The organism is Streptomyces rubellomurinus (assembly GCF_000961885.1).
GTDB classification, from domain to species: Bacteria; Actinomycetota; Actinomycetes; order Streptomycetales; family Streptomycetaceae; genus Kitasatospora; species Kitasatospora rubellomurina.
Window position 1 is genome coordinate 1 of record NZ_JZKH01000034.1, and the last position, 57536, is coordinate 57536.

50 protein-coding genes, 1 rRNA gene, 1 pseudogene and 2 riboswitches (1 of these 54 running past the window's edge) are annotated in these 57536 nt (G+C 73.7%); of the genes and pseudogenes, 30 read left to right on the forward strand and 22 right to left on the reverse strand.

Features of this window, described 5'->3' with window-relative positions; genetic code table 11:
* The 12 genes from rrf to VM95_RS17960 all read left to right on the forward strand — a co-directional run.
* A 5S ribosomal RNA gene (gene rrf, locus VM95_RS38910) occupies positions 1-91 on the forward strand; the annotation flags it as partial.
* A gap of 104 nt (positions 92-195) precedes the next feature.
* On the forward strand, positions 196-816 hold the full coding sequence (clsA, locus tag VM95_RS17910; protein ID WP_045697916.1) for a cardiolipin synthase ClsA: 621 nt from the start codon (positions 196-198) through the stop codon (positions 814-816).
* Between the two features lie 124 nt (positions 817-940).
* On the forward strand, positions 941-3436 hold the full coding sequence (locus VM95_RS17915; protein ID WP_045697918.1) for a mannose-1-phosphate guanyltransferase: 2496 nt from the start codon (positions 941-943) through the stop codon (positions 3434-3436).
* A gap of 230 nt (positions 3437-3666) precedes the next feature.
* Entirely contained in the window at positions 3667-4785 is a 1119-nt protein-coding gene (locus VM95_RS17920; RefSeq protein ID WP_341846016.1) for a DUF881 domain-containing protein, read from the forward strand.
* Positions 4782-5114: a small basic family protein gene (locus VM95_RS17925; protein ID WP_045697923.1), complete on the forward strand. Its 333-nt coding sequence runs from the start codon at positions 4782-4784 to the stop codon at positions 5112-5114. The genes VM95_RS17920 and VM95_RS17925 overlap by 4 nt, the downstream gene beginning before the upstream one ends.
* Before the next feature lie 268 nt (positions 5115-5382).
* Entirely contained in the window at positions 5383-6237 is an 855-nt protein-coding gene (locus VM95_RS17930) for a DUF881 domain-containing protein (RefSeq protein ID WP_045698037.1), read from the forward strand.
* Positions 6238-6481: 244 nt separating this feature from the next.
* Positions 6482-7363, forward strand: coding sequence for an FHA domain-containing protein (locus tag VM95_RS39680; protein ID WP_063773521.1), 882 nt, complete (start codon positions 6482-6484; stop codon positions 7361-7363).
* 182 nt (positions 7364-7545) lie between these two features.
* A complete protein-coding gene (gene ftsR, locus VM95_RS17940) occupies positions 7546-8241 on the forward strand; it encodes a transcriptional regulator FtsR (protein WP_208615479.1) in 696 nt (231 codons plus the stop codon).
* A gap of 84 nt (positions 8242-8325) precedes the next feature.
* Complete coding sequence (locus tag VM95_RS17945; RefSeq protein WP_031070646.1) at positions 8326-8802, forward strand: bifunctional nuclease family protein; 477 nt, start codon at positions 8326-8328, stop codon at positions 8800-8802.
* A 251-nt stretch (positions 8803-9053) separates the two neighbouring features.
* On the forward strand, positions 9054-9698 hold the full coding sequence (locus tag VM95_RS17950; RefSeq protein WP_078860073.1) for a MerR family transcriptional regulator: 645 nt from the start codon (positions 9054-9056) through the stop codon (positions 9696-9698).
* A gap of 109 nt (positions 9699-9807) precedes the next feature.
* Positions 9808-10512, forward strand: a complete 705-nt coding sequence (locus VM95_RS17955; RefSeq protein ID WP_045697933.1) for a SanA/YdcF family protein — start codon at positions 9808-9810, stop codon at positions 10510-10512.
* A gap of 60 nt (positions 10513-10572) precedes the next feature.
* On the forward strand, positions 10573-11970 hold the full coding sequence (locus tag VM95_RS17960; RefSeq protein WP_045697935.1) for a DNA polymerase IV: 1398 nt from the start codon (positions 10573-10575) through the stop codon (positions 11968-11970).
* A 149-nt stretch (positions 11971-12119) separates the two neighbouring features.
* On the opposite strand, the gene VM95_RS17965 is transcribed toward VM95_RS17960, so the two are convergent.
* From VM95_RS17965 to VM95_RS45505, 3 genes and pseudogenes are all read right to left on the reverse strand, one after another.
* Positions 12120-13607 (reverse strand): MFS transporter, encoded by a 1488-nt coding sequence (locus VM95_RS17965; RefSeq protein ID WP_045697937.1) that lies wholly within the window; start codon positions 13605-13607, stop codon positions 12120-12122.
* Positions 13608-13804: 197 nt separating this feature from the next.
* Complete coding sequence (locus tag VM95_RS45500; RefSeq protein WP_341846017.1) at positions 13805-14389, reverse strand: YsnF/AvaK domain-containing protein; 585 nt, start codon at positions 14387-14389, stop codon at positions 13805-13807.
* A 162-nt stretch (positions 14390-14551) separates the two neighbouring features.
* A pseudogene (locus VM95_RS45505) lies at positions 14552-14926 on the reverse strand (PRC-barrel domain-containing protein); the annotation flags it as partial.
* 237 nt (positions 14927-15163) lie between these two features.
* Positions 15164-15267, forward strand: a riboswitch (glycine riboswitch).
* Between the two features lie 239 nt (positions 15268-15506).
* Here VM95_RS45505 and gcvP point away from each other — a divergent pair.
* Positions 15507-18407, forward strand: coding sequence for an aminomethyl-transferring glycine dehydrogenase (gcvP, locus tag VM95_RS17975; RefSeq protein WP_045697939.1), 2901 nt, complete (start codon positions 15507-15509; stop codon positions 18405-18407).
* A gap of 125 nt (positions 18408-18532) precedes the next feature.
* Here gcvP and VM95_RS17980 read toward each other — a convergent pair whose 3' ends face one another.
* Together VM95_RS17980 and VM95_RS17985 are read right to left on the reverse strand one after the other, a co-directional pair.
* The gene (locus tag VM95_RS17980; protein WP_045697941.1) at positions 18533-18724 is read right to left on the reverse strand and encodes a DUF5999 family protein; all 192 of its coding nucleotides are present in this window, start codon (positions 18722-18724) and stop codon (positions 18533-18535) included.
* Between the two features lie 420 nt (positions 18725-19144).
* The gene (locus tag VM95_RS17985; RefSeq protein ID WP_045697943.1) at positions 19145-19717 is read right to left on the reverse strand and encodes a hypothetical protein; all 573 of its coding nucleotides are present in this window, start codon (positions 19715-19717) and stop codon (positions 19145-19147) included.
* Positions 19718-20081: 364 nt separating this feature from the next.
* Between VM95_RS17985 and VM95_RS17990 the strand changes: the two genes are divergently transcribed.
* Entirely contained in the window at positions 20082-21584 is a 1503-nt protein-coding gene (locus VM95_RS17990; RefSeq protein ID WP_045697945.1) for a glutamate-cysteine ligase family protein, read from the forward strand.
* Between the two features lie 73 nt (positions 21585-21657).
* Complete coding sequence (locus VM95_RS17995) at positions 21658-22446, forward strand: CPBP family intramembrane glutamic endopeptidase (RefSeq protein WP_045697947.1); 789 nt, start codon at positions 21658-21660, stop codon at positions 22444-22446.
* Here the strand turns inward: VM95_RS17995 and VM95_RS18000 are convergent.
* From VM95_RS18000 to VM95_RS18025, 6 genes are all read right to left on the reverse strand, one after another.
* On the reverse strand, positions 22424-22951 hold the full coding sequence (locus VM95_RS18000) for an HAD domain-containing protein (protein WP_052706309.1): 528 nt from the start codon (positions 22949-22951) through the stop codon (positions 22424-22426). The genes VM95_RS17995 and VM95_RS18000 overlap by 23 nt on opposite strands.
* Positions 22952-23051: 100 nt before the next feature.
* Positions 23052-24323 (reverse strand): MFS transporter, encoded by a 1272-nt coding sequence (locus VM95_RS18005; RefSeq protein ID WP_045697952.1) that lies wholly within the window; start codon positions 24321-24323, stop codon positions 23052-23054.
* Positions 24324-24425: 102 nt separating this feature from the next.
* On the reverse strand, positions 24426-25127 hold the full coding sequence (locus VM95_RS18010) for a dienelactone hydrolase family protein (RefSeq protein WP_045697954.1): 702 nt from the start codon (positions 25125-25127) through the stop codon (positions 24426-24428).
* A 57-nt stretch (positions 25128-25184) separates the two neighbouring features.
* Positions 25185-26594: a sugar porter family MFS transporter gene (locus tag VM95_RS18015; RefSeq protein ID WP_045697956.1), complete on the reverse strand. Its 1410-nt coding sequence runs from the start codon at positions 26592-26594 to the stop codon at positions 25185-25187.
* A 117-nt stretch (positions 26595-26711) separates the two neighbouring features.
* Positions 26712-27416 carry an FMN-binding negative transcriptional regulator gene (locus tag VM95_RS18020; RefSeq protein ID WP_063773522.1) on the reverse strand — a complete coding sequence of 235 codons (705 nt, stop codon included), beginning with the start codon at positions 27414-27416 and terminating at the stop codon, positions 26712-26714.
* A gap of 14 nt (positions 27417-27430) precedes the next feature.
* On the reverse strand, positions 27431-28099 hold the full coding sequence (locus VM95_RS18025) for a pyridoxamine 5'-phosphate oxidase family protein (RefSeq protein ID WP_045697959.1): 669 nt from the start codon (positions 28097-28099) through the stop codon (positions 27431-27433).
* 35 nt (positions 28100-28134) lie between these two features.
* On the opposite strand from VM95_RS18025, the gene VM95_RS18030 reads away from it, so the two are divergent.
* Together VM95_RS18030 and VM95_RS18035 are read left to right on the forward strand one after the other, a co-directional pair.
* A complete protein-coding gene (locus tag VM95_RS18030; protein ID WP_045697961.1) occupies positions 28135-29472 on the forward strand; it encodes an aminotransferase class I/II-fold pyridoxal phosphate-dependent enzyme in 1338 nt (445 codons plus the stop codon).
* Between the two features lie 159 nt (positions 29473-29631).
* Positions 29632-30834 (forward strand): GDSL-type esterase/lipase family protein, encoded by a 1203-nt coding sequence (locus VM95_RS18035; RefSeq protein ID WP_244178828.1) that lies wholly within the window; start codon positions 29632-29634, stop codon positions 30832-30834.
* Positions 30835-30910: 76 nt separating this feature from the next.
* Here the strand turns inward: VM95_RS18035 and VM95_RS18040 are convergent, their stop codons facing one another.
* Positions 30911-32269, reverse strand: coding sequence for an NAD(P)/FAD-dependent oxidoreductase (locus VM95_RS18040; RefSeq protein ID WP_045697963.1), 1359 nt, complete (start codon positions 32267-32269; stop codon positions 30911-30913).
* 162 nt (positions 32270-32431) lie between these two features.
* Between VM95_RS18040 and VM95_RS18045 the strand changes: the two genes are divergently transcribed.
* The 4 genes from VM95_RS18045 to purB all read left to right on the forward strand — a co-directional run bounded on the left by VM95_RS18045 (position 32432) and on the right by purB (position 35716).
* Entirely contained in the window at positions 32432-33187 is a 756-nt protein-coding gene (locus VM95_RS18045; protein WP_045697964.1) for a HipA family kinase, read from the forward strand.
* Positions 33188-33231: 44 nt separating this feature from the next.
* Positions 33232-33615: a DUF3037 domain-containing protein gene (locus VM95_RS18050; protein ID WP_045698046.1), complete on the forward strand. Its 384-nt coding sequence runs from the start codon at positions 33232-33234 to the stop codon at positions 33613-33615.
* 82 nt (positions 33616-33697) lie between these two features.
* Positions 33698-34153, forward strand: a complete 456-nt coding sequence (locus VM95_RS18055; protein ID WP_045697965.1) for a MarR family winged helix-turn-helix transcriptional regulator — start codon at positions 33698-33700, stop codon at positions 34151-34153.
* Positions 34154-34276: 123 nt separating this feature from the next.
* Positions 34277-35716: an adenylosuccinate lyase gene (gene purB / locus VM95_RS18060; protein ID WP_208615478.1), complete on the forward strand. Its 1440-nt coding sequence runs from the start codon at positions 34277-34279 to the stop codon at positions 35714-35716.
* 23 nt (positions 35717-35739) lie between these two features.
* Here the strand turns inward: purB and VM95_RS18065 are convergent, their stop codons facing one another.
* Entirely contained in the window at positions 35740-37284 is a 1545-nt protein-coding gene (locus VM95_RS18065) for an MFS transporter (RefSeq protein WP_045697969.1), read from the reverse strand.
* A gap of 311 nt (positions 37285-37595) precedes the next feature.
* Positions 37596-37777: riboswitch (cyclic di-AMP (ydaO/yuaA leader) on the forward strand.
* Between the two features lie 2 nt (positions 37778-37779).
* Between VM95_RS18065 and VM95_RS18070 the strand changes: the two genes are divergently transcribed.
* Positions 37780-38769, forward strand: a complete 990-nt coding sequence (locus VM95_RS18070) for a M23 family metallopeptidase (protein ID WP_045697971.1) — start codon at positions 37780-37782, stop codon at positions 38767-38769.
* A 322-nt stretch (positions 38770-39091) separates the two neighbouring features.
* Positions 39092-39817 carry an APC family permease gene (locus VM95_RS18075; protein ID WP_157882137.1) on the forward strand — a complete coding sequence of 242 codons (726 nt, stop codon included), beginning with the start codon at positions 39092-39094 and terminating at the stop codon, positions 39815-39817.
* Here VM95_RS18075 and VM95_RS18080 read toward each other — a convergent pair whose 3' ends face one another.
* The 4 genes from VM95_RS18080 to VM95_RS18095 form a co-directional block, all read right to left on the reverse strand.
* Positions 39818-40537: a DUF2470 domain-containing protein gene (locus VM95_RS18080; protein WP_045697973.1), complete on the reverse strand. Its 720-nt coding sequence runs from the start codon at positions 40535-40537 to the stop codon at positions 39818-39820.
* A gap of 158 nt (positions 40538-40695) precedes the next feature.
* A complete protein-coding gene (locus VM95_RS18085) occupies positions 40696-41103 on the reverse strand; it encodes a RidA family protein (RefSeq protein ID WP_045697975.1) in 408 nt (135 codons plus the stop codon).
* Between the two features lie 35 nt (positions 41104-41138).
* Positions 41139-41888 (reverse strand): IclR family transcriptional regulator, encoded by a 750-nt coding sequence (locus VM95_RS18090; RefSeq protein WP_045697977.1) that lies wholly within the window; start codon positions 41886-41888, stop codon positions 41139-41141.
* On the reverse strand, positions 41885-43015 hold the full coding sequence (locus tag VM95_RS18095; protein ID WP_078860081.1) for a sugar kinase: 1131 nt from the start codon (positions 43013-43015) through the stop codon (positions 41885-41887). The genes VM95_RS18090 and VM95_RS18095 overlap by 4 nt, the downstream gene beginning before the upstream one ends.
* A 224-nt stretch (positions 43016-43239) precedes the next feature.
* Between VM95_RS18095 and VM95_RS18100 the strand changes: the two genes are divergently transcribed.
* The 5 genes from VM95_RS18100 (at position 43240) to VM95_RS18120 (ending at position 49796) form a co-directional block, all read left to right on the forward strand.
* A complete protein-coding gene (locus VM95_RS18100; protein ID WP_244178829.1) occupies positions 43240-44541 on the forward strand; it encodes an alanine racemase in 1302 nt (433 codons plus the stop codon).
* A complete protein-coding gene (locus VM95_RS18105; RefSeq protein ID WP_045697979.1) occupies positions 44541-46178 on the forward strand; it encodes an N-acyl-D-amino-acid deacylase family protein in 1638 nt (545 codons plus the stop codon). The genes VM95_RS18100 and VM95_RS18105 overlap by 1 nt, the downstream gene beginning before the upstream one ends.
* A 125-nt stretch (positions 46179-46303) precedes the next feature.
* Positions 46304-46894: a bifunctional 4-hydroxy-2-oxoglutarate aldolase/2-dehydro-3-deoxy-phosphogluconate aldolase gene (locus VM95_RS18110; protein ID WP_279616832.1), complete on the forward strand. Its 591-nt coding sequence runs from the start codon at positions 46304-46306 to the stop codon at positions 46892-46894.
* Positions 46895-47016: 122 nt separating this feature from the next.
* The gene (locus VM95_RS18115) at positions 47017-48603 is read left to right on the forward strand and encodes an alpha-amylase family glycosyl hydrolase (protein WP_045697981.1); all 1587 of its coding nucleotides are present in this window, start codon (positions 47017-47019) and stop codon (positions 48601-48603) included.
* A 137-nt stretch (positions 48604-48740) separates the two neighbouring features.
* Positions 48741-49796, forward strand: a complete 1056-nt coding sequence (locus VM95_RS18120; RefSeq protein ID WP_045697982.1) for a membrane protein — start codon at positions 48741-48743, stop codon at positions 49794-49796.
* Positions 49797-49926: 130 nt separating this feature from the next.
* Here the strand turns inward: VM95_RS18120 and VM95_RS18125 are convergent, their stop codons facing one another.
* The 5 genes from VM95_RS18125 to VM95_RS18145 all read right to left on the reverse strand — a co-directional run bounded on the left by VM95_RS18125 (position 49927) and on the right by VM95_RS18145 (position 55616).
* Positions 49927-50661: a (2Fe-2S)-binding protein gene (locus VM95_RS18125; protein WP_045697983.1), complete on the reverse strand. Its 735-nt coding sequence runs from the start codon at positions 50659-50661 to the stop codon at positions 49927-49929.
* A gap of 118 nt (positions 50662-50779) precedes the next feature.
* Positions 50780-51148 (reverse strand): fibronectin type III domain-containing protein, encoded by a 369-nt coding sequence (locus tag VM95_RS18130; RefSeq protein WP_045697984.1) that lies wholly within the window; start codon positions 51146-51148, stop codon positions 50780-50782.
* A gap of 47 nt (positions 51149-51195) precedes the next feature.
* Positions 51196-52395, reverse strand: a complete 1200-nt coding sequence (locus tag VM95_RS18135) for an RNA-guided endonuclease InsQ/TnpB family protein (RefSeq protein WP_045697985.1) — start codon at positions 52393-52395, stop codon at positions 51196-51198.
* 490 nt (positions 52396-52885) lie between these two features.
* Positions 52886-54550, reverse strand: coding sequence for a peptide-N4-asparagine amidase (locus VM95_RS18140; RefSeq protein ID WP_052707430.1), 1665 nt, complete (start codon positions 54548-54550; stop codon positions 52886-52888).
* Between the two features lie 151 nt (positions 54551-54701).
* Positions 54702-55616 carry a LysR family transcriptional regulator gene (locus tag VM95_RS18145; RefSeq protein WP_078860085.1) on the reverse strand — a complete coding sequence of 305 codons (915 nt, stop codon included), beginning with the start codon at positions 55614-55616 and terminating at the stop codon, positions 54702-54704.
* A 139-nt stretch (positions 55617-55755) separates the two neighbouring features.
* Here VM95_RS18145 and VM95_RS18150 point away from each other — a divergent pair, with 139 nt between their 5' ends.
* Together VM95_RS18150 and VM95_RS18155 are read left to right on the forward strand one after the other, a co-directional pair.
* The gene (locus tag VM95_RS18150) at positions 55756-56718 is read left to right on the forward strand and encodes a pseudouridine-5'-phosphate glycosidase (protein WP_045697988.1); all 963 of its coding nucleotides are present in this window, start codon (positions 55756-55758) and stop codon (positions 56716-56718) included.
* A gap of 2 nt (positions 56719-56720) precedes the next feature.
* On the forward strand, positions 56721-57536 hold the 5' portion of the coding sequence (locus VM95_RS18155) for a carbohydrate kinase family protein (protein WP_045697989.1). 63 nt of this gene lie beyond the right edge of the window; the window shows 816 of its 879 coding nt (coding positions 1-816); the start codon lies at positions 56721-56723; the stop codon falls past the right edge of the window.

A 57536-nucleotide genomic window follows, 5' to 3' on the forward strand; every position in this document is an offset into this window, starting at 1 on the left:
GCCCGGTTACATTCCGAACCCGGAAGCTAAGCCTCACAGCGCCGATGGTACTGCAGGGGGGACCCTGTGGGAGAGTAGGACGCCGCCGAACAATTCTTCGAGAGAAGCCCCCGCCGGGTGAACCGGACGGGGGCTTTTCTGTTGTAAGGTCAAGTTCAACGTGCATTGTCGTCATACGGTTCAGGAGGCCCCCGGGTGGAGGTCCAGGAGACGCGGGTCCAGACCGATCGCGTCCTCACCATCCCCAACGTGCTCAGCATGGGCCGGCTGGTCGGCGTTCCGATCTTCCTCTGGCTCATTCTCTGGCCGGTCTTCGACGGCCCGAACAACGACGGTTGGGCCCTGCTGATCCTGATGCTGAGCGGCGTCAGCGACTACCTGGACGGAAAACTGGCCCGGCGGTGGGGGCAGATCAGCCGGGTGGGGCAGCTGCTCGATCCGCTGGCGGACCGGCTCTACATCTTCTCCACGCTCATCGGATTGACCTGGCGCGGGATTCTGCCGTGGTGGGTGACGGCGATTCTGGTGGCCCGGGACGCTTTCATCACCGTCCTGCTGCCGATTCTCAACCGGCACGGTTACGGCCCGCTGCAGGTGAGCTTTCTGGGCAAGGCCGCGACCTTCAACCTGATGTACGCGTTCCCGCTTCTCCTGCTCGGCCAGTTGGACAGCTGGATCGCGCGGCCGGCCGAGGTGGTGAGCTGGGCGTTCATCTGGTGGGGGACGACCCTGTACTGGTGGGCCGCGATTCTCTACGCGGTTCAGGCGCGGCAGATCGTCCGGGCGAGCACCGCGGGCTCGGCGTCCACGGTCTGAGACGTGATCTGAGAGAAGTCCCACGCCGGGCCGGTGCGTCGGACGATACCTTCCGGGTAGAGAACCCTCTGGAACGGTTTGATGGACCTGCAGGTCCACCACCGCGAAGGAGGACGCACCCGTAATGAAAGCCGTAGTCATGGCAGGGGGCGAGGGCACCCGACTCCGCCCGATGACCTCCAGCATGCCGAAGCCACTGCTTCCGGTCGCGAATAGGCCGATCATGGAGCACGTGCTCCGATTGCTGAAACGGCACGGTCTCTCCGACACCGTCGTGACCGTCCAGTTCCTGGCGTCGCTGGTCAAGAACTACTTCGGCGATGGTGAGGACCTGGGCATGCACCTCACCTATGCCCACGAGGAGACACCACTCGGCACTGCGGGGAGTGTCAAGAACGCCGAGGACGCGTTGAAGGACGATTCCTTCCTGGTGATCTCCGGCGACGCGCTTACCGATTTCGACCTCACCGAACTGATCGAGTTTCACCGCCGTAAGAACGCACTGGTCACCGTCTGCCTCACCCGGGTGCCGAATCCACTGGAGTTCGGCATCACGATCACCGACGAGGACGGGAAGGTCGAGCGCTTCCTGGAGAAGCCGACCTGGGGGCAGGTCTTCTCGGACACGGTGAACACCGGTATCTACGTGATGGAGCCCGAGGTCTTCGACTACGTCGCGGCGGGTGAGTCCGTCGACTGGTCGAGCGACGTCTTCCCCCAGCTGATGAAGGAGGGCAAGCGGGTCTACGGCTACGTCGCCGAGGGCTACTGGGAGGATGTGGGCACCCACGAGAGCTACGGGAAGGCCCAGGCGGACGTCCTGGAGGGCAAGGTCGACGTCGAGCTCGACGGCTTCGAGATCTCGCCGGGCGTCTGGGTGGCCGAGGGCGCCGAGGTGGATCCGGAGGCCGTGCTGCGCGGGCCGCTGTACATCGGGGACTACGCCAAGGTCGAGGCCGGCGTGGAGATCCGCGAGCACACCGTGCTGGGCAGCAACGTGGTCGTCAAGCGCGGTGCCTTCCTGCACAAGGCCGTCGTGCACGACAACGTGTACGTGGGCCCGCAGAGCAACCTGCGCGGTTGCGTCGTCGGCAAGAACACGGACGTGATGCGGGCCGCGCGGATCGAGGACGGCGCGGTGATCGGGGACGAGTGCCTGGTCGGCGAGGAGTCGATCATCGCGGCGAACGTCCGGGTCTACCCGTTCAAGACCATCGAGGCCGGCGCCGTGGTGAACACCTCGGTGATCTGGGAGTCGCGCGGGCAGGAGCACCTGTTCGGCGTGCGCGGCGTCTCGGGGATCCTGAACGTGGAGATCACCCCGGAGCTGGCCGTGCGGCTGGCCGGGGCCTACGCGACGACGCTCAAGAAGGGGGCGACCGTCACCATCGCGCGTGACCACTCGCGTGGTGCCCGTGCACTCAAACGGGCGATGATCTCGGGCCTGCAGACCTCGGCGATCGACGTCCGTGACCTGGAGAACGTGCCGATGCCGGTGGCCCGGCAGCACACGGCGCGGGGGAGCGCGGGCGGCATCTTCCTGCGGACCACGCCCGGGGTGCCGGACTCGCTGGACATCCTGTTCTTCGACGAGCGCGGCGCGGACCTCTCGCAGGCCGGGCAGCGCAAGCTGGACCGCGTCTACGCGCGCCAGGAGTTCCGGCGGGCCTTCCCCGGCGAGATCGGGGACCTGACCTTCCCGTCCAGCGTCTTCGACTCCTACGCCGGGAACCTGCTGCGGACGGTGGACACCTCCGGGGTCCGGGAGGCCGGGCTGAAGGTGGTGGTGGACACCGCGCACGGCAGCGCCGGGCTCGTCCTGCCGAGCATCCTCGGCCGGCTCGGGGTGGAGGCGCTGACCGTCTCCAGCGGGCTGGACGAGGCGCGGCCGACCGAGGACGCGGAGACGCGCCGGGCCGGGCTGGCCAGGCTCGGCGAGCTGGTCGCGTCGTCCCGGGCGGCCTTCGGGGTGCGGTTCGACCCGGTCGGTGAGCGGGTCGCGTTCGTCGACGAGCTGGGCCGGGTGATCGACGACGACCGGGCGCTGCTGGTCCTGCTGGACCTGGTGGCGGCCGAGCGGCGCAGCGGGCAGGTGGCGCTGCCGGTGACCACGACCCGGATCGCCGAGCAGGTCGCCGCGTACCACGGCACCCAGGTCATCTGGACCACGACGACGCCGGACGACCTGGCGAAGGCGGCGTCGGCCGAGGGGACGGTGTTCGGCGGGGACGGGCGCGGCGGCTTCGTGGTGCCCGAGTTCAGCGGGGTGCTGGACGGCGCCGCGGCCTTCGTGCGGCTGGTCGGACTGGTGGCGCGGACCCAGCTCACGCTGAGCCAGATCGACGCGCGCATCCCGCAGGCGCACATCCGGCGCCGGGACATCGCGACGCCGTGGGCGGCCAAGGGCATGGTGATGCGCTCGGTGGTGGAGGCGGCCGGCAGCCGGCAGCTGGACACCACGGACGGGGTCCGGGTGGTGGAGGCGGACGGGCGCTGGACGCTGGTGCTGCCGGACCCGGCCGAGGCGGTCACCCACCTGTGGGCGGAGGGGCCGGACGACGAGGCCACCGAGGCGCTGCTGGACGAGTGGGCGGCGGTGGTCGACGGCGCCGGGCGGTGAGGGCCGGCGGCCGTACGCCGGCGCCTCCGGGCGGCGCGCACGGCCCACCGAAGATCCACTGAAGTTCCACCGAAGGCGCATGAACGGCCCCGACCGGCGGGGCGCGCGGTACGGTCCGCGCGCCCCGCTGTCCGGTTTCACCTCATTCGGAGCGATCCGTCACTTTCCGTCGTGTCCGCAGCTCAGGGGCCGTGCGTGGGCGACCGTGCCGACGTGGGACGATGGTCGGCATGCCAGCGACGCCGACACCGAGTGCTCCGAACGGACGGTACAACCGTCCGGACGCCTCGATGTCCCTGCTGACCAACGTGATGGACCACGGTCTGGACGAGGGCTACGCCGAGGCGGCCGCCGCGCGCGGCGGGGCCCGCGACAGCCGGATACCCAGGACGGCCCGGGGCCTGCTGACGCTCGGTGCCGGGCTGGCGCTGGTCGGCGCGGTGGTGACGGTCGGCGCGGTGAACGCGCGCAAGGCCGAGCCGACGCTGGCCAAGGAGCGCGACGCGCTGATCCACCGGATCAACGACAGCAATGGCTCGGCCGACCGCCTCCAGAAGCAGGTCCAGGACCTGCGCCGCAAGGTCGACGACACCCAGCAGCAGGCGCTCCCCTCCGGGGGCGGCGACGCGGCCGGCCTGGCCGGCGCGGTGGGCCTGGGGGAGGTGACCGGCCCGGGCGTGAAGCTGGTCCTGGAGGACGCGGCGGGGACCGGCCTCGGCGGCAACGTCGACCCGCGGGCCGGGCAGGGCTTCTCCAACAGCGGGCGACTGCGCGACCGTGACCTGCAGCTGGTGGTGAACGGCCTCTGGGGCGCCGGTGCCGAGGCCGTCTCGATCAACGGCCAGCGGCTGACCGCGCTCTCCGCGATCCGCGCCGCGGGCGAGGCGGTGCTGGTGGACAACCGGCCACTCGTGCCGCCGTACACCGTCCTGGCGATCGGGGACGGACCGAAGGTCCTGGACGCCTTCGAGGGGGAGATGGCCGGGTCGTACCTGCGGCTGCTCCAGGAGAAGTACGGCATCAAGTCGACGCTCTCCGTGCAGAAGAGCCTGACGCTGCCGGCGGCGGTCGGGGTGACGCTGCGGACCGCGCAGCCGGCCACGCCCGAACCGACGCCCACACCCACATCCACCGCGGCCCCCACGGCGACCCCGACCGAGGCGTCGACCGCGACCCCGGGAACCCCGATCAGCCCGAGTGCGTCCGTCTCACCGTCCGCGAGCGCGGGCGGCGGCTCGGGTTCCGGGCGGCGCACGCCCAGCGGGGCCGCGAAGACCACGTCCGCCCACTCGCCCACGACGGCCTCGACCGGGCCGTCCTCCGCAGGGACAGGAGCAGCTAGACCGTGATTGCCGTACTGGGTCTCGTGATCGGGGTGGTCGTCGGACTCTTCGTCCAGCCCGAGGTGCCGGACGCCGTGGTGCCGTACCTGCCGATCGCGGTGGTGGCGGCGCTGGACGCCGTGTTCGGTGCCGTCCGGGCGATGCTGGACGGGATCTTCAACGACAAGGTGTTCGTCGTCTCGTTCCTGTCGAACGTGGTGGTCGCGGCACTGATCGTGTTCCTCGGCGACCAGCTGGGCGTCGGCTCGCAGCTGTCCACCGGTGTGGTCGTCGTCCTCGGCATCCGCATCTTCTCCAACGCGGCAGCGATCCGGCGCCATGTCTTCCGTGCCTGAGACGGGCCGCCCGGTGGCGGACGAGAAGGAGAAGGAGCCGGACGCCGTTCCGGCGGCCGAGGAGCGCGCGGTGAAGGCGGCCCGGAAGCCCGCGGAGGCCGCTGCCGAGCAGGTGGCGGCGGAGCCGGCCGAGGCGGAGTCGGCCCCTGCGGACACGTCGGCCGAGGAGGCCGTCGAGACGGCGGCGGAGGGCGCGGACGGGCCGGAGGAGTCGGCGGAGTCCGACGCCGCGCCGGCGCGGGCGCCCGAGGCGGAGCCGGAGCCCGTGGTGTCCGAGCCGGCGGCCGGGGCCGAGCACGAGGCGGGACCCGACGAGGCGTCGGCACCCGATCGCGCGCCCGAAGCTGCACCTGAGCCCGAGCCCGAGCCCGAGCCCGAGCCCGCGCCCGTGGACGGGAACGCCGGGCGGCGGCGCCTGAAGGCGGCGCTCTGGCCGCCGCGGCTGTCGCGCGGGCAGCTGGTGGTGGCCCTGCTGCTGTTCTCGCTGGGCCTGGCGCTGGCGATCCAGGTGCGGTCCACCAACGACCACCACAGCCAGCTGCGCGGCGCCCGTCAGGAGGACCTGGTCCGCATCCTCGACGAACTGGACAGCCGTCAGCAGCGTCTGCAGCAGGAGAAGGCGGAACTGGAGCAGTCCCTGGCGAAGCTGGAGAACAGCTCCAACCAGGCCAAGGAGGCCCAGGAGCAGACCAGGAAGAAGGCGACGGAACTCGGCGTGCTCGCCGGCACCGTGAAGGCCACCGGTCCGGGCATCGTACTGACGGTCGACGACCCCCAAGGGCTGGTGAAGGCAGATATGCTGCTGGACACCCTGCAGGAACTCCGAGCGGCGGGGGCGGAGGCGATTCAGATCAACGACGTGCGCGTGGTGGTCAACACCTACTTCACCGACCTCTCGGGCGGCGGGGTGCAGATCGACGGCAAGAAGGCCTCGGCGCCCTACCGGTTCACCGTCGTCGGGAACCCGCAGGACCTGGTGCCCGCGCTGAACATCCCGGGGGGCGTGGTCCGTACCCTGGAGAGCCACCAGGCGCGGGCGACGATCACCCAGCAGCAGAAGGTGGTCGTGGACGCCGTGGTGGACCTGAAGACGCCGCAGTACGCCAAGCCGGCCTCGAAGTGACGAGGCGCCTGGTCAACGGCCCGTCACGTGCGGGCGGCACCCGGTGCGGGGCGCCGCCGTCGCGTGGGCGAGACTGGTTCGTGCCGGTACTCATCGGAGTACCGGGACGCGCCGGAGCACCAACCGCAGCACCAACCGTCGGAGTACCACTCCAGCAGGCCCCGGCCGCAACCGGGCCCACAGCCTGTCCGAGGTTCTCACCCTGCCCCGCGGGCGGGTCTGTCACACGCAAGGGGATTCGCCCGTGAGTTTCTTCTCGAAGTTGTTCGGTCGCAACAAGAGCCGTGACGCGGCCGCCGTCGAGGCGCCCACCGCGCGGCACCGCCGACCCGAGGACGAGCCCGCCGTGCCGGGCATGCGCCCGGCCCCCGAGGCCGCGCCGTACGCGGGTCAGCAGCTGTTCCGGGACGGCGGCGCCGCCCAGTACGCGGGGAATCCGGCGGGCCACGGCGCGTCGGTTGACCCCTCCGGCGACCCGCGCATAGGTTTCCCGTCAGCACCCTCAACCTCTGGTGGAGGGTTCGCTCCGGACCCGTACGCCGGGCACAACCCGTCGGGTGTGCCGCGCCAGGAGGCTGTGAACATGGCTGGCCCCACTCCGTGCCCCAGGTGCGGCAACCAGAACCCGGCCGCGGCCCGCTTCTGTTCCAACTGCGGCACCGCGCTGCGCGGCGGGCTGCTGCCCGAGGGGGCGGCGGAGACCACCTCGACCATCTCGATCTCCGGCCTGGAGTCCTACGACCCCACCACCACGACCGGCACCGGCTCCACGCCGGCCCTGTCGGCCGAGGTGCTGTCGGCGATCGACGCCCTGCCGCCGGGCTCCGCGCTGCTGATCGTGCAGCGCGGCCCGAACTCGGGCAGCCGCTTCCTGCTGGACTCGGACGTCACCACGGCGGGCCGCCACCCGCAGGGCGACATCTTCCTGGACGACTTCACGGTCTCGCGCCGCCACGTGGAGTTCCGCCGCACGCCGTCCGGCTTCAGCGTCGCGGACGTGGGCAGCCTCAACGGCACCTACGTGAACCGGGAGCGGATCGACGAGGTGCCGCTGAACAACGGCGACGAGGTCCAGATCGGGAAGTACCGGCTGGTGTTCTTCGCCGGCCACAACCGGGGGTACTGAAACCAACGTCGGCAGGAGCCCGAGTGAATACGAATACCCCTTCCTCTTCTCTCGGGGCGGCCAACCCTGCGTCCTCGTCCGGTCCGCAGGCGGACCGGGGCGGGCGCGGGGTGGTCGCGGGCCCCAGGCAGCCGGTCCGCCCGGAGCGGGCGGGCGGGCGGCGGCGCGGTGCGGACGAGCTGCTGAGCATCGGCGCGGTGCTGGCCTTCCTGCGTGACGACTTCCCCGAGGTCACCATCTCCAAGATCCGCTTCCTGGAGGCGGAGGGGCTGGTCGAGCCGCAGCGCACGCCCTCGGGGTACCGCAAGTTCAGCCCGGCCGACGTCGAGCGGCTGGCGTACGTGCTGCGGATGCAGCGTGACCACTACCTGCCGCTGCGGGTGATCCGCGAGCACCTGGACGCGATCGAGCGCGGGGAGAGCCCGCCCGCGCTGCCCTCCGCCGCCGACGCCCGGCCCGGGCCGCTGGAGGAGGCGGACCGCGAACTGGTCGCCTCGGCCGACGCCTCGGCCGGGGTCCGGCTCGGGCGCGCCGAGCTGCTGGCCGCGGCCGGGGCGGGGGAACGGGACCTGGCGGAGTGGGAGGCATACGGGCTGCTCGCGCCCGGACCGGACGGCGGCTACGACGGCGAGGCGCTGCAGGTGGCCCGGCTGGTCGCGGAGCTCGGCCGGTACGGGCTGGAGCCGCGGCACCTGCGGGCCATGAAGGCGGCGGCGGACCGCGAGATCGCGCTGGTCGAGCAGGTGGTGGCGCCGCTGCGCCGGCACCGGAACCCGCAGACCAGGGCGCACGCGGAGGCCACCGCGCGGGAGCTGGCCACCCTGTCGGTGCGGTTGCACGCGGCGATGGTCCAGGCCGGACTGCGCACCCACGGGTAGCGGCGGGCGATCGGTGCGGCGCGCTGACCAGCGGCGTCGGTTCTGCGCTTTCATATCCGGGGTCGGAGCCATAGGGTTGCCTGTGTGAATGAGCTCGACGTCGTGGGTGTCCGAGTGGAGATGCCTTCCAGCCAGCCGATCGTGCTGCTGCGGGAGGTCGGGGGAGATCGGTACCTGCCGATCTGGATCGGTCCCGGCGAGGCGACCGCGATCGCCTTCGCCCAGCAGGGCATGACGCCGGTGCGCCCGCTGACGCACGACCTCTTCAAGGACGTCCTGGAGGCGCTCGGCCAGCAGCTCACCGAGGTGCGGATCACCGACCTGCGGGAGGGCGTGTTCTACGCCGAGCTGGTGTTCTCCGGCGGGGTCGAGGTGAGCGCCCGGCCGTCCGACGCGATAGCGCTGGCGCTGCGGACCGGTACGCCGATCTACGGGAGCGAGGAGGTGCTCGCCGAGGCGGGCATCGCGATCCCGGACGAGCAGGAGGACGAGGTGGAGAAGTTCCGCGAGTTCCTCGACCAGGTGTCGCCGGAGGACTTCGGCGGGAGCGGCCCCCAGTAGCAGGTCCGCAGGAGGGGTCCGCAGGAGGACGGGCGGGCCCGGGCGGCCGTGGTGCTGGCCGTTTTGCCAAAAGCCGTCCACCTACCCACACTAGGGGCACGAAAAACCACTCTCCTGAGTGACGTGGTTTGTCTGGCCCGGCGTGGCGATCGTTGACGGGTCATAGGGGACTGCCTACCGTCAGGAGTGGCTGTCCGGGTGGCCGATGCCCGCAGTCGGGTTGCCCGCAGCACACGTGGACGGAGGTAGGTATGAGCAGCACCGGCGATGACGCGGTCGTGGGAGGCCTGTGCGCCGTGCACCTCCCGCGCACCGCAAGCACCGTGACCGACCTGCCCCGGCTGGGCAGGTTCCCCGCCGTACAGGCGGGCCAGCCCGCCATCGAGCAGCTGGCGCCGACCTCCGAACTGCTCGGATTCCGCGGGCCGACCGCCTGCGCGGCGGCCGGCATCACGTACCGCCAGCTGGACTACTGGGCCCGCACCGGGCTGCTGGAGCCGAGCGTCCGGACGCCGTACCCGGCGACCAGCCAGCGGCTCTACAGCTTCCGCGACGTGCTCCTGCTGAAGATCGTCAAGCGACTGCTCGACGCGGGCGTCTCGTTGCAGAACATCCGGGTGGCCGTCGCCCATCTGCAGGCCGCCGAGCAGGCCGACCTGGCGGGGCTGACGCTGATGTGCGACGGGGCGACGGTCTACGAGTGCACCACGCCGCAGCAGGTGGTCGATCTGCTGAAGGGCGGTCAGGGGGTGTTCGGCATCGCGGTCGGGGCGGTCTGGCAGGAGCTGGAGCTGGTCCTCGGGCGGCTGCACGCGGAGCGGACCGACACCGGCGAGACGCTGGTCCGCAACGACCCGGCGGACGAACTCGCCCAGCGGCGCAACCGGGCGGTCTGAGCACTCATCACGAGGCCGTGGGCCCGGGCGGGGAACCGTCCGGGCCCACGGCCTCGTCGTGGCTTGCGGCGGAGCGATCGAGGGAGGGCTCGTGGGGGGCGGTACGGCGATGGCGGGCCTGCTGCGGCGCAGGGCCGGGCTGCTGCGGATCCGGCTGCGGCAGCGGCGCGCGCAGCGCAGGGTCTTCCAGCTGGTGACGGTGCTCTGTTCGCTGGCGCTGGCGCCGAGCGCCTGGTTGTGGTTCGCGGCCGGGGACCGGGTCGGCACCGTGGAGAGCGCGCCGTCCGCGCCGGTGGCGGTGGTGTTCGGCGCCGGGCTGGACCAGGGCAGGCCCTCGCCGTACCTGGAGCACCGGCTGGTGGCCGCGCTGGACCTGTACCGGGAGGGGAAGGTGCAGGCCATCCTGGTGACCGGAGACAACGGGCGGACCGAGTACGACGAGCCGGACGCGATGTACCGCTACCTGACCGAGCACGGGGTGCCGGGGACGCGGGTGGTGCGGGACTACGCGGGGTTCGACACCTGGAACTCCTGCACCCGGGCGCACCGGATCTTCGGGGTGGACCGGGCGGTGCTGGTGAGCCAGGACTTCCACGTCCGCCGGGCGCTGGCGCTGTGCGAGGCGGCCGGCATCCGGTCGTACGCGGTGGGGGTGCCGGAGCTGCACGACGGGACCTGGCTGTTCGGCGGGCTGCGGGAGGTGGCCGGGGCCGGGAAGGCGGCGTTCAACGCGCTGGTGAAGCCCGACCCGGTGTTCCTCGGGCCCGGCGAGGACGGCATCCCGAAGGCACTGGCGGAGGCCGCGGGGCGGTAGCGCCGACTGCGGCGGGCCCGGTTCGCCGGCGTTGTCGTACCCGTGCGCGATGATCAACGGGTGCGGTCTCTGCCGAGCATCATCCACCTCGACATGGACGCCTTCTTCGCGGCGGTGGAGCAGGCGGCCAAGCCGAGCCTGCGCGGCAAGCCGGTGGTCGTGGGCGGGCTGGGCGGGCGCGGGGTGGTGGCCACGGCCTCGTACGAGGCGCGCCGGTTCGGGGTGCACTCGGCGATGCCGATGGCGCAGGCGCGCCGGCTGTGCCCCAACGCGGCGTTCCTGGCCGGCCGGTTCGAGGCGTACCGGCAGAACAGCGAGATCGTGATGGGGCTGCTGCGCGAACTGTCGCCGCTGGTGCAGCCGTTGAGCCTGGACGAGGCCTTCGTCGACCTGGCGGCCGGTCCGTACGGGCCGGCGCTGGCGGAGGCCGACCACGCGACCGGCGAGCGGCTGGTGCTGGCCCTGGGGGAGGACCTGCGGGCGGACATCCACCGGCTCACCGGGCTGACCGGCTCGGTGGGCGCGGCGGGCTCCAAGCTGATGGCGAAGATCGCCTCCGAGCGGGCCAAGCCGGACGGGCTGGTGCTGATCGAGCCCGGGCAGGAGCGGGCCGTGCTCGGGCCGATGCCGGTCCGGGCGCTGCCCGGGATCGGGCCGGCCACCGAGCAGGTGCTGCGGCGGGCCGGGCTGACCGTGGTCGCGGACCTGGCGGAGGCGGGGGAGGCGGAGCTGGTCGCGCTGCTCGGGCGGGCGCACGGCGCCGGGATCCACCAGATGGCGATAGGGCTGGACGAGCGGCCGGTGGTGGCGGACCAGGACGCCAAGTCGGTGTCGGTGGAGGACACCTACGAGGTGGACCTGGCCGACCGGGAGCGGGTGCTGCGCGAGGTGGAGGCGCTGGCCGCGCGGTGCGTGCGGCGGCTGCGGGCGGCCGGGCGCTCGGGGCGGACGGTGGTGCTCAAGGTGCGGCGCTTCGACTTCTCGACGCTGACCCGCTCCGAGACGCTGGGCGGCCCGACCGACGACGAGGCCGTGGTCATCGCGACGGCGCGGCGGCTGGCCGAGCAGGTGGACATCACCGGCGGGGTGCGGTTGCTCGGCGTCGGGGTGGCGCAGCTCGCCGACTACACCCAGGAGGACCTGTTCGCCCAGGCGCTGCGGGAGGAGGCGGCGGAGCAGCCGGAGGCGCCCGGGGCCGAGGAGGCGGTGCGGGAGCCGGAGGCCGTCGTGGTGCGGCGCTGGCTGCCCGGGCAGGACGTCCGGCACGACGAGTTCGGGCCGGGGTGGGTGCAGGGCAGTGGTGTCGGCCGGGTCACCGTGCGGTTCGAGACGCCGTGGAGCGGGCCGGGGCGGGTGCGGACCTTCGCGGTGGACGATCCGGCGCTGGAGGCGGCCCGGCCGCTGCCGCTGCGGCGGCCGGAGGGGGCGGACGGCGCGGGCGAGGACGCGGGGGAGTGAGACGACGCGAAGCGGCCCCGCCCGGTGGGGGAGTACCGGGCGGGGCCGCGTTCACCGTGCCGGCCCTCGGGCGGTCGTGATGCCCTCACGACGGTCCGCGGGCCGGGCCGCCGCGCCCTGTCCCTGAGCGCGGCGGCTGGACGCCCTGGTCAGGCGTCGGTCTTGACCAGCGTGTCGCTGGGCTCGCGCTGCGCGGTGCCGGCGACGACGGTGGCCGGCTTGACGCTGCGGATCAGGAACGGGACGACGCCGGCGATGACGCAGACCACGGCGGCGGTCCAGAACGAGTTCTTGAAGGCGTCCAGGGTGGGCAGCGACAGCGGGATCTGCGGCGGCAGCTTCATGGTGTCGCCGGTGAGGATGGCGGCCATCACGGCGGTGCCGATGGCGCCGCCGACGGTGCGCAGCACGGAGTTCATGCCGTTGGCGATGCCGCTCTGCTCGACCGGGACGGCGCCGTTGATGTAGGCGGGCATCGCGGAGAAGGCGAGGCCGATGCCGAGGCCGAAGATCGCCGAGGCGGTGTAGATGTCGCCCTCGGCGCTGTGCCGCAGGGCCAGGTAGGCCATCGAGACGGCGCCGAGCACGCCGCCGGCGACGAGCGGCAGGCGCGGGCCGCGGCGGGCGATCAGCAGGGCGCCGAGCGGGGCGGCGACCATCGAGCCGATCGCGGACGGCAGCAGCATGATGCCGGCGTGCAGGACGGTGGCGGTGAAGCCGTAGTGGGTGATCACCGCGGGCGCCTGGGCGAAGTTGCTGATGACCATGAACGAGCCGTACATGCCGAAGCCGATCAGCAGGCCGGCGAGGTTGGTGAAGGCGACGGCCGGGCGGGACATCATCTTCATGTCGACCAGCGGGTGCGCGACCTTGGTCTCGATGATCCCCCAGACGAGGGCGACCACGGCGGCGACGGCGAACAGGCCGAGGGTCTTGGTGGACGTCCAGCCCCAGTGGTTGCCCTGGCTGACCGCGACCAGCAGGGCGGAGAGCCAGCCGGCCAGGGTGAGCGCGCCGAGCGGGTCGGCGCCGCCCTCCTTGTCGGTGACCGGGTCGGACGGGACGCGGAACATGACCAGGGCGACCGCGAGCAGGCCGAAGAGCAGGCCCATCCAGAAGATCGACTTGTAGTTCCAGTGCTCCAGCAGGAGGCCGGTGGCGACCAGGCCGAGGCCGGAGCCGACGCCCATCGAGGCGCTGATGGCGGCGACGCCGCCGGTGACCTTCTGCTTGGGCAGCTCGTCGCGGACGATGCTGATCGCCAGCGGCATCACGCCACCGCCGGCGCCCTGCAGGACGCGGGCGACGACCAGCCAGGTGAAGGAGTGGGTGCCGACCGCCAGCGCCGAGCCGGCGACCAGGCCGATCAGCGAGATCAGCAGCATGGGCTTACGGCCCCGCAGGTCGCCGAAGCGGCCCAGGAGGGGAGTCAGCACAGCGGCGGAGAGCAGGTTGGCGGTCATCAGCCAGGTGATGTTGGAGGCCGAGACGTTCAGTTCCTTGGCCAGCGAGGGCAGGATCGGGACGACTGCGGTCTGCACCACGCTGAACGACAGCATCGCCAGGATGAGGGCCGGCAGGACCCGGGCGCTGCTCTGCTTCTCGGCCGCGATGGTGGGCTGGGGTGCCTCACTCACGGTTGCTTCCTCCCGTACATAGTGAATGAACTGAAGTAACGATGCTGTAGATACTTCAGAGTGTCAAATATCGAGTGGTTAAGCTTTGGCAAAGAGGGAGGGCCGGGCGGTCCGCGCGGGCACGGCGAAGGGCCCCGGACGGACGTCCGGGGCCCTTCGTTGCAGGGGTGTCGGCGCTGGTCAGCGCCGGTCGGTGCTCAGGAGAGCGGCCTCATCGCCGCCGGGCGGGGCGTCTCGGCGGGCGCCGCCGGGGTGTCGTCGTGCACCTCGACCTGCTCGCGGCGCAGCTCCTCCCGGACCACCTCCTCCGCGGTGTAGCGCTCGACCACCAGGCGGACCCGCTCGATCGGGGCGAGGTACTTGCGGACCACCGGGCGCTCCTCGCGCAGGGTGACCTCCTCGACGGCCTCGGCGATCTCCTTCTCCGTCAGCGAGGCGCGCTCGGCCTCGCTCACCGGCATCCGCTCCACCCGGACGCGCTCGCGGACCACCGGCACGCGGCGCTCGATCTGCTCGCTGGTCACGTACTTGCGCAGCTTCGCGGTGCCGACCGCGTGCCACTCGGTGGTGATGTCCAGCCGCTCCTCGCGGCAGGTGATCTCCACCGGGCCGCTGGGTGCGGAGGTGGCCGCCCCGGCCGGGCGCTCGGGCGCGGTGGCGGGCGCGGTGGCGGGAGCGGAGCCGTTGGCCACGGACTGCGGCTTGGGCTCGACCGCCGGGGCGGCGGTGGTGGTGGTCGCCACGGCGGTGGCGGCGGGCGCGGGGGTGCTGAGGGTCCGCACGGTGGCCTCCGGGGCGGTGCTGGCGGTCGAGGGGGTGGTCGTGGTCGCGACGGGCGCGGCAGGTTCGGGAACGTGGGGGTCGGGAGCGTGGGAGTCGGGAGTGTGGGGTTCGACGGCGTGGAAGGCGAGCGGCCGGGTGGCCGCGGCCGCCGCCGTGGTGGTGCCGAAGTCGAGGTCGGGCTGGGCCGTCCGGACCGGCTCGGCGGCCGCCGGGCGGCCGTCCGCGGCGGTGTCCAGGCCGTAGTAGCGGTAGAGCTGGAGCTCCTGGGCCGGTGACAGGTGCTGGCCGACGCCGAAGTCCGGCGACTCCTTGACCAGCGACTTGTCGTACGGGACCCGGAGCTCCTCGCCGGAGAACTCGCTGGTGGTGAGCGGGACGAAGGCGTCCCGGCCGAAGATGCCGGTCCGGACGGCGGCCCACTCGGGCTGGCCGGTGGCGTCGTCCAGGTACACCTCGTCGACCGTGCCGATCTTGTCTCCGTTGCGGTCGACCGCCTTGTGGCCGATGAGGTCCCGGGGGTCGATGTCGGTCTGCACTCTTTCCTCCAGTGCGCTGCGCCTGCGGAATCCCCGCAGGTACGGCGGCCGGAGCTCCCCGCCCGTCCGCCACTTCACACCAAAAGGCATCTATCGGACGGGCGCGACCGGGGTGCGTCCGGACGGGCTGCGCGCTGGGCCGTCCGGGGGCCCGCGCATGCCACGCGCGTAGACCCCGAGTGACCTGACACACCCGTGATCGGGAGGCCTCCCGCTGGTACCCTGGGCCCCGACCGCCGAGCCCGCGCGGGAGAGTCCCCGTCAGTGAAAACCGCTGGTAGGGGCGCCGAAGGAGCAACTCCTCCCCGGAATCTCTCAGGCATCAGTACCGTGCGGGATAGGTCACTCTGGAAAGCAGGGCAGGAGCGCCGGCGCGGGAGCCGACGACCACCACCCTCACCGACGGTGCAAGCCGACGGAGCGCCACGGCGCGACGTGCGGGCGAAGCTCTCAGGTCCCGATGACAGAGGGGGAGGCCTGTCGGGTCCGTCCGCCCGCGGCCCTTCCGCTGTCCGCAGCGGTGGAGGCCGGCCGGGGTGCGGACCCCCCGCCGGTCCGTGACCAGGAGGCCTCGACCACCATGAACGCCCAGCCGAACGCGGGACGCCCCACCGGCGCCTCGACCCTCACCGAGCTTGAGCTGGCCAGCCCCTTCGAGAACCGCCACATCGGCCCCGACGCCGCGGCGCAGGAGAAGATGCTGGCGTCCGTGGGCTACGGCTCGCTGGACGAACTCGCCGCCACCGCCGTTCCCGAGGCGATCCGCTCCATCACCGGCCTGGACCTGCCCGCCGGGCGCACCGAGGCCGAGGTGCTGGCCGAGCTGCGCGAGCTGGCCGGCCGCAACCGGGTGCTCCAGCCGATGATCGGCCTGGGCTACTACGGCACCTTCACCCCGCCGGTGATCCTGCGCAACGTCATGGAGAACCCGGCCTGGTACACCGCCTACACGCCGTACCAGCCGGAGATCTCGCAGGGCCGCCTGGAGGCCCTGCTCAACTTCCAGACCGTGGTCTCCGACCTGACCGGCCTGCCCACCTCCGGCTCCTCGCTGCTGGACGAGGGCACCGCGGCCGCCGAGGCGATGGCGCTCGCCCGCCGCGTCACCAAGGTCAAGGGCGGCGTCTTCCTGGTGGACGCCGAGACCCTGCCGCAGACCGTCGCGGTGATCAACACCCGCGCGGTGCCGACCGGCGTCGAGGTCGTCGTCGCCGACCTGTCCGAGGGCATCCCGGCCGAGATCGCCGAGCGCGGCGTCTTCGGCGTGCTGCTGCAGTACCCGGGCGCCACCGGCGTGGTCCGCGACCTCGCCCCGGTGATAGCGCAGGCGCACGGCCTGGGCGCGATCGTCGCCGTCGCCGCCGACCTGCTGGCCCTCACCCTGCTCAAGTCGCCGGGCGAGCTCGGCGCCGACATCGCCTGCGGCACCTCGCAGCGCTTCGGCGTGCCGATGGGCTTCGGCGGCCCGCACGCCGGCTACCTGTCGGTGCGCGCCGAGTACGCCCGCTCGCTGCCCGGCCGCCTGGTCGGCGTGTCCGTGGACGCCGACGGCAACCGCGCCTACCGCCTGGCGCTGCAGACCCGCGAGCAGCACATCCGCCGCGAGAAGGCCACCAGCAACATCTGCACCGCCCAGGTGCTGCTCGCCGTGATGGCCTCGATGTACGCCGTCTACCACGGCCCGGACGGCCTGGCCGACATCGCCCGCCGCACCCACCGCTACGCCGCCGCCCTCGCCGAGGGCCTGCGGGCCGGCGGTGTCGAGCTGCTGCACGGCGAGTTCTTCGACACCGTCACCGCCGTGGTGCCGGGCCGCGCCGCCGAGATCGCCGAGGCCGCCCGCGCCCGGGGCATCAACGTGTACCAGGACGGCGCCGACCGGATCTCGGTCTCCACCGACGAGACCACCACCCGCGAGCACCTGGCCGGCGTCTGGGCCGCGTTCGGCGTCCCGGCCGTCGAGGTCGCCGAGAGCGCCGACGCGCTGCCCGCCGCCCTGCTGCGCGAGGACGAGTACCTGACCCACCCGGTCTTCCACAGCCACCGCTCGGAGACCGCCATGCTGCGCTACCTGCGCCGCCTGTCGGACCGGGACTACGCGCTGGACCGCGGCATGATCCCGCTGGGCTCCTGCACCATGAAGCTCAACGCGACCACCGAGATGGAGGCGGTCACCTGGCCCGAGTTCGGCCAGCTGCACCCCTTCGCGCCGATCGACCAGGCCCAGGGCTACCTGACCCTGATCCGCCAGCTGGAGCAGCAGCTGGTCGAGGTCACCGGCTACGACGCCGTCTCGATCCAGCCGAACGCCGGCTCCCAGGGCGAGCTGGCCGGCCTGCTGGCCGTCCGCGCCTACCACCACGCCAACGGCGACACCCAGCGCGACGTCTGCCTGATCCCCTCCTCGGCGCACGGCACCAACGCCGCCTCCGCGGTGATGGCCGGCATGCGCGTGGTCGTGGTCAAGACCCTGGTCGACGGCGACGTGGACGTCGACGACCTGAAGGCCAAGATCGAGCAGCACCGCGACAACCTCGCCGTGCTGATGGTCACCTACCCGTCGACCCACGGCGTGTACGAGACCCAGATCACCGAGATCTGCGGCCTGGTGCACGAGGCCGGCGGCCAGGTGTACGTGGACGGCGCCAACCTGAACGCCCTGGTCGGCCTCGCCAAGCCGGGCAAGTTCGGCGCGGACGTCTCGCACCTGAACCTGCACAAGACCTTCTGCATCCCGCACGGCGGCGGCGGCCCGGGCGTCGGCCCGGTCGCGGTGCGCGCCCACCTGGCGCCGTACCTGCCGAACCACCCGCTGCAGGAGGAGGCCGGCCCGGCCACCGGCGTCGGCCCGATCTCGGCCGCGCCGTGGGGCTCGGCGGCGATCCTGCCGATCTCCTGGGCGTACGTCCGGCTGATGGGCGGCGAGGGCCTGAAGCACGCGACCCAGGTCGCCGTGCTGAACGCCAACTACATCGCCAAGCGCCTCGCCCCGCACTTCCCGGTGCTCTACACCGGCCCCGGCGGGCTGGTCGCGCACGAGTGCATCATCGACCTGCGCCCGCTGACCAAGGAGACGGGCGTGACGGTGGACGACATCGCCAAGCGCCTGATCGACTACGGCTTCCACGCGCCGACGATGTCCTTCCCGGTGGCCGGCACGCTGATGATCGAGCCGACCGAGTCCGAGGACCTGCACGAGATCGACCGCTTCTGCGAGGCGATGATCGCGATCCGCGGCGAGATCGACAAGGTCGGCTCGGGCGAGTGGGCCGCCGAGGACAACCCGCTGCGCAACGCCCCGCACACCGCCGCCTCGCTGGCCGGCGACTGGGCGCACGGCTACGCGCGGCAGGAGGCCGTCTTCCCGGCGGGCGTGAACCCGGCGGACAAGTACTGGCCGCCGGTGAGCCGGATCGACGGCGCGTACGGCGACCGCAACCTGGTCTGCTCCTGCCCGCCGCTGGACGAGTACGGCGTCTGATCGGCAGACCGTCCGATCGGCAGACGGGCTGATCGGCGCGGTGACGCGGCAGGGCCCCGGCGAGATCCCTCGCCGGGGCCCTGCCCGTTCCCCCTTGCTCCTGGCGGCTGCCCCCGCCGGCGCGGTCAGGCCGCGTGGGCGACCGGGCGGCGCGGGGCGATCACCCGGCCGTCCGGCAGCAGCTCTCCGGTGTCCTCGAACAGGACGACGCCGTTGCAGAGCAGGCTCCAGCCCTGCTCCGGGTGGCAGGCCAACGGCACGGCCGCCTCGCGGTCCTCCGACTCGGCCGATGGGCACTCAGGACGGTGCTGGCACATACGCGTACCCTCGCTTCGCTCTGCGATCCTCCCCGTGGTGCGGCCGCCGACGAACGAGCGTCGGGAACCGCCGCGGTGGCCGGATTCTGTCCGTGCGCCGGCCAGGTGTGGACCAGCGCTCAAGTGGGTAGGACAGGGGTCCTTCCACGCTGGTTCCCAGTGTCGGCATCTGCGGACGCGCGCGCAGGGATTTCGTGACATGCGCCACAACTCCCGGGTAGAGATCACCCGTTCAGGTGGGCCGGGCCGGAAATCGCGCACCAGTGGGCCAGTCGGCTGATGGCCCGCCGGGGCCATGCGCAATGGCCCGTCCGGGTGGGTGCCGTTCGGCTGCTGTTCGGGTGGTGGGGGCGGGGAGCCGCGGGCGCGACACAGGGCCGCCGGGCGGTGGCGCCCGGCGGCCCTACGGAGGTGGCGGGTTCAGGAGGAGCCGAGCAGCAGCGGCCGGGCCAGTGGCGCCCGGGCGAGCAGCGGCAGCAGCTCGGCCGCCGGCTGGGCGCGGTGGGCGGTGACGCCGAGCGGGGCGGGGGCCAGGGGGATCAGCAGGTCGGCGGACGGGTCGGCCTCGGGGCTGTGCAGCCACAGGGCCGTCGCGTACTGGCCGGGGAAGGTGAGCAGCCGGGGCTGGCGCTGGGCCCGGGAGCCCTGGGCGAGCTGCCAGGCCTGGCGCAGCGCCCGGACCGTCGAGTCGAGGTAGGGGCCGGCGGTGAAGTGGGAGAAGGTGTGGCCCTCGGCGCTCTGCACCACCTCGGCGGCGGCAGCCACCTCGGGGCCGTCCTTGATGAGGAAGCGCCAGCCCGTCCGGCGGGCGGCGGACAGCTCGGCGCGCGGGCCGTCCAGGACGTGGACGGCGAGGGGATGGGCGGGCAGCAGCGGTCCGGTCGGATGGAGCAGCGCTGCGGCAGCCGGCTGGCGCAGCGCGGTCTGCGAGTCGAGCGCGCCCAGGACCGCGCGCAGGGCACTCGGTGGGGGCTGGGGGGTCTGCAGAGTCATGGCGGGGTCCGCCCTCCGTGCGAGATCGGCGTGCGAGTGCGGCATACCGGCGTGGCGCGGTGCGTCAGCGCTGACGGGACTGGCCGTGTCCGGTTGTGCATGATCGCGGTGCCGGCGCGGTCGCCGCCGTCGCCGAGGACGCGAGGCGGGAACCGACCGGCCGGAGCGCAGTGCGAATTCCATCGAACAGGTGCGCAGGGTGACCTGTTTATCACAGGCGGTGGCGTCGGGCAAGTCGATTGATTTGGTGAATGGCCGTCAGATTCCTTGCATTGCAAGCCAGTACAAGCATTCGGGTATCGATCTTCGGGGTGGGCATGATGCTGGCACGATTCGACGGCCGGTGGCTCTGGAGGAGGGGACCGTGGGCGAGAAGGTCGTGGCCACGCGTGCGGAACTGGCGGACCGGCAGCTGTACCGACGCAAGCTGCAGGCGTGCCAGGACGCGCTCGGGCGGATGCTCGACGAGAACCGCTTCGACCGGCCGCGGGCGGTGATGGGCCTGGAGATCGAGCTCAACCTGGCCGACGACCAGGGCCTGCCGGTGATGAGCAACGCGCAGGTGCTGAGCGCGATCGGCTCCAGCGACTTCCAGACCGAGCTGGGCCGCTTCAACATCGAGGTGAACATCGCTCCGCACCGGTTGTGCGGGCACGTCTTCGACGAACTGCGCGAGGAGATCGACACCGGGCTGCGCTACGCCGACCGGCAGGCCGCCGAGGCCGGCGCCCGGATCGTCATGGTGGGGATCCTGCCGACCCTGGAGCACGCCCACACCGGTCTGGACGCGATGAGCGGCAACCAGCGCTACAGCCTGCTCAGCGACCAGATCCTGGCCGCCCGGGGCGAGGACATCGCGCTCGACATCGAGGGCGTCGAGCACCTGCAGCTGGAGTCGATCACCATGGTCGCCGAGGCGGCCGCGACCTCGCTGCAACTGCACCTGCAGGTGACGCCGCAGCGGTTCTCCTCGGTGTGGAACGCGGCCCAGGCGATCTGCGGCGCGCAGCTCGCGGTCGGCGCCAACTCGCCCTTCCTGTTCGGGCGGGAGCTGTGGCGGGAGACCCGGCCGGTGCTGTTCCAGCAGGCCTGTGACACCCGTTCGGCGGAGCTCAAGGCGCAGGGCGTGCGCCCGATCACCTGGTTCGGCGAGCGCTGGGTGGACTCGGCGTACGACCTGTTCGAGGAGAACCTGCGGTACTTCCCGGCGCTGCTGCCGATCTGCGACGACGAGGACCCGCTGAAGGCGCTGGCCTCCGGCGCCGCGCCCAGGCTCGCCGAGATGCGGCTGCACAACGGCACCATCTACCGCTGGAACCGGCCGGTCTACGACGTGGCCGGCGGGGTCGCCCACCTGCGGGTGGAGAACCGGGCGCTGCCCGCCGGGCCCACGGTGGCCGACACGCTGGCCAACGCCGCCTTCTACTACGGGCTCGTCCGGGTGCTCGCCTCGCAGCCCCGGCCGGTGTGGACCCGGCTGCCGTTCGAGCGGGCGGACGAGAACTTCCGGCAGGGCGCGCGCTACGGCATCGACGCGGTGCTCCACTGGCCGCGCTCCGGCCGGGGCGGCCGCGGCGGGCTGCAGACGGTGCCCGCCGTCGACCTGGTGCTGGACGAGCTGCTGCCGATGGCCCACCAGGGCCTGGACGAGTGGGGCGTCGAGCCCGCCGACCGGGACCGCTACCTGGGGATCATCGAGCAGCGCTGCCTGCGCCGCACCAACGGCGCGGCCTGGCAGAGCGCGACCTTCCACCGGCTGCGCGAGCGGTACGGGATGGACCGGCCGGCCGCGCTCGCCGCGATGACCCGGCGCTACGCCGAGCTGATGCGCGGCGGCGAGCCGGTGCACACCTGGCCGGTGGGCTAGCCTCGCGGCTGTGCCAGGATGATCGTTCCCGCGGCCGGTCGGTCGCGGGAACGACCGCCTGTCTGGAGCCCCCGTGACCACCGCCCCGAGCGAGCCGGAGACCGCGACGCCCACCCGCCGGCTGCTCGGCGCGGAGCTGCTGATCGTGCTCGGGCTCTCGCTCGGCGCCAGCGGGATCAGCGCGCTGATCAGCTTCGCCGGCTCGCTGACCGAGCCGATCAAGCTCGGTCAGCAGGTCGCCACGCTGAACGGCTCGCGGGCGCCCGGGCGGCCCTGGCTGGACCTGGTGTGGCAGCTCTACGCCATCGGGCGCGGGCTGATGCCGGTGGTGCTGGTCGGCTACCTGCTGGTGCGCGAGGGCACCACCCTGCGGGTGCTGGGCTTCGACCTCGGGCAGAAGCTGCGCGACCTCGGCCGGGGCGCGGCCGTCGCGGCGGCGATCGGCGGCTCCGGGCTGGCGCTGTACCTGGCCTCGCAGGCGGCCGGCTACAACCTGACGGTGGCGCCCTCGGGGCTGCCGGACGTGTGGTGGCGGGTGCCGGTGCTGGTGCTGTCGGCCTGGCAGAACGCGATCCTGGAGGAGGTCGTCGTCCTGGGCTACCTGCTGCGCCGGCTGGCGCAGCGGGGGTGGTCCTGGCCGGCGGCGCTGGCGGCCAGCTCCGTGCTGCGCGGCTCGTACCACCTGTACCAGGGGGTCGGCGGGCTGGTCGGCAACATGGTGATGGGCGCCGTGTTCTGCCTGCTGTACCGGCGCTGGGGGCGGGTGATGCCGCTGGTGGCGGCGCACGCGCTGATCGACACGGTGGCCTTCGTCGGGTACGCGCTGCTGGCCGGGCACGTCAGCTGGCTGCCGACCCCCTGAGCGGGAGCGGCTGCGCGCGCGGCGGGCGTTCGAGCAGCCGGTCGACGTGGCGGCGCTCCAGGCCCTGGCCGGGGTCGATCGGCAGCAGCAGGCGGTCGCGGCGCCACAGCGAGTTGCGGATCAGCCGGCTCGGGATGACGTCGTCCACCCAGGCGAACGGGCGCCCGGCGGCGTAGCGCAGTAACGGGGCCCACTTGGCGGCGGAGAACAGCTCCATCAGCGGGACGCGCGGGTCGCCCGGCTGCGGGACGTAGCCGGTGAAGCGGACCACCGGGAGCGGGTCGAGGCCGATCGCCGGGGCGATGTGGGTGTTGGCGTGCTCCTCCCAGGTGGTGGCCCACACGAGTTCGTAGCGGCCGGCGAGTTCGCGCAGCCAGCGGCCGTGCCGGGCGGAGAGCAGGACGGTGTAGCCGAGCAGGGTGTGGGTGTCGAACCCGGCGTCCGGATGCGGGCAGACCGGGTTGAGGACGCCGTCGACGTCCAGGAAGAGCAGTGGCTTCGGCACTGGTGGCGCCCCCCAGGTGAAATGGTGTTCCTCCTCGGTCGGACGAACCGGAACCACTCATGGTTGCTTTCCGGCGGGCGCACGCGGGGCGCACGGGGGCTCACGGCGTGGGCGCGGACTCCCGGACGGCCTCCGGTGCGTCCTCGGTGCTCCGGCGGGCGAGCCGGCGCACCTGCGGGTCGACCAGGACGGCGGCGCTGAGCAGCAGGCACAGCACGGCGCAGGCCCAGAGCGCGCCGGACAGGCCGAGACCGGCGGCGGCCGGGCCGGCCAGGGCGGTGCCGATCGGCGCGAGCGAGTAGGAGCCGAGCTCGTCGTACGCGGAGACCCGGGAGAACGCCTCCTCGGGGATCTCCTGCCGCAGTGCGACCATCCAGTTGACGCCGAAGACGGTGACGCCGACGCCGGAGAGGAACATCGCGGCGACCAGCAGCGGCAGCGGCGCGGCGACGGCCAGGGCCAGGGCGGGCGCGCCGAACAGGAACACGCCCCAGTTGCCGACCAGCAGGATGCGGCGGGGGCGCCAGCGCACCATCAGCAGCCCGGTGACGACCAGGCCGACGCCGTAGGCGGACATGGCCAGGCCCCAGGCGCCGGCGCCGCCGAGCCGGTCCTTGGCCACCGCGGGCCCGTAGACCGCCTCGACCGCGTTGACGCAGGCGACCACGACGGCGAACTGCAGCACGATCACCCAGAGCCAGCGGCGGGAGGAGAACTCCCGCCAGCCGTCCCGCAGATCGCGCAGCATGCTGCCGCCGGAGGGGGCCGGGGCGGACTCGGGCTCCAGGAGGAAGCGCAGGGCGGCGGCGACCAGGAAGCAGAGGGCGTCCAGGGCGAGCACCCAGCCGGGGCCGACCGCGGCGGTGAGGGCGCCGCCGAGCGCGGCGCCGCCGATCTGGGAGGCGTTCTGGCCCATCCGGAAGACCGAGAAGGCGCGGGCGGCGTGCTCCTCGGGGACGGCCTGCATGATCATGCCGCCGGCGGCGGGGGAGTAGAGCGCGTACCCGGCGCCGCCGGCGGCGGAGAGCAGCAGCAGCTGCCAGAGCCGGACGTCGCCGGCCAGCACGAGGGCGGCCAGGACGGCTTGGGACAGGCCGCTGAACACGTTGGCGGCGACCATGACCCGGTGGCGCGGCAGCCGGTCGGCGAGGGTGCCGCCGACCACCAGGAACAGCACGGTGGGCAGCAGCCGGGCGGCGGTGACGTAGCCGACCTCGGTGGTGCCTGCGCCGCTGTTCAGGACGGCGAAGGCGGTGGCGATGGGGGCGCCGGCGTTGCCGAGGCCGCTGACCACGGTGGCGGCGGTCTGGATGCGGAAGTTGCGGCTCGCCCAGGCGAGGCGGCGCGGGTGCGGGGCGGTGGGGGTCGGCACCCGGGTGACTATGGCGGGAGTTCGTACAGGTGTCCATCCGGTTTTCGTACCGTGCGGAGGGATTCGGCCGAGGGTGCCAGTCGAGGGTGTCGGCCGAGGTTTTCAGCCGAGGTGGCCCCAGAGGAAGGTGAGGGTGCGGCGCCAGGCGATCCGGGCCTGCAGCGGGTCGTGGGTGCCGATCAGGTTCTCGTCGTTCATGAAGGCGTGCCCGGCCGGGTAGAAGTGGATCTCGGGGCGGATGTCGGTGGCCTCGCCGATCCGGATCGCCGCCTCGTCGACCGCGGCCATCGGGATCGAGCCGTCCAACTCGCCGAAGTGGCCGAGGACATGGGCCGTCAGGCCGCGGTAGTCGAAGTCCGGGTCCGACGGCAGGCCGTAGAACGGGACCACGGCGGCGACCTTGTCGCCGGCGCGGGCGGCCAGCAGCAGGGCGAAGCCGCCGCCCATGCAGAAGCCGACCGCGCCGACCGCGTCGCCGACCACGCCGTCCAGCCCGAGCACGAAGTCGACGGCGCCGGACAGGTCCTCGACGGCGCGCTCGACCGGGAGTTCGCGCTTGAAGCGGGCCGCCTCGGTGCGGTCGTGGGTGGTGGCGCCGCCGAACAGGTCGGGGGCGAGGACGGTGAACCCCTCGGCGGCGAAGCGGTCGGCCATCGCCGCGATGTGCGAGGTGAGGCCCCACCACTCCTGGACCACCACCAGGCCGGGGCCGACGCCCTGCGGCGGGCGGGCCAGGTAGCCGTGCGCGGTGCGGCCGTTGCTCGGGAAGGTGACGTTCTGCCGGGAGCCGCCCTGGTCAGGCATGGGTTCCTCGCGATGGTCGGGCCGTGTGCGGCGGGGGTGCGTGCGGGGGCGGGCCGGTCAGCCCATCTCCTCCAGGGCGCGGCCCTTGGTCTCCTTGATGGCGAAGGCCACGAACGGGATGGAGAGCAGCGCGAAAGCCGCGTAGATGACGTACGTCGCCGAGAGGTTCCAGTCGGCGAGGTCCGGGAAGCTCACGGTGATCGCCCAGTTGGCGATCCACTGGGCCGAGGCGGCGACGGACAGGGCGAGCGCGCGGATCCGGTTGGGGAACATCTCGCCGAGCAGCACCCAGACCACCACGCCCCAGGAGAAGGCGAAGCAGAGCACGAAGACGTGCGCGGCGACCAGCGCGACGGTGGCGTGGGTGTCGTCCAGCGTCGCGGTGTCGCCGGTGCCGTGCCGGTAGGAGAACGCCCAGGCGGCGGTGCCCAGGGCGGCCGCCATGCCGATCGAGCCGGCCAGCGCGAGCGGCTTGCGGCCGATGCGGTCCACCAGCGTCATCGCGATCACCGTGCCGATCACGTTGATGATCGAGGTGGAGAGGCTGATCAGCAGCGAGTTGGACTCGTTGATGCCGACCGACTGCCACAGGAAGGAGGAGTAGTAGAAGATCACGTTGATGCCGACGAACTGCTGGAACACCGAGGCGCCGATGCCCACCCAGACGATCGGCAGCAGGCCGAACCGCCCGCCGAGCAGGTCCTTCAGCCGGGGCTTGTGCGCGGACTCCAGCACCGAGCGGATCTCCGCGACCCGGGCGTCCAGGTCGACGCCCTCGCCCTCCACCTCCACCAGCACCTTGCGGGCCTGCGCCTCCCGGTGGTCGGCGATCAGGAAGCGCGGGGACTCCGGGATCGCCAGCGCCATCAGCCCGTACACCAGGGCCGGGACGGTCTCCACGCCGAGCATCCACTGCCAGGCCTGGATGCCGCCGAGGTGGCCGGTGGACTCGCCGCCGGCGGCCTGGTTGAGCGCCCAGTTGGCGAGCTGGGAGACGGTGATGCCGAGCACGATCGCCATCTGCTGGAAGGAGGCCAGCCGGCCGCGGTAGGCGGTGGGCGCGACCTCGGCGATGTAGGTCGGCGCGATCACCGAGGCGATGCCGATCGCGACGCCGCCGATCACCCGCCAGGTGGCCAGGGTCTCGATGTTCGGCGGGAACATCGAGCCGAGGCCGCTGGCCGCGAACAGCGCCGCGGCCAGCAGCATCGTGCGCACCCGGCCCAGGTGGTCGGCGAGCCGGCCGGCGGCCACCGCGCCGGCCGCCGAGCCGAGCAGGGCGATGGCCACGACGAAGGCCGTGGTGCCGTGACCCACCGCGAAGTGCTTCTGGATGCCCGTCACCGCGCCGTTGATCACCGCGCTGTCGTAGCCGAACAGGAAGCCGCCCATCGCGGCGGCCGCGGAGATGAAGACCACGTGGCCGAGGTGGGCCTCGCCGGCCCGCTGGGTGTTGAGTGTGGACAAGCGCGCTCCCCGAGTGGACGGGCCCGCTCCTACGGCCGAGTGGGCGCGATTCGTCTCATTCGAACAGCGGGCCGGGGGTCGCGCCAAGGCGGCGGGGCCCGATCGGGTGATCCGGAGTCAGTCGGAGGCGGCCAGGCGCTCCGCGCGCCGGGCGCGGACGCTCTCCTCCCGGCGCTCGGCACGCTCGGCGCGCTTGCGGTGACGGCGCAGCAGCTGGGTGCGGGCGGCCGCGTACTGGTCGCGAGCGCGCCCGGGGCCGGCCGCCCGCTCGGCCAGCCGGTCGGCGAGCGCGAGCTGCGCCTCGGCCGGCTTCTTGTCGTCGTACTTGAACTTGGCCCGCACCTCGCGGACGGTCAGCCGCAGGGCGCTCAGCCCGGGCAGCTGGCGGGCCAGTTCGCCCTCGCCGGGGACGACCCGGACCTCCGGCGACTCCGGCTGGAAGTGCGCCAGCTGGCGGTTGAGGATCTCGGCCTTGCCCGCGGCGGAGGTCACGATCTCGGCGGTGCAGTGGAAGTGCACGGAGGCGTAGTAGCTGGTCGGTGTGCCCGGCGCGCCGCGCCAGTGGCTCGGGGCGAAGGCGTAGCCGTCGGTGACCGCGAGGGTGACCTGCGGGTCGGCGCGGACGGCGGCCAGCAGCGGGTTGGGGGCGGCGAGGTGGAGCAGGATCTCGCCGTGCTCGACGTCCAGCAGGAAGTGCGTGGGCACGAGCACCGGGCCCTCGCCGGGGGCGCCGTTGGCGGCGAGCAGGCCGAAGTCGCGGCCCTCGGCGAGCCAGGCGCGCCACTCGTCCTCGTCGCCGCGGTCCCAGGAGCGGATCAGCATCGTCGGGCTCCTGTTCAGCGGGGGTAGCGGCGCAGGTGCGCGGGGAGCGGGACGGCCTCGTCGTACGGGACGGGGGCGCCGTGCACGGTGGTCACCGGTATCAGGCCGGACCAGTGCGGGAGGTCCTGGTCCTCGGGGTCGTCGCCGGCGTCGTCCGCGCGGGTCTTGGCGGAGACCTCGTCCAGCTCCAGCCGGATGACGGCGGTGGCGGCCAGCTCCTTGGCGTTGGCCGGGCGCACCTCGCCGGAGCGGCCGGGCACCGCGTGGTCGACCAGGGCGGCGAGCGCGACGTCGAGCTCGGCCGGGTCGGTCACCTGGTGGGCGGTGCCGTGAGCGACCACCGAGCGGAAGTTCACCGAGTGGTTGAACGCGGACTTGGTCAGGACCAGGGCGTCGACCAGGGTGACGGTGACGCAGACCGGCAGGCCCTGCTCGGCGGTGGCGGCGCGCAGCGGGCGGCTGCCGGTGGAGCCGTGGATGTAGAGCCGGCTGCCGACCCGGGCGTAGATGGTCGGCAGGACGACGGGGGCGCCGTCGGCGACGAAGCCGAGGTGGCAGATGTAGGCCTCGTCCAGGACGGCGTGGATCGCCTCCTGCTCCCAGGTGGCGCGGTCCTTGTAGCGGGTGGGGGTGGTGCGCGGGGTGCGGGCGTAGGAGGGGGAGCCGTCTGAGCTGGCCGACATGACAGACCTCGTTGTACTAGTGCATAATCTGGTTTGTGCTAGGAGACTATCCCCTGAAAGGGCGACGCGCCAGCGAAATCGCGGCCCACATCGAACAGGGCGTCAGCAGCGGGCGCCTCGCCCCCGGAACCGCGCTGCCCCCGCTGCGGGACCTCGCCACCGAGCTCGGCGTCAACCCCAACACCGTCGCCGCCGCCTACCGCCTGCTGCGCGACCGCGGCGTGATCGAGACCGCCGGCCGTCGCGGCAGCCGGATCCTGCCCCGGCCCAAGCTCACCCCCCGCGACCAGATCCAGGTGCCCGTCCCCCCGCACGCCCGCAACCTGGCCGACGGCAACCCGGACCCGGCGCTGCTGCCCGACCTGGGCCCGGCCCTCGCGGCCGCCGCCGAGGCCGCCCGGGCCCAGCCGGTCCTCTACGGGCACGTCGCCGTCGAACCCGCGCTGCTCGACCTCGCCCGCGCCTCCTTCGAGGCGGACGGGCTGCCCGGCGGCCCGATCGCCGTCGCCTCCGGCTCGCTCGACATGATCGAGCGCACCCTCGGCGCCTGGCTGCGCCCCGGCGACGCGGTGGCCGTCGAGGACCCGGGCTGGGGCAGCCTGCTCGACCTGCTGCCCGCGATGGGGCTGCGGCCCGCGCCCGTCCGACTGGACGACGAGGGCCCGCTGCCCGAGTCGCTGGCCGCCGCGCTGGCCGAGGGCGCCCGCGCGGTGGTGGTCACCGGCCGGGCGCAGAACCCGACCGGCGCCGCGCTCACCGCGCGCCGGGCCGAGGCGCTGCGGGCCGTCCTCGCCGGGCACCCCGAGGTGCTGCTGATCGAGGACGACCACGGGCACGGCATCGTCGACCAGCCGTACCACCCGCTGGCCGGCTCCGGCCCCCGGCGCTGGACGGTGGTGCGCTCGGCCGCCAAGGCCTACGGGCCGGACCTGCGGCTGTCGGTGGCGGTCGGCGACGCGGAGACCGTCGGCCGGGTCGCCGGACGGCTGCGGCTCGGCGCCGGCTGGGTCAGCCACCTGCTGCAGCGCACCGTCGCCGAACTGTGGCGCGCCGACGCGGCACCGGCGCCGCGGGTGGCCGCCGCGTACCGGGCGCGGCGGGACGCGCTGCTGGCGGCGCTGACGGCGCACGGCATCGAGGCGCACGGGCGGAGCGGGCTGAACGTCTGGGTGCCGGTGGCGGACGAGACCTCCGCGCTGGCCGCGCTGGTGCAGCGCGGCTGGGTCGCGGCGCCCGGCGCGCGCTACCGCCTCCAGTCGCCGCCCGGACTGCGGCTCACCGTGGCCGCGTTGGAGGTCTCATCCGCTGGGCGGCTGGCCGACGATCTCGCGGCCGTGCTGGGAACGGACGGTAGCGGCTCCCGGCTGGTCTGAACCCGCCGGTAACAAACTGGGAAACCTGCTGCACGGGCCTGGCGCCCGGCCGAGTTGTCATGCCATCTTCTTGGCGCCACCGGCCGGCGGCCTTCCCTCACACCTCAGGCGTCTCCCCGCCCCCACTCGCGGGGAGACCGAGCCGCAGGAGCCTTCGCCGTGCCCGAAAACCGTACGAGCATCATCCGCAGAGCCCCTCGACTCGGCAGACGGCTGCTCAGCGCAGCCCTCGCCCTCCCGCTCGCCACCGGCGGCCTGCTGGCCGGCGGGCTGCTGGCCGCCGCGCCCGCCCGGGCCGCCACCGCCCCGAGCGGGCCCACCGCCAGCGTCACCCTGGGTGACAGCTACATCTCCGGCGAGGCCGGTCGCTGGAAGGGCAACTCCGCCGACTCCACCGGCGGCCGCACCGGCACCGACCGGGCCTGGACCGGCAGTTCGTACGACCCGAGCCTGGTCTACGGCACCACCGCCGCGAGCGGGTGCGACCGCTCGGACGTCGCCGAGGTGCTCGGCGCCCCGACCGTCGCGCAGAAGCAGATCAACCTGGCCTGCTCCGGAGCCGTCACCGCCAACGTCTTCCGCGCCTCCAACGGGGGACAGGCCTACAAGGGCGAGGCCCCGCAGGCCGACCAACTCGCCACCGTGGCAGCGCAGAACAACGTCAAGCTGATCACCCTGTCCATCGGGGGCAACGACCTCGGCTTCTCCGACGTCATCTCCACCTGCGTGCAGGACTACCTGGTCTGGTACAGCTACTGCCACGGCTCGCAGCAGTCGGCGATCGACGCGAAGATGCCCGCCGCGATGGCGGGGGTCGGCAAGGCCATCGACGAGATCAGAGCGGTGATGGCGAACGCGGGCTACGCGCAAGGGGACTACCGCCTGGTGCTGCAGTCCTACCCCTCGCCGATCCCGCGCAGCGCCGAGATGCGCTACCCCGAGAGCGGCTGGAGCCGGTCGGACACCGGCGGCTGCCCGTTCTGGAACGGCGACGCCGACTGGGCCCGCGACTCCATGGTGCCGCAGATCTCCACCGCGCTCGCCGGGGTCGCCGCCGGCAAGGGCGTGCAGTTCCTGGACCTGTCCAACCTGCTGCAGGGCCACGAGGTCTGCTCCACCTCGGCGCAGCAGCCGACCGCGAGCACGCCGCCGTCCGCGACCACCGGCGAGTGGGCGCGGTTCCTGGACGGCGGGCTGAACACCACCCAGGGCGCGCTGCAGGAGTCGATGCACCCGAACTACTACGGGCAGCAGGCGCTCGGCAGTTGCCTGACCCTGCTGTGGGCGAAGCCCAGCGGCAACTACGCCTGCCGCAACACGGCCGGGCGAGACGCGAGCGGGATGTACCTGACCGCGCGCTGACCCGCTGCGCCGCCGCTCCCCGTGCGTGCCGCCGCTCCCCGCCCGGTCGGTCGGGCGGGGAGCGGCGGCACGCCGGTCAGCCCTTGGCGAGCAACGCCTGGGCGTGCGACCTGACCTGATCGCGCGTCAGATAGGCGTCGGTGTACTCGAAGTCCTGCAGCCGGGCGGGCTGGCGGGCCAGGAAGCCGGTGCGGACGAAGTCGTCCCCGGCGGTCGCGTTCAGCAGCCAGTTCGCGCCGACCCGGAACTTCGCGGCGTTGGTGCGCATCGCCATCAGGTGGTAGCCGCGCGCCACCAGCTGGGCCGGCACCCCGCGCAGCTCGACGCCGACCGGCTTGGACACCGCGTCCTTGCCGCCGAGGTCGACCACCAGGCCCAAGTCCTTGTGGTAGTACGGCTCCAGGGGCTGGTTGTGGAGCGCGGCGATCACGTTGTCGGCCACCGCGCGGCCCTGCCGGGCGGAGTGCTGGGCGGTCGGCGGGCAGACCGCGCCGTCGCCCTTGGCGAGGTCCGGGACGGCGGCCGCGTCACCCAACGCGAACACGCCCTCGAACTGCGGCACCCGCATCTCGGCCGTCACCGCGATGCGCCCGCGCACCGTCTCCGCGTCCAGGGTGGCGATCAGCGGGCTCGCGGCCACCCCCGCCGTCCAGATCAGCGTGCGGCACGGCAGCACCCGGCCGTCCGTGAACTTGACGGACTCGGCGCCGACTTCGGCCACCGAGACGCCGAGCGACACCTCGATGCCGCGGCCGCGCAGAATCTCCAGCGCGGCCTCGCCGAGCGGGTCGCCGAGCTCGGGCATCAGCTTCGGCGCGATGTCGATCAGGTGCCACTTGATCTGCCGGGCGTCCAGCCGCGGGTAGCGGCGGGCGGCGGCGGTGGTCAGGCGCTGCAGGCAGGCGGCCGTCTCGGTGCCCGCGTAGCCGCCGCCGACCACCACGAACTGCAGCCGCGACTCCCGTTCCCTCTGGTCCAGGGTGGCCGAGGCGAGGTCGAGTTGGGCGATCACGTGGTCGCGGACGTAGGCCGCCTCGGCGAGCGTCTTCATGCCCCGGGCGTAGTCGGTCAGGCCCGGGATGTCGAAGGTGCGGGTGACACTGCCGGGCGCGAGCACCAGGTAGTCGTACTTCTGGGCGACCACCTCATCGGTGATCTTGCGCACGACGCACACCTTGGAAGCCGGGTCCACACCGATCGCCCCGCCGGGGACGATGTGGGTGCGCCGCAGCGAGCGGCGCAGCGAGACCGCCACCGACTGCGGGGTGAGCACGCCGGCGGCGACGTGCGGCAGCAGCGGCAGGTAGAGCTGATAGCTGAACGGTGTGACCAGCGAGATCTCGGCCTCGGAGGGCGCGAGCTTGCGCTCCAGGCGGCGGGCGCACTCCAGGCCGGCGAAGCCGCCGCCCACGATCAGGATCCGAGGTCGTTCCATCGCTCATCCCTTTGCCGTGCGGGTCGTACCGTGAAGGTCCCCTGTTACTGCCCGCCACACTCGCACGGAGCACCGGGGGCTGCCACCGGGGCGGGGCGGAGGAGGGAGGACGGCGGGGCGGAGGAAGGAGGACGGTGCGGCGGGCCGGATAAGCTGTCCGCCGTGCTCCCCGAGGTGACGGCGATCCGCTACGTGACGCCACTGCGAGAAGGCGGCTCGATGCCGGGCCTGGTCGAGGCCGACGACCGGCGGCTCTACGCGCTGAAATGGGTCGGCGCCGCACAGGGCCGCAAGGCGCTGGTGGCCGAGGTGCTCGCCGGGGAACTGGGCCGGCGGCTCGGACTGCCGGTGCCGGAACTGGTGACCGTCGACCTCGACCCGGTGCTCGCCCGCAGCGAACCGGACCACCAGATCCAGGACCAGATGCGGGCCAGCGGCGGGACCAACCTGGGGATGTCCTTCGTCTCCGGCGCGCTCAACTTCGACCCGCTCTGCTTCGAGGTGGACCCCGAACTCGCCGGGCGGGTGCTCTGGTTCGACGCGCTCATCGGCAACGTCGACCGCTCCTGGCGCAACCCCAACCTGCTGGTGGCGACCGGCGGGCTGCGGCTGATCGACCACGGCGCGAGCCTCATCTTCCACCACAACTGGGCCGGCGCCGCCGCCTGGGCGCGCCGCCGCTACGACGCCGCCGACCACGCGCTGCTCCACCACCGGCCCGATCTCGCGGGCGCGGACCGGGAGTTGGCGCCGCTCGCGGAGGCGGCGGTGGCCGACGCGGTGGCGCAGATCCCGGAGGTCTGGCTGGCGGACGAGCCCGGCTTCGACTCGCCGGAGGACGTCCGGGCCGCGTACCGCGACCAGTTGACCGAGCGACTGGCCGGTCCGCGCGACTGGCTGCCGGAGGTACCCGCATGACCGAGCCGCTGTCCGTTCCGTCGTCGTCCGGCGCGCTGCCGGCGGTGATCGAGCGGTACGACTACGAGTACGCGGTGGTCCGCGCGGTGCCGCGGGTCGAGCGCGGCGAGTGCGTCAACGTCGGGGTGCTGCTGTACTGCCGGCAGAGCGGCCACCTGGCCGCGCGCACCCACCTGGACCAGGGGCGGCTGCTGGCGCTGGACCCGGTGGTGGACGTGCAGGGCGTGCGGCGGGCGCTGCAGGGGATCGAGGCGGTCTGCCAGGGCGGCCCCGCGGCCGGACCGGCCGCGGGGGACAACCCCGGGCAGCGGTTCCGCTGGCTGACGGCGCCGCGCAGCGCGATCGTCCAGCCGGGGCCGGTGCACACCGGGCTGACCGCGGACCCGGACGCGGAGCTGCGCCGGTTGTTCGAGCAGCTGGTGCTCTAATGACTCTCGGTGTCGGCGGCGCGCGGACGGTTGCCGTGGTCAAATCTTGAGTTACTGAAGCAGTTCGCCGTACCCTGGCCCCATGGGTTCGACAGCGACGACGACCGTCCCGACCAACGCCGAGCTGATGGAGGTGCTGGCCGCCGTCGGCGCCGCCTACTTCCACGACTTCGCGGCGGCCGCGGCCCGGCACGGGCTCTCCTCCTCGCAGGCCAAGGCGCTGGGGGCGGTGCAGGAGCCGGTGCCGATGCGGGCGCTGGCCGGGCGGCTGGGCTGCGACGCCTCGAACGTCACCGGGATCGTCGACCGGCTGGAGTCCCTGGGCCTCGCCCACCGGGAGGCCGCCGCGGGTGACCGCCGGGTCAAGATCGTGGTGATCACGGCCGAGGGGCGGGAGATCCTGGGCCGCATCCGTGCCGAGATGGCGCGCACCCACCAGGCCTTCGAGGAGATGACCGACGAGCAGCGGATCGCGCTGCACTCGATCTGCGCGCAGGTGCTGCCGGTGCTGGTCGGCCGCTCGGGCGGCGCGCAGTAGCGCCGACGCGGGCAACGTAGGAGCGCCGACGCGGGCGACGCAGGAGCGCCGAGGCAGTGGCGCCATGGCTCTACGGGCGTAGCGTCCTGGCGCCTGCACCGGGCGTGACCTCGGCTGTTAGGCTTGCGAAGCGTGAGCGCGAAGCCCCAGATCCCCAATGTCCTGGCCTCCCGGTACGCCTCGGCGACCCTGGCCCAGCTGTGGTCCCCCGAGCACAAGGTGGTCCTCGAGCGCCACCTGTGGCTCGCCGTCCTGAAGGCCCAGCAGGACCTCGGCGTCGAGGTGCCGGCGACCGCCGTCGCCGACTACGAGCGGGTCGTCGACCAGGTCGACCTCGGCTCGATCGCCGCCCGTGAGCGGATCACCCGCCACGACGTGAAGGCCCGGATCGAGGAGTTCAGCGAGCTCGCCGGCCACGAGCAGATCCACAAGGGCATGACCTCCCGGGATCTGACCGAGAACGTCGAGCAGCTGCAGATCCGCCAGTCCCTCGAGCACGTCCGGGACCGCACGGTCGCCGTCCTGGTGCGCCTGGCCGACCTGGCCGCCCAGCACTCCGAGCTGGTCATGGCCGGCCGCTCGCACAACGTGGCCGCGCAGGCGACCACCCTGGGCAAGCGCTTCGCGTCGATCGCCGACGAGCTGCTGGTCGCCTTCCGCCGCCTGGAGGAGCTGATCGCCCGCTACCCGCTGCGCGGGATCAAGGGCCCGGTCGGCACCGCGCAGGACATGCTGGACCTGCTCGGCGGGGACACCGAGAAGCTCGCCGAGCTGGAGCGCCGGGTCGCCGCGCACCTCGGCTTCGAGAACGTGCTCACCAGCGTCGGCCAGGTCTACCCGCGCTCGCTGGACTTCGAGGTGCTGACCGCCCTCGTCCAGCTGGCCGCCGCGCCGTCCAGCCTGGCCAAGACCATCCGCCTGATGGCCGGCCACGAGCTGGTCACGGAGGGCTTCAAGGAGGGCCAGGTCGGCTCCTCCGCGATGCCGCACAAGATGAACACCCGCTCCTGCGAGCGCGTCAACGGCCTGGCCGTCATCCTGCGCGGCTACGCCTCGATGACCGGCGAGCTGGCCGGCGACCAGTGGAACGAGGGCGACGTCTCCTGCTCCGTGGTGCGCCGGGTCGCGCTGCCGGACGCCTTCTTCGCCTTCGACGGCCTGCTGGAGACCTTCCTGACCGTCCTCGACGAGTTCGGCGCCTTCCCCGCCGTGATCGAGACGGAGCTGGACCGCTACCTGCCGTTCCTGGCCACCACCAAGGTGCTGATGGGCGCGGTGCGCGCGGGCGTCGGCCGGGAGACCGGCCACGAGGTCATCAAGGAGCACGCCGTCGCCTCCGCGCTGGCGATGCGGGCCGGCGCGCGGGAGAACGAGCTGCTGGACCGGCTCGCCGCCGACGAGCGGATCCCGCTGGACCGGGCCGCGCTGGACGCGCTGCTGGCCGACAAGCTGTCCTTCACGGGCGCGGCCGGGGCGCAGGTCGCCGAGATCGTCCGCCAGGTGGAGGCCGTCGCGGCCGCGTACCCGGCGGCCGCCAAGTACGCGCCGGCCGACATCCTCTGATCAGGACGGCCCCTGACGGTTCGTCAGCTGGTCGACGAGGGCCCTGCCGCCGTTCCGGTGGCGGGGCCCTCCGGCGTCCGGGCGCGGCCGGGATCGAGCGGCGGGGTGGTGGTGCCGCAGGGCCACTCGCAGTTCGGCTCGGCCACCGGGTGCTCCTCGTCCTCGGGGGCCAGGACGTTGCCGCGCACGGTCGCGAAGGCGATCAGGCCGCCGGTGGCCAGCAGGCCCGCGCAGATCAGCATCGCGGTGCGGAAGGCGGAGTTCACCGAGGACGGCACCCGGTAGGCGTCGCCGCTCAGCCCGGCCAGCGCCGGGAGGGCGGCCACCGCGAGCAGGCCGGCCGCGCGGGCGGCGGCGTTGTTGACGCCGCTGGCGATGCCCGCGTGCCGCACCTCCACGGCGGCCAGCACCGTCGCCGTCAGCGGGGCGACCAGCAGCGTCATGCCGGAGCCCATCACGGTGACGGCGGGCAGGACGTCCAGCCAGTAGGAGGAGTGCGGGCCGGTGCGCAGCATCAGCAGCACCCCGGCGGCGCAGAGCAGCGGGCCGAAGGTCAGCGGCAGGCGCGGGCCGATCCGCTTGCCGAGGCGCCCGGCGCGGGCCGAGAACAGCAGCATCAGCACGGTGATCGGCACCAGTGCGAAGCCGGAGACCAGCGGGGAGAAGCCGGAGACGATCTGCAGCTGCACCACCAGCAGGAAGAACACCCCGCTGAAGGCGGCGTAGACGCAGAGGGTGACGAGGTTCACCGCGGTGAACAGCCGGGAGGAGAACAGGCCGAGCGGCAGCATCGGGTCGGGCGTGCGGCGCTCGACGGCCAGGAAGGCCGCGCCGAGCACGAGGCCGAGCGCGCCGGAGATCCAGACGGCCGGGGACAGGCCCTCCCCGGCGGCCGTCAGCGCGAAGGTGATCGCGCCGAGGGAGAACGCGGCCAGCAGCGCGCCGGGCACGTCGAAGCGGCCGCTCGCGCTCTCGTCCCGGCTCTCCGGCACGTACCGGGAGGTGACGGCGATCACGGCGGCGGCCAGCGGCAGGTTCAGCAGGAAGATCCAGCGCCAGCCGGGGCCGTCCACCAGCCAGCCGCCGAGGAACGGGCCGACCGCGGCCGACACCCCGCCCAGGCCGGACCACAGGCCGACCGCCGGCGAGCGGTCGTCCGGGTGGAAGACGGCCTGGAGCATGGCGAGCGAGCCGGGGGTGAGCAGGGCGCCACCGATGCCCTGGACGGCGCGGGCGGCGATCAGCACCTCGATGTTCGGCGCGGCGGCGCAGGCCGCGGAGGCGGCGGCGAACCAGACCACGCCGAGCAGGAACACCCGGCGCCGGCCGTACCGGTCGCCGAGCGCGCCGCCGAGCAGGATCAGCCCGGCGAGGGTGAGGAGATAGGAGTTGAGCGTCCACTGCAGGGACGCCAGGGAGGCGCCGAGGTCGGCGCCGATCCGCGGCAGCGCGACGTTGACGACCGTGCCGTCGAGCATCGCCATGCTGGAGCCGAGCACCGTCGCCAGTAGTACCCAGCGACCCTGCGCGGTGCCCAGGCGCAGGGTGCCGGCCTCGGAGGTGGCCACGGCCCGATCCTGCGCCCCGGGGGGCGTGCGTGACAAGGGTCACCGGGAGGTGTGTCGACGGCGACGGCGGGTGGTCGCGCGCCTGCGGTGCGTGGACGAGTTCGGCGCAGGGTCGTGGATCAGTGGCGCCCGGTGAATGGATTGTGCACGCACGGTGTGGTGAGTCATGCGGAGGGTCACCGCGGGCGAGGCGGCCGCCCGCCGTTCGGGAGATCGACATTGCTTCACCCGAACGGATGGGTTTTAGTTCAGCGACCGACCGGCCAGCCCGGACGGATCCGCCGGGTGGAACGCCGAGTCCTGCCGCTGCCCGGTGGCTCGCACTGAACTCTGTACGGCAGGAGCGGGGGACCCACAGGTAAGTCGCCGGACCGGTGTCCGCGTGTTCGACGCGCGGACGGCCAGGACCGGCTTGGGGTGAAGCCGCACTTGTGGCCGGGCAACTCCAGCCCGAACCCGACAGCTCACCTCGCAGGCGTCGGAGAGGAAACTTCCATGCCTGCTCAGGCTCGTCGTATCACCCTGCCCCGCGCCGCCCGGATCGGCATCGCCACCGCGGTCACCGGGGTCTCCTTCGCCCTCCCGCTGGTCACCGTGGTGAGCGCCCAGGCCCACACCGCGCACACCGCCCCGGCTGCTGCCGCTGCCGCCGTCGCTGACGCCAAGCCGGCCGCCCCGGCCGCCGCTTCCGCCTCCGCGGACGAGAGCTACCGGGTCGTCAGCGGTGACACCCTGTCGAAGATCGCCGACGCCAAGCACGTCCAGGGCGGCTGGCAGGCGCTGTACGAGCGCAACCACGCGGTCGTCGGTGCCAACCCGAACCTGATCTTCCCGGGCCAGCAGCTCGTCGTCGCCGGCCACGCCGCGGCTCCGGCCGCTCCGGCCGCCCCGGCCGCTCCCGCTGCCCCGGCCGCTCCGGCCGAGAAGCCGGCCGCGCCGGCCCAGAAGCCCGCCGCCGCGCCGCAGGGCGACCTCCAGGTCACCACCGAGAACGCCAAGCCGGGCGCCCAGCTGCAGACCCAGGCTCAGGTCGCCGCCCCGGCGCAGGCCGTCACCGCCGCCCCGGTCGCCGCCACCTCCGGCTTTGTCGCGCCGCTGGCCAACCCGGTGCTCGGCGAGGCCTACGGCGTCGCCGGCTCGATGTGGGCCTCCGGCCACCACACCGGCCAGGACTTCGTCGCCTCCACCGGCACCCCGCTGCGCGCGGTCGCCAACGGTGTCGTGGTCAAGGCCGGCAACGGCGGCGCCTACGGCAACGAGGTCGAGATCAAGCTCGCCGACGGCCACTACGCGCAGTACGCGCACCTGTCCGTCATCGGCGTGAAGATCGGTCAGACCGTCACCGTCGGCCAGCAGCTCGGCCTGTCCGGTGCGACCGGCAACGTGACCGGCCCGCACCTGCACTTCGAGATCCGCACCGGTCCGGAGTACGGCTCGGACATCGACCCGGTCGCCTACCTGCGGGCGCACGGCGTCGCGCTGTAACCCCTCCGGGTTCAGGAACCACCGCCGGTGCGGGGCGAATCGGCCCTCCGGGATGGTCATGTCGGGTGACCGCTCGACCGGATGACCGCTGCACCGGTGGACATGGGCGCGGGACACGCCCAGGCCGGCCCGGCCTCGCGAGACTTTCCTCGCGTGGCCGGGCCGGCCGCTTTCGCGTTCGCGGGGCCGGCCGGCTCTCGAACGCGGCGTCAACTTCGGTGCGGCGCGGCTTGCGAGGCGTTCGGCGGCGCGCCGATGCTGTCGGTCGTCAGTGCCCGGCCCGGTCCGGCGGGCGGGCGGGCCGGGCGGACGAGGAGGCCGGATGGCCGTACGGGGTATGGACGCGGTCGGCGGGTCGGGCGCGGTCGGCGGGGCACGCGGGATCGACCGGTTGAAGGCCGATTCGGTCGGCCTGCCGGGCGTGGTGTTCATGGCCGTCGCCACGGCCGCCCCGATCACCGCGATGACGGGGAACCTGCCGATCGTCGTCGGGCAGGGCAACGGGGTCGGCGCGCCCGCCGCGTACGTCGTGGCGACCGCGGTGCTCACCGTGTTCTCGGTCGGGTACGTGGCGATGGCCCGGCACATCACGGCCGCCGGCGCGTTCTACGGCTACGTCTCGCACGGGCTCGGCCGGGTCGTCGGGATGGCCTCCGGGCTGCTCGCGGTGCTGGCGTACATCGTGTTCGAGGCCTCGGTGCTCGGCTTCTTCGCCTACGCGCTGCGCGGGCTGGTGCGTGCTCAGCTGGGGGTGGAGCTCGGCTGGGGCTGGTACGCGCTGTTCGGGCTGGCGGCGATCGGGGTGACGGCCTGGTTCGACCTGCACCTGACGGCGAAGGTGCTCGGGGTGGCGCTGGTGCTGCTGGTGCTCAACCGGGGCGCGGCGGCCGGGGTCGCGGCGGGCACCCTGCTGTTCCGGCTGATCCCGTACCTGGTGGTCGGGGTGTTCCTGGGCGGGATCGGGCTGGCGCTCGCGGTGCGGTGGCGGCGGCCGGAGCTGTACGCGCGGCTGGGGCGGATCGTGCTGGAGGACGCCGTCGAGCGGTGACTACCGGTGGCGGGTCGGCAGGCCGTACTCGGCCGCGGTGAGCAGCTCGTGCATCCGGTGGCCGAAGTCCTCGGTGTCGCGGGCGGGTTGGGGGAAGACCAGGCGGACGTCGCGGTGGCCGTCCGGGTGGTCCAGGCGCAGCACCAGGCCGTGGCGGTCCAGGGCGAACGGGCGGACCTCGGGGTGGCGGGCGAGCAGGGCCGGGTCGAGCAGGCGGGTGAGGACGGTGAGGGCGTCGGGGTGCTCGTCGGCGAAGTGGGTGAGCAGCGCGGCCTCGTGGCGGGCCAGCGGGTCGGGGGCGGCGAGGGCGAGGTCGGCGGCGGTGAGCGCGCCGGTGCCGTACGGGGTGGCGAGGACGGCGTGGGCGACGTCGACGCGCAGGTGGACGCCGAGGCCGTTGTCGGCGAGGTGGGCCAGGTGCAGTCGCCCGGCCAGGGTGAGGCGGGCGCGGATGCGGTCGCGGACGGCGACCGGGGCGACGTCGGTGACGTCCAGGACGACGGCGAGGCCGCCGGTGGCCCGGGCGGCGGCCGAGGTGAGCGGGGCGTCCAGCGGGGCCCACAGCCGCAGGCGGGAGCCGTGCACGCTGATCGGGGTGTCCAGGTCGTGCTGCTCGCCGAGGGCGCGGACGGTGAGCGAGGAGGCCGTGTCGAGCAGGCTGAGGGCCCGTTCGGCGGTGGTGGGCTCGGGCGCCTCGGCGTCGCCGGCGGGCAGGGTCATGGCGGACCTCCAGTAAGTTAGGTGAGCCTAACCTAATGTCCGCGTGGGGGTGTGGCAAGTGGGTGTGGGGGCGCGCCGAAGGGCCCGGGCGGCGTGTGCGCCCGGGCCCTTCGGGGGTGGGGTCGGGAGATCGGGTGGGGGCGGGAGATCGGGTGGGCTCAGGAGATGACGGCCTGGGCGTCGATCTCGACCAGCATGGGCTCCTGGGGGAGTTCGACGAAGACGGTGGTGCGGCAGGGCTTCACGCCGCCGGGCTCGATGTTCTCGTCGATGAACGCGGCGTAGACCTCGTTCATCAGGGGGAAGTCGGCGCGCTTGGTGAGGTAGACGCGGAACATCACCACGTCCTCGATGGTCGCGCCGCCGGCCTCGACGATGGCCTTGACGTTCTCCAGGGTGCGGCGGGTCTGCGCCTTCACGTCGCCGGGGTGGAGGTACTCGCCGGTGGCCGGGTCCTGCGGGCCCTGGCCGGAGACCTGGAGGATCGGGCCCTTGCGGACGCCCTGGGAGAACATCCAGGCCGGGGCGGGGGCGCCGTCGGTGCGGATCTCGACCTTGTCGGACATGGGGCTCCTTGGCTGCTTCGTGAAGTGATGGTGCGTCAGGTCTGGTCGGGGCGGCCGCAGTCGGCGGAGACGGCGCGGGTGGTGGCGAGCAACTGGGGAAGCAGATCCAGCACCTGCTCGTACGGGAGGACGACGTCCGGCACGGAGAGGGAGGCCGCGGCGACGACCCGTCCGGTGGCGTCGCGGATCGGGGCGGCCACGCAGTTGATGAACGCCTCGTGCTCGGCGTGGTCCTGCGCCCAGCCCTGGGCGGCGACCTGCTCCAGCTCGGTGAGCAGCGCCTCGGGGGTGGTGAGGGTGCGCGGGGTGTGGGGGGTGAAGTCGATGCCGGCCACCACCCGGCGGCGTTCGGGCAGTGGCAGGTCGGCGAGCAGGACCTTGGAGACGGCGGCGCTGTGCAGGGCGGCGCGCAGGCCGATCCGGGAGTACATCCTGACCGGGTGGCGGGAGTCGAACTTGTCGATGTAGACGACCTCGCCGCCCTCGTACGCGGCCAGGTGGACGGTCTGGCCGGTGGCGGCGTTGAGTTCGGCCAGGTGCGGGGCGGCGATGCGGCGGATGCCGCGCTGCTCCAGGGCGAGGCCGGAGAGGGCGAACAGGCCGGCGCCCAGGTGGTAGCGGTAGGCGGCGTCGCGGTAGACGAACCGTTCCTCCTCCAGGCTCTGGAGCAGGCGCAGCACGGTCGTCTTGTGGACGCCGAGCACCTCGGCGAGCTGGTCGAGGGAGCGCTCGCCCTCCCCGAGTTGGGCGAGGATGCGCAGGGCGCGGGTGACGGTCTGGCTCATCGGGCTCGGCTCCGGGGGTCGGGGATGCCGCTCATTGTGCCCGGGCGCGGGGAGTGTTCGGCGTCGGGTAGGGCGGGGGAGGTGATGCCGTCGGCGGTGACGCGGGTGGCGGCCCAGTCCGCGGCGGAGGCGGCGAGCAGGGCGGCCGCGACGGGGGCGGGCGGCAGCTCGGCCTGGTCGCCGGGGGCGGTCAGGGCGCAGGCAGCGCTGAGGTGGCCGAGCCGTAGCCGTCCGCGCTGGTCGAGGCCGCGGAGGGTGCCGGCCAGGTAGCCGGCGGCGAAGGCGTCGCCCGCGCCGGTGGCCTCGACCACGTCGACGGCGAGGGCGGGTTCGGTGACCGCCGTGCCGTCCCGGTCCAGGGCGGTGACCTGGCGGGCGGCGTCCTTGACGACGACGGTCGCGGGGGTGGGGAAACGGCGGCGCAGGGTGGCGGGGTCGCCGGTGCCGAAGGCGTCCCGCGCCTCGTCGGCGCCGAGCAGCAGGACGTCGGCGGCGTCCAGCAGCGGCGGCAGCACGGCCGGGTCGCGGTCGCGCCACAGCGCCGGGCGCCAGTTGAGGTCGAAGCTGACCAGCCGTCCGGGCCGGCGCTCGGCGAGCAGGGCGCGCAGCAGGGCCAGGCAGTCGTCGGAGAGGGCGGCGGTGATGCCCGAGAGGTGCAGCAGCCTGGCCCCGGCGAGCAGTCGGGCGGTGGCCGGGTCGGCGAGCAGGGCGGGGGAGAGCGCGGCGGCGGCGGAGCCGCGGCGGTGGTAGTGCAGGCGGCTGCGGCCGGGGCCGAGGTCGTGGCGGTGGCCGGTGGCGCCGCCGACCTCCTTGAGGTAGAGGCCGGTCGGGCGGTGCGGGTCGACGGAGACGGCGGAGACGTCGACGCCGCGGGCGGCCAGTTCGGCGAGCAGGCGGCGGCCGAAGCCGTCGTCGCCGACGCGGCTGATCCAGGCGGCGGGCACGCCGAGGGCGGCCAGTGCGCCGGCCACGTTGGACTCGGCGCCGCCCACGGACAGCCGGAAGGTCTCCACGGCCTCCAGCGGGCCGGGGCGGTCGGGGAGCAGGACGGCCATCGACTCGCCCACGCACACCGCGGCCGGGGGAGGGCCGGGGCGGGGCGGGGCGGGGGTGTCGTGGCTCGGCATCTGCGGGGCTCCTCGTCTGCGGCGCTTCGGCGCCGGGACCGGCTGAACCTCCCGCGCCGGTCGAGGCGTTGATCAAGGACCGACCGGCGTCGGCGCGTCACGTGCCGGTCGGTGAGCCGGTGCACGGTCCGTTGACCGTGATCCGGCGCCGATGCTAGAACCATGATGCCAGCATGTGCAACCAGCGTTGCACATGTTGCAACACGCACGAGGGAGAGAAGACGGTGGAGCAGACTTTCGCAAGGAGCGTCCCCGGACCCGGCATCGCCGAGGGTGCGGTGGCCGCCCTCGCCGACGAGACCCTGGACTGGCGGTTCAAGGCCGCTCCGCCGCAGTCCTGGGGGCACACCGTCCGGGACTGGCTCGCCACCGGGCCGACCCTCGGCGACCTCGGCACCCCGCTGCTCACCCTCGACGCCGCCGCCCTCGACCACAACCTGCGCACCATGGCCGACTGGTGCGCCTCCGCCGGCGTCGCGCTCGCCCCGCACGGCAAGACCACCATGGCCCCTGCCCTCTGGCAGGCCCAACTGGCCGCCGGCGCCCACGGCATCACCCTCGCCAACCTCCCGCAGGTGCGCGTCGCCCGGGCCTTCGGGGTGCGGCGCATCCTGCTCGCCAACACCCTGCTCGACCCGGCCGGGCTGGCCTGGCTCGCCGCCGAACTCGCCGCCGACCCGGCCTTCGCCTTCGTCTCCTGGGTCGACTCCACCGAGAGCGTGCGGCTGATGGACGAGGCGCTGCGCGCCGCCGGCGCCGAACGGCCGGTCGAGGTGCTGGTCGAACTCGGCGGCCCCGGCGGGCGGACCGGCGCCCGGGGCGTCGACGCGGCCGTCGAGATCGCCGCCGCCGTCCTGCGCGCCCCCACCCTGCGGCTCGCGGGCGTCGGCGGCTACGAGGGCGCGCTCGCCCACGACGCCGAACCGGACGCGCTCGCCGCCGTCCGCGGCTACCTCACGTCCCTCGGCGAACTCCACGGCCGGCTCGCCCGCGCCTACCCCGACGACGCGCCACCGGTCGTCACCGCCGGCGGCAGCGCCTACTTCGACCTGGTCGTCGAGGAGACGGCCGGCCTGCCGGAGGCCCTGGTGGTGCTCCGCTCCGGCGCCTACCTCGCCCACGACGACGGCTTCTACCGCGGCGTCTCGCCGTTCGCCCGCGGCACCGGACGGGCGCCGCTGCGCAGCGCGCTGCACGGCTGGGCCCGGGTGGCCTCCCGGCCCGAACCGCAACTCGCGCTGCTGGACGCCGGCAAGCGCGACCTGCCCTTCGACGAGGGCCTGCCCGAACCGCAACAGGTGCGCGGCGGAGCCGAGTTGACCGGGACGACGGCCCGGATCACCGCCCTCAACGACCAGCACGCCTTCCTGCGCGACGCCGGCGACCTCGCGCCGGTCGGCGCGGTGCTGCGGCTCGGCGTCTCGCACCCGTGCACGGCCTTCGACAAGTGGACGGCGATCCCGGTGCTGGACAGCGCCGACGCCGCCGAGCCGAAGGTCACCGGCCTGGTCAGGACGTTCTTCTGATGGCGGACGGGGAGAGAATCGGCGCGGGTGTCGGGGAGGACACCGTCTTCAAGGGCGCGACGGTCGTCGACGGCACCGGGGCGCCGCGCCGCCGGGCCGACGTGCGGATCGCGGGCGGCCTGATCGCCGAGATCGGGTCGGGGCTGGGCGGGCCGTCCGTGGTGGACGCGGACGGGCTCGTCCTCGCCCCCGGGTTCATCGACATGCACGCCCACTCCGACCTCGCACTGCTCCTCGAACCCGAGCACCCGGCCAAGGTCACCCAGGGCGTCACCTGCGAGGTGCTCGGCCAGGACGGCCTCTCGTACGCCCCGGTGGACGACACCACGCTGCCCGCGCTGCGCCGTCAACTGGCGGGCTGGAACGGCGATCCGGCGGGCTTCGACTGGGACTGGCGCGGGGTCGCCGGCTACCTGGACCGGCTCGACCGCACCGGGCCGGCCGTCAACGCCTGCTACCTCGTCCCGCACGGAACGCTGCGGATGCTCGCCATGGGCTGGGCCGACCGGGCGCCGAGCCCGGCCGAACTCGACCGGATGCGCCAGCACTTGGCGCAGGGGCTGCTGGACGGCGCGGTCGGCATGTCCAGCGGCCTCAGCTACACGCCGGGGATGTACGCGGACACCGCCGAACTGGTCGACCTGTGCACCGTCGTCGCGGCCTACGGGGGCTTCCACGCGCCGCACCAGCGCTCGTACGGCGAGGGCGCGTTGGCCGGCTACGCGGAGATGGTGGAGATCGCCCGGCGGTCCGGCTGCGGGCTGCACCTGACCCACGCCACGATGAACTTCGGTGTCAACCGGGGCCGGGCCGGAGAGCTGCTGGCGCTGGTCGACGCGGCGCTCGCCGAGGGCGTCGACCTCACCCTGGACAGCTACCCGTACCTGCCCGGCTCCACCACCCTGGCCGCCCTGCTGCCCAGTTGGGCGGGCGAGGGCGGGCCGGCGGCGACCCTGGCCCGGCTCGCCGACCCGGCGGTGCGCGAGCGGATCCGGTACGCGATGGAGGAGCGGGGCAGCGACGGCTGCCACGGCGTCGTCGCCGACTGGGCCACCGTCCAGGTGTCCGGGGTGGGTTCGGCGGAGCTGGCGGGCGCGGTCGGTCGGACCGTCGCCGAACTCGCCGCCGAGCAGGGGCGCGGCGGCACCGAGGTCTTCCTCGACCTGCTGGTCCGGGACGAGTTGGCCACCACGATCCTGCAGCACGTCGGGCACGAGGAGAACGTCCGCGCGATCATGCGGCACCCCGCGCACACCGCGGGCAGCGACGGCCTGCTCGTCGGTGCCCGCCCGCACCCGCGCGCCTGGGGCACCTTCCCCCGCTACCTCGGCCGCTACAGCCGGGAGTCGGGCGTGCTGACGCTGGAGGAGGCGGTCGCCCGGATGACCGGCCGCCCGGCCGCCCGGCTGGGGCTGCACGGGCGCGGCCGGATCGCCCCCGGGCACCACGCGGACCTGGTGCTCTTCGACCCGGACCTGGTCCGGGACGCCGCGACCTTCGAACACCCCCGGCTGCCCGCCGAGGGCATCGCGTACGTGTACGTCAACGGCATCGCCGTCGTCCGGCAGGGCCGCACCACGGGCGCCCGCCCGGGGCGCGCCCTGCGCCGCACCGACCGAGGGGTCATGGCCCTGTGAACGCTCCGCCTGTCCGTTCGTCGCCTGTCCGTTCGTCGCCTGTCAATGCGCCGCCCGTCAATGCGCCGTCCGAGCAGGGGACTTCGGCCGACTTCCGGGCCGAGCTGCGGGCCGGTACCGGGCCGGTGATCGCGGTGGTCCGTGCGCCCCGGATACCGGACGCCGCCGCGCTGTGCGCCGCGCTCGCCGAAGGCGGCATCGGCTTCACCGAACTCACCTTCACCACACCGGATGTGACGACCCATCTGGAGCGGGCCGCGCAGGCCGGCCGGCGGGTCGGCGTCGGGACGGTGCTCACCGCCGAGCAGGCCGAGCGCGGGATCGCCGCCGGGGCGTCCTTCCTGGTCACGCCCGGCTGCCGGCCCGAGGTGGCGCGGGCGGCACGGGCCGCCGGGGTGCCGGTGGTGCTCGGGGCGCTCACCCCGACCGAGGTGGCGCACGCGGTGGACCTCGGGGCCGCCGCCGTGAAGATCTTCCCCGCCCGGGCCTTCGGCCCCGGCTACTTCAAGGACCTGCGCGGCCCGTACCCGCAGGTGCCGCTGGTCGCCTCGGGCGGGGTGAACGCGGGCAACGCGGCCGAGTTCCTGCGGCAGGGCGCGCTCGCCGTGTGCGCGGGCACGGACGTGGTGCCGCCGGAGGCGGTGGCGGCGGGGGACTGGGCGGAGATCACCCGGCGGGCCCGGGCGTTCACGGCGGCCTGCGCGGTTCGGGAGTAGGCGGGCCTGTCGCTTGGGCGGCGGACTGTCGGGGTGGGCGGGATTGGACGAGAATCGGGGGCATCCGGCTCAGCCCCGAGCTTCAGCCCCCAGGCCCAGGACCCGGCAGGAGGACCCACCCCATGACCTCGACCCGCCCCGGCCCCCACTGGCTCGCCGACGCCGTCCTCTACCAGATCTACCCGCAGAGCTTCGCGGACTCGGACGGCGACGGCATCGGCGACTTCGCGGGCATCGCCGAGCACCTGGACCACCTCGCCTGGCTCGGCGTCGACACGGTCTGGCTCAACCCCTGCTTCGCCTCGCCGTTCCGCGACGCGGGCTACGACATCACCGACTACCTCGCCGCCGCCCCGCGCTACGGCGACACCGAAGGCCTGGTCGCGCTGGTCGAGGCCGCCCGCGGCCGGGGCATCCGGGTGCTGCTGGACCTCGTCGCCGGCCACACCTCCGACCGCCACCCCTGGTTCCTGGCCTCCGCCGAGGACCCGTCCGACCACCGGTACATCTGGTCCGACCGGCAGGTGGACGGCTTCGTCGCCTCGCCCGGTGCCCGCCCCGGCTGGTACCGGCCGAACTTCTTCGACTGCCAGCCCGCGCTCAACTTCGGCTACGCGCGCAGCAGTTCGGAGGAGCCCTGGCGCCAGCCGGTGGACGCCGAGGGCCCGCGCGCCAACCGGGCCGCGCTGCGCGGGATCATGGCGCACTGGCTCGGCCTCGGCGTGGCCGGCTTCCGGGTCGACATGGCGTACTCGCTGGTCAAGGACGACCCGGACAAGGCGGAGACCGCCAAGCTCTGGACCGAGACCCGCGACTGGCTGGACCGCACCCACCCCGAGGCGGCGCTGTTCGCCGAGTGGGGCGACCCGGCCGCCGCCGTCGCCGCCGGCTTCCACGCCGACTTCTTCCTGCACTTCGGCGGCGCCGACCACGGCCTGCCGCTGCGCTCGCTGTGGAACAACAACGGCGGGACGGTCGAGGAGTTCTGGCGCCAGGACGCCTGCTACTTCGAGGCCGAGGGGCGCGGCACCCCGCAGCCCTTCCTGGACGCCTGGCGCTCGGCGGCCGAACTCACCAGCGGCGACGGGCAGATCGTGCTGCCCACCGCCAACCACGACTTCTCCCGGCTCGCCACCGGCCCGCGCACCGCCGAGCAACTGGCCCCCGCCTTCGCCTTCCTGCTCACCTGGCCGACCCTGCCGGCGATCTACTACGGCGACGAGATCGGCATGCGCTACCTGCCCGGGCTGCCGGACGTCGAGGGCAGCGTGCTCGGCCCGCGCTTCAACCGGGCCGGCTCGCGCACCCCGATGCAGTGGGCGCCCGGCCCGACCGCCGGCTTCTCCGCCGCCCCGGCCGAGCGGCTGTACCTGCCGGTCGACCCGGACCCGCACCGCCCGGACGTGCTCTCCCAGCGCGCCGACCCGACCTCGCTGCTGCACACCGTTCGCCGCCTGATCGCGCTGCGCCGGGCGCACCCGGGGCTGGGCTCCGCCGGCTCGGTGGACGTCCGGCACGCCGGGTACCCGCTGGTGTACACCCGGGACGGGCGGTACCTGGTGGCGGTGAACCCGCGCCGGGAGCCGGGCGCGGTGCGGCTGCCGGAGGGCGGCGGAGCCGTCCGGCCGCTGGAGGCGCAGGGGGTGCGGGTGGCGGACGGCGAGCTGCGGGCGGACGGGTTCTCGTACGGGGTGTTCGAGCTGGGCTGACGGGCGCCGGGGCGGGAGGGCTGTCCCGCAGTGCCGGATAGTTGTAAGCTACATCCATAGATGGTTGCATTTACCACCCTCATTGGTTGGTTTTGCCACCTTGTTTCGAGAGAGCACCGGAGGACGGTACGACCGCCATGAGCAGCACACCCCGGAACCCCGCCGCAGCGCCCACCCTGGGGCACTCGCTCAAGCACCTCGCCGTCCACCTGATCACCCCGCTGCTGATGTGCCTCGGCATGGCGCTCGCCTACCAGGGCGCCTTCCATCAGCCCGAGCCGCACCACCTCAAGGTCGCGGTGGTCGGCACCACCCCGCAGGCGGACGGCCTCGCCCAGGCGATCCGCGCCAAGGCGGGCGACGCGCTCGACGTCCGGACGCTGCCCGACCGGGCCGCCGCCGAACAGCAGCTGCGCGACCGCGAGCTGGTCGGCGCCTTCGTGCCGGACGCCAGGAGCCCGGAGCTGCTCGTCGCCAAGGGCAACTCGGACACCTCGGTGGTGGCCGCCACGGCGGTGTTCACCACCGTCACGGACAAGCAGGGCGTGCCGCTGCACGTCACCAACCTCACCCCGCTCGCCGAGGGCGACCCGACCGGCCAGGGCCTGTTCTTCCTGCTGGTCGCGCTGAGCATCGGCTCGTACGCCAGCGTCGCGGTGATCGGCGCCGCCGGGGCCGCGCTGGCGATGCGGGTCCGCGTGCTGGTGGGCGTGGCGGTGTCGCTGGTGGTCAGCGTGATCGGGATCGTCACCGCCGGGCCGGTCTTCCACGTCGTCGACCACTCCCACGCCGCCGTGTGGGCGCTCGGCTGGCTCTACTCCGCGGGCATCGTGCTGATCGGCATCGGCCTGCACAGCTTCCTGAAGCGGTGGACCACGCTCGGGATGATGGTGCTGTTCGTGATGCTGAACTTCACCTCCTCCGGCGGCATCTACCGGCCCGAGCTGCAGAACGGGTTCTTCGGCACCCTGCACGGCTTCTGGACCGGCGCCGGCTTCCAGGAGGGCGCGCGCAGCATCCTGTACTTCGACGGCGGCGCCGGCCTCGGCGGGCACGTCGCCACCCTGGTGGTCTGGCTGCTGCTGGGCGGGGCCGTGGTCGCGGCCGCGGCGCTGTACGAGCGGCGCGGACGCCGCGAGGTGGAGACCGCCGTCGAGGCGGAGGAGGAGATGGAGGAGGCCGTCGCGGTCTAGGCCGCGGTCCAGGCCGCGGTCCAGGCCGCGGTCCAGGGAGTGCTCCCACCCGGCGCCAGGGCATCGGCACCGGGTGGGGATCGGCGGCCCGCGCCCGGCTCCGGACAGGCCGGGCGCGGGCCCCTTCGGCTCAGCCGACCCGCTTCACCGGCGTCGGCGGCCGGGTGAAGCAGCAGTCCCCGCAGACCCCGGCGTCCGGCCCCACCCGGTAGTACAGGCAGCAGCTGCGCCGCCGGAACACCGCGCCGCCGCCCGGGAGTATCCGCAGCGCGCCGGTGCCCGCCAGCGGCGGGCGGGACAGCAGCTCGGCGGCCAGGTCCCGCGCCGGGCCCGGGGCGTGCGCCTCCAGCACCCGCAGCGAGCCGGCCAGCGCGGAGGCGGCGTTGCCGTCCAGCAGCCGCGCCGACAGCGGGGCCGCCGCCCGGACGGCTGCCGCCAGCGGCGTCAACTGCCCGACCAGGACGGCCCGGTGGAGCCGGTCGGCGAGCGATCCGGCGGCCGGATCGGCGATTGGTTCGGCCTCCGGTGGCGCCCAGAGGTCGATCGGGCCCTGGTCGGGGACCCGCACCCAGGCGTGCTCCAGCGTCGGCACCACCCCCAGCAGCGCGGCCGCCCCGAGCCCCACCGACCAGAACCGGGCCGCCAGCCCGAGGTGCAGGATCGACGCCGCGACCCGGGGCTCGGCGGTGCCCAGGCGCTGCGCCACCACCCGGACGCGGGCGGCCAGCGGTGCGTCCGGGCCGGTGCCGAACAACTCGGGCAGCGGCCGGGAGCCCGGCGGCGGCCCGCCTGGGGAGGTGTCCAGGGCGAAGTACGGGCCGATGGCGGCGAGCCGGCTGTAGTCGGCCGGCCGGCGGCCGCTCAACGGCCCTCCCCGGCGCGGCGGTTCGTCCCGGCGCGACGGTCGGAGGGGGTACGGCGGCCGGGCGTCGCGCGGCGGTCGGGCACGGTACGGCGGTCGGACGGGGTGCGGTGCGGTGCGGTCATCGGGCCTCCGGGGGAGCGTCGGGCGGATGAACGCTACCGTGCCCGACGCCCCGCCGCCGGTGGATCAGCGCTGGTCGTCCTGCCCGCGGCCGCGCCCGCGGTCCCGTCCGCCGTCCACACATCACGCGGGTGTTGTCGACGGAGGCGGTGATGTGCCAGGACACCACGACCTCGCGCGAGGCGTCCGAGCCGAACTGCAGGTGCAGCCCGCAGACGCGCGGCGCGCCGCAGCCGTCAGGCCGCTGCCACAGCAGCGGGGAGGCGGCGGCGGGGGCGGCGGAGAGTCCGGAGAGGGAGACGGCGCCGCCGAGGCCGAGGTCGGTGGCATCGGCGAGCAGGGCGCGACGGCTGGAGGCGAGGTCCACTGGAAGCGTTCGTGACTCCTCCCCCGGCTGAGGCCGGGGGCTTCTCGCTAACCCTGGCAGGCGTCGCGACGGACCAGCCCGGCCCGTAGAACGTTGATGGCTCCCACCGTGTCAGCGTGCGCGCAGTGACCGCAGCTAACGCAGTGGAAGGTCTCCTGTGTGGGCCGGTTCTCCGCTGCGACGTGCCCGCATCCGGGGCAGGTCCGGGAGGTGTTGCGGGGGTCCACGGCGATCACTTCCCGTCCGGCGCTCTCAGCCTTGGCATGCAGGATCGTCAGGAACACCCCCCAACCGGCATCCGAGATCGATCGGTTGAGCCCGGCCTTCGCCGCCGCGCCGTTGGGCAGGAAGGTGCCAGGCTGGTCGGGGTCGGGCTTCGGTGCGGGGGCCTTGACCATGTTGCGGATCTTGAGGTCTTCGTGCGCGATCAGGTCGTGTGAACGGACCAGGTCGAGGGCCGTCTTGTGGGCGTGGTCGAGGCGTTGACGGCGGACCTTGCGGTGAAGGTCGGCGACCTTCCGGACGGCCTTGCGGCGGCGATTGCTGCGCCGCTTGCACCGGGCGAGGGCCTGCTGTGCGGCTTCGAGCTTCGCGGCGGCCTTGCGGCCGTGTCGGGGGTTGGGCACGAACTCGCCGCCCGAGTCGGCGAGGAAGTTGGCTATGCCCATGTCGATGCCGACCACGGATCCGGTCGCGGGCAGCGGCTCGGGCTCGGCCTGCTCGGCGGTCAGGATGACGTACCAGCGCTTTCCCTCGCGCTTGACGGACACGGTCTTGACCTTGCCGACCACGGGCCTGTGCTGGTTGACCTTGACGTGCCCGACACCCTGGAACCGGACGCGGGTGACCGGGTCGTGCGGGGTGGAGTTCCAACGGCAGCCGTCCCCGTCCCCGGGGAAGTCCACCGTGTCGAACCACATCGCGCCTCGGAAGCGCGGGTATCCGGGCTTCTCGCCGGACTTGACCCGGCGGAAGAACGCAGCGAACGCCTTGTCCAGACGGCGGAGCGTCGCCTGGTGAGAAGAGAAGGACCAGCGGCCCTGCCGCTCCGGGTCGAACGCCCGGATCTCCTTGAGCTGCGCGGACTGGTCGCCGTACCGGACGGTCGTCTTCGAGACGTGCCGGTAGGCGTCCCGGCGTTCCTGCAACGCCCCGTTGTAGAGCGAGCAGTGGTCGCGCAGCATCTCGGCGAGCGCCTGCGCTTGGCCCACGGTGGGCCGCATGACGAACTTGTACGCACGGATCATCCGACCCACCCCCTCTCGACTCGGCGATCAACATGCCACACACCACTGACACACGGCACGATCCGGCCAGCCTCACCGGGTGAGGGTGAACCGCGCCGGGGGCGGGGCGCGAACTTTCCGTCCGGCGGGGCGGGCCGCAGTGGACGTGCGCGCTTCCGCGCCGGACGTGAGCGTTTTCACGCCGGACAGGAGCGCGTCCACGGAGCCGAGGGGATGCTTCGTGGACGCGCGGAACCTGTGAGGTTGGGGTGGCTTCCGGGCGTAACGCTCAGCCCTCCAGCCGGTAGTTCGATCGTCGACCGAGGTAGTCGCCAGCGGCAGACCCTGATCCGTCTCGATCTGTCGCCACTGCCTCCTGCGGTCGAACTCCTTCAGCTACCTCACAGGTCCACTCCCATCATGCGCTTCCGGGGCCGCGCGCACCAGGGGCAAAGCTCCCCAAATCGGAATAAATTTCGCCCCTGGCGTGCGCGGGTCCCCGAGGGAGCTGCTACGGCTTCGGCCAGCCGTCCACGAAGCTCAGCGTCCGGTGGTACGGCCCCTCGGGCCCGTCGCTGCGGTAGTCCTCCGTGCTGCTGCCGGTGCGGACGGTGCGGTCCCCGTCGTGCCGCTGGGCGGTGGGCCGCAGGGTGTGGTCGACGGTGGCGCGCTCGGTGACGTGGTTGCCGGTCGCGGTGGTGGCCTCCCGGTGGTAGCCGAGGTCCATCGCGGTGCGCTGGTCGGTGTTCCCGGCCGCGTCGTGGGTCACCAGGTAGGTGACGTCCAGCGGTTCGCCCTCGTGCACGGTGGTGGTGCGGTGCGGGCCGCCGCCCCAGGTGCTGGTGCTGCGGGTGAGGTCGGCGAGGTTGTGCAGGGTGACGTCGTTGCCGCTGTCGCGCAGCTGCTGGGCGGAGCTGAACGCGAGGTCGTCGCGGACCTCGGTGGTGACCCGGCCGTGCGAGGTCTGTACCCAGCCGCGGGCGAGGTCGTGCCGCGCGGCGGTGACCGTCCAGTCGCCGCTGCCGCCGCCGTGGTCGGCGAGCTGCGTGGTGACGGCGGCCTCCGGGGCGACCCGGTGGTCGGTGAGCGCGCCGGTGGTGCGGGCGGTGCCGTGGTCGGTCTCGGCGAACAGGTTGACCTGGCCGGTCCACAGGTCGTTGCTCTGCGCCTCGCTGGCGTTCACCGCGATCCCGAGGGTGTGCGGGCGCCCGTCCAGCAGCAGGCCGACGTACGGGGTGAGGTCGAGCCGGTAGGCGGGCAGGTCGAAGGCGAAGATGCCGGGGACGGGCCGCCACAGCAGCGGGTCCCAGCCGCCGGTGTAGATCACCGGGTACGGCCAGACCGCGCCCGCGATCCGGCCGTCCACGCTGAGCCGCAGCTCGCGGAACGGGCCCTTGCCGCAGAGGCCGGCGCCGGGGTTCGCGGTGGCGAAGGCGTCCGGCGCGGAGGCGTACGCGAACTCCTCGCAGGCGCCGCCGCTGCGGGCGTACACCTCGGCGGTGAGGCGTTCGAGGTTCTGCGGGAAGGTGAGGCTGCCGGTGGCCGCCGGGGCGGCCTGGCTGAGCGAGAACGGCCCGGTGGTGAGCAGCCGGTCGGCGGTGCGGGCGGCGGGCCAGCGGTCGTCCGCGGTGTAGAAGGTGAGGCTCGCGCTGATCGTGAAGACGCCGGTGTAGGTGGCGTCGGTGACGTTGGCGAGGTCGAAGGAGAACGGCTGCGGGCCGGCCGCGAACAGCGGCGCGTAGCGGGTGACGTCGTGCTCCAGCCGCCACTCGATGCCGTCCTTGGACGGCTCCGGGGTGGAGGAGAGCATGACCTGCACGCCGCCGACGCGGACGCCGAACATCCGGTCGAACTGCCGCCCGGCGACCTGCCCGTGGAGGTCGAGCACGACGGCGGACCACGGCCCGGCGCAGTCGGCGGGCGGGGTGAGGGTGGTGGTGTACGGGGTGTCCGGCGGGTTGCCGTACCCGTTGCGGAACTGCCGCTCGTGCATCACCTCGACGGTGCAGGAGCGGGTGTCGGGGCGGGTGAGCGGGCGGGTGGCGGTGACCGGGTCGTGGTAGTCGGTGCCGAAGTCGGCGTGGGCGGGGCCGGCGGCGGTGAGGCTGCCGGCGATCACCAGGGCGGCGGCGCCGAGCAACCGGGCGGCGCGGTGGAGGAGTTGGCGGACGGCCAAGGTCGGATCCCCCCGGGTCGGGTGGCCCGGGGCGCTGCCTCGGGCCGGGTGGATGGTCCGCGCATCCTTCCGGTGGCGGCATGTCAGCGTCAAGGGTCGGCCGTGGCGGGGATGTTGGTGCGGGTGGTGGCGGGTGGTGGCGGGTGAGCGGCTACGGGCGCCGCCGGTGGTGTTCGAGGGCCGCCGCCTCCTGTCGGATCAGGTCCCGCAGCGCCGCCAGCCGGGGCCGGCGGTCGTCCAGCCGCCACTGCATCTCCAGCGGCAGGACGGCCCGGCCCTCCAGCCGTACGGTGGCCACGGCCTCGGTGAGGTGGCCGGTCATCGAGCCGGGCACCAGCGAGAACGCGCGGTTGCGGGCGAGCAGGTAGAGCCGGGAGCCGACGATCCGCGGCGGGCTGACCAGCACCGGTGGGTCGACGCCGTGCTCCGCGCACAGGCCGAGCACGTGGTCGTAGTAGCGCGGGTGCTGCTCGCGCGGCCACAACAGCAGGGGCAGGTCCCGCAGTTCGGCCAGGCGCAGGCTGTCCCGGCCGGCCAGCGGGTGGTCCCGGCCGAGGGCGACCACGACCGGCTCGTCGGCGATCCGCTCCAGCCGGTAGCCGTCCGCCTCGGCGAGGAAGCGGCCGAGGCCGATGTCGGCCAGCTCGGCGGCCAGGGTCGCGGTCACCTGCCCGGTGTCGACGGCGAGTTCGGTGGTGTCGAGGCCGGGCAGCTCCTGCTCGGCCCGGCTGACCACGGCGGGCAGCAGCCGGTTCACCACGCTCGGCGAGGCGACGATCCGGGCCGTCCCCAGCCGGGACTCCTCGTGCAGCCGGACCCGGGCCAGCAGCGCCTCGGCCTGCCCGAGCAGCCGCGCGCTCTCGGCGGCCATCACCTCGCCCGCCTCGGTCAGCACGACCGAGCGGCGGCTGCGGTCGAACAGCTCGACGCCGACCGTCCGCTCCAGCCGGGCGACCTCCTGACTGACCGTGGGCTGGGAGATGTGCAGCCGCTCGGCGGCCCGTCCGAAGTGCAGCGTCTCGGCGACGGTGAGGAAGACCTGGAGCTGGCGCAAGGTGAATGCCATGGTCCGAGCGTAGGCCAGACCGATAGGGGAAAGCCTATGGGAACGCCCGTTACTGATTCTGGATCCCGATACGAACCGTCCTTACGCTGAAGCCCACGTTGCCCCGCCGCAGTGGCATCCGAGGAAAGAGCACGCACCCATGACCGCACTGCCCGACAGCCCGTCCGCCGCCGCTCCCGCGCAGGCCGTCCGCGTCTCCGAGGAGGTCGCGCGGGCCGTCGCCGAAGGCCGGCCCGTGGTCGCCCTGGAGTCGACGATCTTCACCCACGGCCTGCCGCGCCCGCGCAACCTGGCCGTCGCGCTGGAGGCGGAGCGGCAGCTGCGGGACGCCGGCGTCGTCCCGGCGACCATCGGCGTGCACGCGGGCGTGCCCACGGTCGGCCTGAGCACCGAGCAGATCACCGAACTGTCCGCGACGGACGGCCTGGACAAGGTCAGCCTGCGCGACCTGCCGGTGGTCGCCGCGCTCGGCCGGCACGGCGGCACCACCGTCGCCGCCACCGCCTTCCTCGCCCACCGCGCGGGCATCCGGGTGTTCTCCACCGGCGGCCTGGGCGGCGTCCACTTCGGCGCCTCCGAGAGCTTCGACGAGTCCGCCGACATGACCGTGCTGGCCGCCGTGCCCGTCACCGTGATCAGCGCCGGCGTGAAGTCGATCCTCGACATCCGGGCGACCCTGGAGCGCTTCGAGACCTACAACATCCCGGTCATCGGCTACCGCACCCGCAAGTACCCCGGCTTCTACGTCACCGACTCCGGCCACGAGATCAACTTCGCCGTCGAGTCGCCGGCCGAGGCCGCCGGGGTCATCGACGCCCGCGACCGGCTCGGACTGCCGCAGGCCGTCCTGATCGCCAACCCGGTCGACCCGGCCAAGCAGTTGCCGCCGGAGGAACTCGACGGCATCCTGGCCCGCGCCTGGGCCGAGGCCGAGCGCCAGGGCGTCACCGGCAACGCCTCCACCCCCTTCCTGCTCGACTTCATCCAGCGCGACACCGGCGGCCGCAGCCTGGAGGTCAACGTCGAGGTCTACCGGGGCAACGTCCGCCTCGGCGGCGAGATCGCCACCGCGCTGGCCGCCGCTGCCACCTCAGGGTCCTGACCGTGCTCGGGGTGCTCGGCGACCTCGTCGAGGACGTCGTGGTCTGGGTCGACGGCCCGCTGCGGCACGGCACCGACTCCTGCGCCCAGGTCTTCCGCCGCCGCGGCGGCAGCGCGGCCAACGTCGCCTGCTTCGCCGCCGGGGCCCACCCGGCGCGCTTCCTCGGCTGCGTCGGACCGGACCCGGCCGGGGACGCCGTCGTCGCCGAACTCCGGGGCCACGGCGTGGACGTACGGGTCCAGCGGCGCGGCCGCACCGGCAGCATCGTGGTGCTGATCGACCAGGCCGGCGAACGCACCATGCTGCCCGACCGGGGCGCCGCCAAGCTCCTGGAACGCGTCCCGGACGACTGGCTGGCCGGCCTCGCCCACCTGCACGTGCCCGCCTACTCCTTCGACGGCGATCCGGTCGGCGCCACCGCGCTCGACGCCCTCGCCCGCGTCCGCCGGGCCGGCGGCACCACCTCGGTGGACGCCTCCTCCACCGGCATGCTGGAGCACTACGGGCGGGAGCGCTTCCTCGACCTGCTGGGCGAGTTGGCGCCCACCTTCCTGTTCGCCAACCGCTCCGAGGCCGACTACCTCGGCCTCCTGGCGGCCGGCCGGCCCGGCCCCGAGCGGGCCCGGCTCCCGGCCACCACGGTCGTCACCAAGGCGGGCGCGGAGCCGACCACGGTCGACGCGCCCGGCGCGGCGCCGTTCACGGTACCGGTGCCGCCGGTGGCCGAGGTGCGCGACCTCACGGGAGCCGGGGACGCGTTCGCCGCCGGGTTCCTGGCGGGGTACCTGGCAGCTGGGGCGGGGGATCTGCGCTCGGCG

Excerpts from the sequence above, each read along its gene's own strand:
- VM95_RS17980 (WP_045697941.1), bottom strand. The coding sequence starts at position 18,724 with ATGTGCCAGCACCGTCCTGAGTGCCCATCGGCCGAGTCGGAGGACCGC.
- VM95_RS18095 (WP_078860081.1), bottom strand. The coding sequence starts at position 43,015 with ATGCCGAGCCACGACACCCCCGCCCCGCCCCGCCCCGGCCCTCCCCCG.
- VM95_RS18105 (WP_045697979.1), top strand. The coding sequence starts at position 44,541 with ATGGCGGACGGGGAGAGAATCGGCGCGGGTGTCGGGGAGGACACCGTC.
- VM95_RS18020 (WP_063773522.1), bottom strand. The coding sequence starts at position 27,416 with ATGCTGATCCGCTCCTGGGACCGCGGCGACGAGGACGAGTGGCGCGCC.
- VM95_RS18120 (WP_045697982.1), top strand. The coding sequence starts at position 48,741 with ATGAGCAGCACACCCCGGAACCCCGCCGCAGCGCCCACCCTGGGGCAC.
- gcvP (WP_045697939.1), top strand. The coding sequence starts at position 15,507 with ATGAACGCCCAGCCGAACGCGGGACGCCCCACCGGCGCCTCGACCCTC.
- VM95_RS17985 (WP_045697943.1), bottom strand. The coding sequence starts at position 19,717 with ATGACTCTGCAGACCCCCCAGCCCCCACCGAGTGCCCTGCGCGCGGTC.
- VM95_RS18135 (WP_045697985.1), bottom strand. The coding sequence starts at position 52,395 with ATGATCCGTGCGTACAAGTTCGTCATGCGGCCCACCGTGGGCCAAGCG.
- VM95_RS18070 (WP_045697971.1), top strand. The coding sequence starts at position 37,780 with ATGCCTGCTCAGGCTCGTCGTATCACCCTGCCCCGCGCCGCCCGGATC.
- VM95_RS18090 (WP_045697977.1), bottom strand. The coding sequence starts at position 41,888 with ATGAGCCAGACCGTCACCCGCGCCCTGCGCATCCTCGCCCAACTCGGG.
- VM95_RS17920 (WP_341846016.1), top strand. The coding sequence starts at position 3,667 with ATGCCAGCGACGCCGACACCGAGTGCTCCGAACGGACGGTACAACCGT.
- VM95_RS17950 (WP_078860073.1), top strand. The coding sequence starts at position 9,054 with ATGAGCAGCACCGGCGATGACGCGGTCGTGGGAGGCCTGTGCGCCGTG.
- VM95_RS17955 (WP_045697933.1), top strand. The coding sequence starts at position 9,808 with ATGGCGGGCCTGCTGCGGCGCAGGGCCGGGCTGCTGCGGATCCGGCTG.
- VM95_RS18040 (WP_045697963.1), bottom strand. The coding sequence starts at position 32,269 with ATGGAACGACCTCGGATCCTGATCGTGGGCGGCGGCTTCGCCGGCCTG.
- VM95_RS18025 (WP_045697959.1), bottom strand. The coding sequence starts at position 28,099 with ATGTCGGCCAGCTCAGACGGCTCCCCCTCCTACGCCCGCACCCCGCGC.
- VM95_RS18115 (WP_045697981.1), top strand. The coding sequence starts at position 47,017 with ATGACCTCGACCCGCCCCGGCCCCCACTGGCTCGCCGACGCCGTCCTC.
- VM95_RS18145 (WP_078860085.1), bottom strand. The coding sequence starts at position 55,616 with ATGGCATTCACCTTGCGCCAGCTCCAGGTCTTCCTCACCGTCGCCGAG.
- VM95_RS18150 (WP_045697988.1), top strand. The coding sequence starts at position 55,756 with ATGACCGCACTGCCCGACAGCCCGTCCGCCGCCGCTCCCGCGCAGGCC.
- VM95_RS18055 (WP_045697965.1), top strand. The coding sequence starts at position 33,698 with ATGGGTTCGACAGCGACGACGACCGTCCCGACCAACGCCGAGCTGATG.
- VM95_RS18085 (WP_045697975.1), bottom strand. The coding sequence starts at position 41,103 with ATGTCCGACAAGGTCGAGATCCGCACCGACGGCGCCCCCGCCCCGGCC.
- VM95_RS18080 (WP_045697973.1), bottom strand. The coding sequence starts at position 40,537 with ATGACCCTGCCCGCCGGCGACGCCGAGGCGCCCGAGCCCACCACCGCC.
- VM95_RS18075 (WP_157882137.1), top strand. The coding sequence starts at position 39,092 with ATGGCCGTACGGGGTATGGACGCGGTCGGCGGGTCGGGCGCGGTCGGC.
- VM95_RS17915 (WP_045697918.1), top strand. The coding sequence starts at position 941 with ATGAAAGCCGTAGTCATGGCAGGGGGCGAGGGCACCCGACTCCGCCCG.
- VM95_RS18010 (WP_045697954.1), bottom strand. The coding sequence starts at position 25,127 with ATGCCTGACCAGGGCGGCTCCCGGCAGAACGTCACCTTCCCGAGCAAC.